48 protein-coding genes are annotated in these 54,586 nt (G+C 37.4%); 17 read left to right on the top strand and 31 right to left on the bottom strand.

The features are described 5' to 3' along the window. Window positions 1-356 precede the first annotated feature (356 nt). Window positions 357-1,988, top strand: coding sequence for an ABC-F family ATP-binding cassette domain-containing protein (locus tag B3I52_RS06790; RefSeq protein WP_293299780.1), 1,632 nt, complete (start codon window positions 357-359; stop codon window positions 1,986-1,988). Between the two features lie 46 nt (window positions 1,989-2,034). On the opposite strand, the gene B3I52_RS06785 is transcribed toward B3I52_RS06790, so the two are convergent. From B3I52_RS06785 to proS, 5 genes are all read right to left on the bottom strand, one after another. Next, window positions 2,035-2,544, bottom strand: coding sequence for a YdeI/OmpD-associated family protein (locus tag B3I52_RS06785; protein WP_293299779.1), 510 nt, complete (start codon window positions 2,542-2,544; stop codon window positions 2,035-2,037). 86 nt (window positions 2,545-2,630) lie between these two features. Further along, window positions 2,631-3,491 (bottom strand): TIGR02757 family protein, encoded by an 861-nt coding sequence (locus B3I52_RS06780; protein ID WP_293299777.1) that lies wholly within the window; start codon window positions 3,489-3,491, stop codon window positions 2,631-2,633. A 79-nt stretch (window positions 3,492-3,570) separates the two neighbouring features. Beyond that, window positions 3,571-4,710, bottom strand: a complete 1,140-nt coding sequence (locus B3I52_RS06775; RefSeq protein WP_293299775.1) for a cystathionine gamma-synthase — start codon at window positions 4,708-4,710, stop codon at window positions 3,571-3,573. Between the two features lie 226 nt (window positions 4,711-4,936). Beyond that, window positions 4,937-5,638: a hypothetical protein gene (locus B3I52_RS06770; RefSeq protein WP_293299774.1), complete on the bottom strand. Its 702-nt coding sequence runs from the start codon at window positions 5,636-5,638 to the stop codon at window positions 4,937-4,939. 50 nt (window positions 5,639-5,688) lie between these two features. Next, the gene (proS, locus tag B3I52_RS06765; protein ID WP_293299773.1) at window positions 5,689-7,161 is read right to left on the bottom strand and encodes a proline--tRNA ligase; all 1,473 of its coding nucleotides are present in this window, start codon (window positions 7,159-7,161) and stop codon (window positions 5,689-5,691) included. A gap of 106 nt (window positions 7,162-7,267) precedes the next feature. Here proS and B3I52_RS06760 point away from each other — a divergent pair, with 106 nt between their 5' ends. Together B3I52_RS06760 and B3I52_RS06755 are read left to right on the top strand one after the other, a co-directional pair. Next, entirely contained in the window at window positions 7,268-8,197 is a 930-nt protein-coding gene (locus B3I52_RS06760; protein WP_293299771.1) for a hypothetical protein, read from the top strand. Between the two features lie 28 nt (window positions 8,198-8,225). After that, window positions 8,226-9,752, top strand: coding sequence for an OmpP1/FadL family transporter (locus B3I52_RS06755; RefSeq protein ID WP_293299769.1), 1,527 nt, complete (start codon window positions 8,226-8,228; stop codon window positions 9,750-9,752). A gap of 58 nt (window positions 9,753-9,810) precedes the next feature. Here B3I52_RS06755 and B3I52_RS06750 read toward each other — a convergent pair whose 3' ends face one another. Then, window positions 9,811-11,637, bottom strand: a complete 1,827-nt coding sequence (locus tag B3I52_RS06750; protein WP_293299767.1) for a UbiD family decarboxylase — start codon at window positions 11,635-11,637, stop codon at window positions 9,811-9,813. Window positions 11,638-11,768: 131 nt separating this feature from the next. Next, on the bottom strand, window positions 11,769-12,248 hold the full coding sequence (locus B3I52_RS06745; RefSeq protein WP_293299765.1) for a Dps family protein: 480 nt from the start codon (window positions 12,246-12,248) through the stop codon (window positions 11,769-11,771). 168 nt (window positions 12,249-12,416) lie between these two features. Here B3I52_RS06745 and B3I52_RS06740 point away from each other — a divergent pair, with 168 nt between their 5' ends. After that, window positions 12,417-13,751, top strand: coding sequence for a LysM peptidoglycan-binding domain-containing protein (locus B3I52_RS06740; RefSeq protein WP_293299764.1), 1,335 nt, complete (start codon window positions 12,417-12,419; stop codon window positions 13,749-13,751). Further along, window positions 13,741-14,385: a uridine kinase family protein gene (locus B3I52_RS06735; RefSeq protein ID WP_293299762.1), complete on the top strand. Its 645-nt coding sequence runs from the start codon at window positions 13,741-13,743 to the stop codon at window positions 14,383-14,385. The genes B3I52_RS06740 and B3I52_RS06735 overlap by 11 nt, the downstream gene beginning before the upstream one ends. 90 nt (window positions 14,386-14,475) lie before the next feature. Here the strand turns inward: B3I52_RS06735 and B3I52_RS06730 are convergent, their stop codons facing one another. The 14 genes from B3I52_RS06730 to ubiE form a co-directional block, all read right to left on the bottom strand. Continuing rightward, window positions 14,476-16,377, bottom strand: coding sequence for a class II glutamine amidotransferase (locus tag B3I52_RS06730; protein WP_293299760.1), 1,902 nt, complete (start codon window positions 16,375-16,377; stop codon window positions 14,476-14,478). 112 nt (window positions 16,378-16,489) lie between these two features. Next, the gene (gene murI, locus B3I52_RS06725; protein ID WP_293299758.1) at window positions 16,490-17,317 is read right to left on the bottom strand and encodes a glutamate racemase; all 828 of its coding nucleotides are present in this window, start codon (window positions 17,315-17,317) and stop codon (window positions 16,490-16,492) included. 61 nt (window positions 17,318-17,378) lie between these two features. Further along, a complete protein-coding gene (locus tag B3I52_RS06720) occupies window positions 17,379-17,969 on the bottom strand; it encodes an OmpH family outer membrane protein (RefSeq protein WP_293299756.1) in 591 nt (196 codons plus the stop codon). Window positions 17,970-18,075: 106 nt separating this feature from the next. Further along, window positions 18,076-18,606 carry an OmpH family outer membrane protein gene (locus tag B3I52_RS06715; protein ID WP_293299754.1) on the bottom strand — a complete coding sequence of 177 codons (531 nt, stop codon included), beginning with the start codon at window positions 18,604-18,606 and terminating at the stop codon, window positions 18,076-18,078. 29 nt (window positions 18,607-18,635) lie between these two features. Then, window positions 18,636-21,176 (bottom strand): outer membrane protein assembly factor BamA, encoded by a 2,541-nt coding sequence (gene bamA, locus B3I52_RS06710; RefSeq protein WP_293299752.1) that lies wholly within the window; start codon window positions 21,174-21,176, stop codon window positions 18,636-18,638. A 63-nt stretch (window positions 21,177-21,239) separates the two neighbouring features. Beyond that, window positions 21,240-21,980 (bottom strand): isoprenyl transferase, encoded by a 741-nt coding sequence (locus B3I52_RS06705; protein WP_293299750.1) that lies wholly within the window; start codon window positions 21,978-21,980, stop codon window positions 21,240-21,242. A 25-nt stretch (window positions 21,981-22,005) separates the two neighbouring features. Then, window positions 22,006-22,794, bottom strand: coding sequence for a DUF6089 family protein (locus B3I52_RS06700; RefSeq protein WP_293299748.1), 789 nt, complete (start codon window positions 22,792-22,794; stop codon window positions 22,006-22,008). A gap of 1 nt (window position 22,795) precedes the next feature. Further along, window positions 22,796-23,677: an NAD kinase gene (locus B3I52_RS06695; protein ID WP_293299746.1), complete on the bottom strand. Its 882-nt coding sequence runs from the start codon at window positions 23,675-23,677 to the stop codon at window positions 22,796-22,798. An 8-nt stretch (window positions 23,678-23,685) separates the two neighbouring features. Further along, on the bottom strand, window positions 23,686-24,348 hold the full coding sequence (locus B3I52_RS06690) for a CBS domain-containing protein (protein WP_293299744.1): 663 nt from the start codon (window positions 24,346-24,348) through the stop codon (window positions 23,686-23,688). A 28-nt stretch (window positions 24,349-24,376) separates the two neighbouring features. Next, window positions 24,377-25,141 carry an alpha/beta fold hydrolase gene (locus B3I52_RS06685; RefSeq protein WP_293299742.1) on the bottom strand — a complete coding sequence of 255 codons (765 nt, stop codon included), beginning with the start codon at window positions 25,139-25,141 and terminating at the stop codon, window positions 24,377-24,379. 112 nt (window positions 25,142-25,253) lie between these two features. Next, window positions 25,254-25,700: a GatB/YqeY domain-containing protein gene (locus B3I52_RS06680; RefSeq protein ID WP_293299740.1), complete on the bottom strand. Its 447-nt coding sequence runs from the start codon at window positions 25,698-25,700 to the stop codon at window positions 25,254-25,256. Between the two features lie 84 nt (window positions 25,701-25,784). After that, window positions 25,785-26,543, bottom strand: coding sequence for an SDR family NAD(P)-dependent oxidoreductase (locus tag B3I52_RS06675; RefSeq protein WP_293299738.1), 759 nt, complete (start codon window positions 26,541-26,543; stop codon window positions 25,785-25,787). 50 nt (window positions 26,544-26,593) lie between these two features. Further along, entirely contained in the window at window positions 26,594-27,355 is a 762-nt protein-coding gene (locus B3I52_RS06670; protein ID WP_293299736.1) for an outer membrane beta-barrel protein, read from the bottom strand. After that, entirely contained in the window at window positions 27,352-28,080 is a 729-nt protein-coding gene (gene ubiE / locus B3I52_RS06665) for a bifunctional demethylmenaquinone methyltransferase/2-methoxy-6-polyprenyl-1,4-benzoquinol methylase UbiE (RefSeq protein WP_293299734.1), read from the bottom strand. Before ubiE ends, B3I52_RS06670 begins: the two co-directional genes overlap by 4 nt. 133 nt (window positions 28,081-28,213) lie before the next feature. On the opposite strand from ubiE, the gene yihA reads away from it, so the two are divergent. Both yihA and B3I52_RS06655 read left to right on the top strand, forming a co-directional pair. Further along, entirely contained in the window at window positions 28,214-28,861 is a 648-nt protein-coding gene (gene yihA / locus B3I52_RS06660) for a ribosome biogenesis GTP-binding protein YihA/YsxC (RefSeq protein ID WP_293299784.1), read from the top strand. A gap of 22 nt (window positions 28,862-28,883) precedes the next feature. Then, a complete protein-coding gene (locus B3I52_RS06655; protein WP_293299732.1) occupies window positions 28,884-29,744 on the top strand; it encodes a UbiA-like polyprenyltransferase in 861 nt (286 codons plus the stop codon). Between the two features lie 317 nt (window positions 29,745-30,061). Here B3I52_RS06655 and gyrB read toward each other — a convergent pair whose 3' ends face one another. Continuing rightward, window positions 30,062-32,020: a DNA topoisomerase (ATP-hydrolyzing) subunit B gene (gene gyrB, locus B3I52_RS06650; RefSeq protein WP_293299731.1), complete on the bottom strand. Its 1,959-nt coding sequence runs from the start codon at window positions 32,018-32,020 to the stop codon at window positions 30,062-30,064. A 164-nt stretch (window positions 32,021-32,184) separates the two neighbouring features. Here gyrB and B3I52_RS06645 point away from each other — a divergent pair, with 164 nt between their 5' ends. After that, window positions 32,185-32,787, top strand: coding sequence for an OmpH family outer membrane protein (locus B3I52_RS06645; protein ID WP_293299730.1), 603 nt, complete (start codon window positions 32,185-32,187; stop codon window positions 32,785-32,787). 157 nt (window positions 32,788-32,944) lie between these two features. Further along, window positions 32,945-33,673 (top strand): EcsC family protein, encoded by a 729-nt coding sequence (locus tag B3I52_RS06640; protein WP_293299728.1) that lies wholly within the window; start codon window positions 32,945-32,947, stop codon window positions 33,671-33,673. A 22-nt stretch (window positions 33,674-33,695) separates the two neighbouring features. Here B3I52_RS06640 and B3I52_RS06635 read toward each other — a convergent pair whose 3' ends face one another. Together B3I52_RS06635 and B3I52_RS06630 are read right to left on the bottom strand one after the other, a co-directional pair. Further along, window positions 33,696-34,778 carry a hypothetical protein gene (locus B3I52_RS06635; RefSeq protein ID WP_293299727.1) on the bottom strand — a complete coding sequence of 361 codons (1,083 nt, stop codon included), beginning with the start codon at window positions 34,776-34,778 and terminating at the stop codon, window positions 33,696-33,698. A 3-nt stretch (window positions 34,779-34,781) separates the two neighbouring features. Next, window positions 34,782-35,477, bottom strand: a complete 696-nt coding sequence (locus B3I52_RS06630; RefSeq protein WP_293299725.1) for an ACP phosphodiesterase — start codon at window positions 35,475-35,477, stop codon at window positions 34,782-34,784. Between the two features lie 173 nt (window positions 35,478-35,650). On the opposite strand from B3I52_RS06630, the gene tyrS reads away from it, so the two are divergent. The 3 genes from tyrS to B3I52_RS06615 all read left to right on the top strand — a co-directional run bounded on the left by tyrS (window position 35,651) and on the right by B3I52_RS06615 (window position 37,969). Then, a complete protein-coding gene (gene tyrS / locus B3I52_RS06625) occupies window positions 35,651-36,937 on the top strand; it encodes a tyrosine--tRNA ligase (RefSeq protein ID WP_293299723.1) in 1,287 nt (428 codons plus the stop codon). 94 nt (window positions 36,938-37,031) lie between these two features. Then, window positions 37,032-37,514: a type II toxin-antitoxin system Xre/ParS family antitoxin gene (parS, locus tag B3I52_RS06620; protein ID WP_293299721.1), complete on the top strand. Its 483-nt coding sequence runs from the start codon at window positions 37,032-37,034 to the stop codon at window positions 37,512-37,514. Beyond that, window positions 37,514-37,969, top strand: coding sequence for an RES family NAD+ phosphorylase (locus tag B3I52_RS06615; protein ID WP_293299719.1), 456 nt, complete (start codon window positions 37,514-37,516; stop codon window positions 37,967-37,969). The genes parS and B3I52_RS06615 overlap by 1 nt, the downstream gene beginning before the upstream one ends. 1 nt (window position 37,970) lies before the next feature. Here the strand turns inward: B3I52_RS06615 and B3I52_RS06610 are convergent, their stop codons facing one another. From B3I52_RS06610 to B3I52_RS06600, 3 genes are read right to left on the bottom strand one after another with little or no spacing between them, the layout of a single operon-like run. Continuing rightward, a complete protein-coding gene (locus B3I52_RS06610) occupies window positions 37,971-38,957 on the bottom strand; it encodes an acyl transferase (RefSeq protein WP_293299717.1) in 987 nt (328 codons plus the stop codon). A gap of 28 nt (window positions 38,958-38,985) precedes the next feature. Then, window positions 38,986-39,336 carry a hypothetical protein gene (locus B3I52_RS06605; RefSeq protein ID WP_293299716.1) on the bottom strand — a complete coding sequence of 117 codons (351 nt, stop codon included), beginning with the start codon at window positions 39,334-39,336 and terminating at the stop codon, window positions 38,986-38,988. 3 nt (window positions 39,337-39,339) lie between these two features. Beyond that, entirely contained in the window at window positions 39,340-41,772 is a 2,433-nt protein-coding gene (locus B3I52_RS06600; RefSeq protein ID WP_293299714.1) for a penicillin acylase family protein, read from the bottom strand. Between the two features lie 192 nt (window positions 41,773-41,964). Here B3I52_RS06600 and B3I52_RS06595 point away from each other — a divergent pair, with 192 nt between their 5' ends. After that, on the top strand, window positions 41,965-44,898 hold the full coding sequence (locus B3I52_RS06595; RefSeq protein ID WP_293299712.1) for a TonB-dependent receptor: 2,934 nt from the start codon (window positions 41,965-41,967) through the stop codon (window positions 44,896-44,898). Between the two features lie 86 nt (window positions 44,899-44,984). Here B3I52_RS06595 and rdgB read toward each other — a convergent pair whose 3' ends face one another. Continuing rightward, on the bottom strand, window positions 44,985-45,557 hold the full coding sequence (rdgB, locus tag B3I52_RS06590) for an RdgB/HAM1 family non-canonical purine NTP pyrophosphatase (protein WP_293299711.1): 573 nt from the start codon (window positions 45,555-45,557) through the stop codon (window positions 44,985-44,987). A 4-nt stretch (window positions 45,558-45,561) separates the two neighbouring features. Then, window positions 45,562-46,179 (bottom strand): hypothetical protein, encoded by a 618-nt coding sequence (locus tag B3I52_RS06585; RefSeq protein WP_293299710.1) that lies wholly within the window; start codon window positions 46,177-46,179, stop codon window positions 45,562-45,564. A gap of 94 nt (window positions 46,180-46,273) precedes the next feature. Between B3I52_RS06585 and B3I52_RS06580 the strand changes: the two genes are divergently transcribed. From B3I52_RS06580 to B3I52_RS06570, 3 genes are all read left to right on the top strand, one after another. Next, window positions 46,274-46,864, top strand: coding sequence for a hypothetical protein (locus B3I52_RS06580; protein ID WP_293299708.1), 591 nt, complete (start codon window positions 46,274-46,276; stop codon window positions 46,862-46,864). Window positions 46,865-46,934: 70 nt separating this feature from the next. After that, window positions 46,935-48,290, top strand: a complete 1,356-nt coding sequence (locus B3I52_RS06575) for a peptidylprolyl isomerase (protein ID WP_293299706.1) — start codon at window positions 46,935-46,937, stop codon at window positions 48,288-48,290. A 10-nt stretch (window positions 48,291-48,300) separates the two neighbouring features. Beyond that, window positions 48,301-49,263 carry an AAA family ATPase gene (locus tag B3I52_RS06570; RefSeq protein ID WP_293299704.1) on the top strand — a complete coding sequence of 321 codons (963 nt, stop codon included), beginning with the start codon at window positions 48,301-48,303 and terminating at the stop codon, window positions 49,261-49,263. Window positions 49,264-49,408: 145 nt separating this feature from the next. Here the strand turns inward: B3I52_RS06570 and B3I52_RS06565 are convergent, their stop codons facing one another. Then, window positions 49,409-50,422, bottom strand: a complete 1,014-nt coding sequence (locus B3I52_RS06565; RefSeq protein ID WP_293299702.1) for a zinc-binding alcohol dehydrogenase family protein — start codon at window positions 50,420-50,422, stop codon at window positions 49,409-49,411. A gap of 168 nt (window positions 50,423-50,590) precedes the next feature. On the opposite strand from B3I52_RS06565, the gene B3I52_RS06560 reads away from it, so the two are divergent. Further along, window positions 50,591-52,216 carry an ABC-F family ATP-binding cassette domain-containing protein gene (locus B3I52_RS06560; protein ID WP_293299700.1) on the top strand — a complete coding sequence of 542 codons (1,626 nt, stop codon included), beginning with the start codon at window positions 50,591-50,593 and terminating at the stop codon, window positions 52,214-52,216. 456 nt (window positions 52,217-52,672) lie between these two features. Here the strand turns inward: B3I52_RS06560 and B3I52_RS06555 are convergent, their stop codons facing one another. Further along, window positions 52,673-54,490 carry a serine hydrolase domain-containing protein gene (locus B3I52_RS06555; protein WP_293299698.1) on the bottom strand — a complete coding sequence of 606 codons (1,818 nt, stop codon included), beginning with the start codon at window positions 54,488-54,490 and terminating at the stop codon, window positions 52,673-52,675. Window positions 54,491-54,586: the final 96 nt, after the last annotated feature.

Raw genomic sequence — 54,586 nt, 5'->3', positions numbered from 1 at the left:
CTGCCTACAACCCATAGCTAAGAGTTTGGTGGGACACCAAACTCTAGCAAACACTACCGCCAACAGCCATTTTGCGTAATGGCAGGTTCGACGGCAACTTAAAGGTTAGTAACCTTATTTAACATTTGTTGTGTTTTAAAAATTTGTGCATTTAATATACCACTACGCAAAGTGACAAAACGCCGCTAGAGTTTGGTGTCCCCACCAAACTCTAGCATTAAACTATTTCCCTATCCTTAATTACATTTGTGTTATCGGTTAACAATTGTTTGTCTATTTCAAAAAAATTAAACTTACGTAACAGCCACACCAACATAAAAGAATTATCTTTGCCGCTTATTTTTTAGCATTACACATTGATCGACGTAAATAACATCTCGGTATCTTTTGGTGGCACCACCCTTTTTAGCGACGTTTCTTTTTCTATTAACGAAAATGACAAAATAGCCCTTATGGGTAAGAACGGCGCCGGCAAATCTACCTTATTAAAAATTATTGCAGGCGTAGGCAAGCCAACTTCGGGCCATATTGCAGGGCCTAAAGAGGCTGTTATTGCTTATTTGCCACAGCATTTACTTACTAAGGATAATGTAACTGTTTTTGAAGAAACCTCTAAAGCATTTAACGAAGTTTATCAAATGCGTGATGAGCTGGAAAGCTTAAACGAACAGCTAAGCATTCGTACCGATTACGATACGGACGATTACATGAAACTGATTGAGCGGGTTTCGGAACTGAGCGAAAAGTTTTACTCTATTGAAGAGGTTAACTACGATGCCGAAGTAGAAAAAGTACTGAAAGGCCTGGGATTTTTACGCTCAGACTTTACTCGTCAAACTTCAGAGTTTTCTGGGGGTTGGCGAATGCGCATTGAACTGGCTAAAATTTTATTGAAAAAGCCCGATTTGATTTTGCTTGATGAGCCTACCAACCACATGGATATCGAAAGTATTCAATGGTTAGAAGATTTCTTGCTCAACTCGGCAAAAGCGGTTATTGTGATTTCTCACGACCGTGCTTTTGTAGATAACATCACCAACCGTACCATTGAGGTAACCATGGGCCGTATTTACGATTACAAGGCCAAATACACCTACTACCTACAACTGCGTAAAGAGCGCCGCGAACACCAAATAAAAGCCTACGAAGAACAACAACGTTTTATAGCCGACAACCAGGAATTTATTGATCGTTTTAAAGGCACTTACTCTAAAACTTTGCAAGTACAATCTCGTGTTAAAATGTTGGAGAAACTAGAAATCATCGAAATTGATGAAATAGACAACTCAGCATTACGCTTAAAATTTCCACCTTCGCCACGTTCTGGCAGTTACCCCGTAATAGTAGAGGAACTGACCAAAAAATATGGCAACCATACCGTATTCGAAAAAGCAGCTATGGTAATAGAACGTGGGCAAAAAGTAGCGTTCGTGGGCAAAAATGGTGAAGGAAAATCGACCATGATTAAAGCCATTATGGGTGAAATTGACTTTGAAGGCGAATTAAAAGTAGGCCATAACGTAAAGATTGGTTATTTTGCCCAAAACCAAGCAGCTCTTTTAGACGAAGAACTAACCGTTTTTGATACCATAGACCAAATTGCCGTAGGCGACGTGAGGGTAAAGATTAAAGATTTACTCGGTGCTTTTATGTTTAGTGGCGATGATACTACCAAAAAAGTAAAGGTTTTATCGGGTGGTGAAAAAACACGTTTGGCCATGATCAAACTCTTATTAGAACCTGTAAACGTTTTAATTCTGGATGAGCCTACCAATCACCTAGACATGAAGACCAAGGATATTATTAAAGATGCCTTAAAAGATTTCGACGGCACTTTAATTTTGGTATCGCACGATAGGGATTTTTTAGATGGCTTAGCAGAAAAAGTATTTGAATTTGGCAACAAACGTGTTCGCGAACATTTTGAAGACATTAAAGGCTTTCTAGCCCTTAAAAAAATGGACAGCTTAAAAGAGATAGAGAAATAGCGTATCTAAAAAACAAACTAAAGAAAGCCAAAATGAACAGTAGAACTTATTTTGGCTTTTTATTACTCCTCATCATCAAACCAAAATCTTGCTTTTTTGCCATGGCATCCACAATCATTATTAGCCGTTTAGTTCTTGTAGGCTCTGTTTTGGCGGTATTTAACCAATTAATAAAATAGTTTTGGTGTGCTTTAGTATAACTCAAAAAATGTTCTAACAATCCCTCTTCTTGAGCCAAACAAACTTCTAAATCTTCGGGCATTTCAATTTTAAAATCGGCATCGTATGTTAAAGAAAGCGTAACAGGCCTACCAACTTCTTTTCTTAATTGTTTCCGAATTTTCGCATCTAGTGCCAAAATAAAATCGCCACCGCCCATCGGGATTAAACTTTTCCCGCTAATAGCCAACTGGTCTATATATCCACGCACACGAAAGCCTCTTCTCTCCTCGGGTTTAATTTGTTGTGCAACATTTTCTGGCACGAAAACATAACTCCAACCAGTTTTTTCACCGTTACTATCAAACTTCTCTATTTCGGCGTTGAAATTTACCATTTACTAAAGTTATAAGTTTTAGGTAATAAGTTATACGTTTGGCAAAAAATCCAAACAGCGAAATAACTAATCATCTAACAAACCAACTACAACTCTCCTTCTACTCCCAAGCCAAATAAAGCAAAATCATATTTAACGGGGTCTGTAGCATCAAATTCTTTTAGCTTTTGCGTAAGTTCAACAGCCGTTAGCCAATCTGTTTTTTTACGTTCAATTAAACCAAAATATCTCGCTACGCGATCTACGTGCACATCGCAAGGGCAAATCAAGTCTGACGAGCGAATGGTATTCCAGATCCCGAAATCTACACCGCAGTTATCTTTACGCACCATCCACCTTAAAAACATGTTTAAACGTTTACAGGTAGATTTTTGCAATGGCGATGAAATATGCTTTATGGTTCTTCTGGGGAAATCTGGTAGGCTAAAAAAATAAGTACGGAAATGATTTAATGCTTTTTCTACGCTAAAATCTTTAAGGGTTAATTCGGCTGCGTAACAACTAGAAGAGCTTAATTCAAAATCCGTATATCTTTCTTCAATTTGCATATATTCGGTTCTATAAGCAGAAGTATTTGGAATAAAAGCGGTTTCTAAGGAATTAGATTGACGATAATGCTGCTTAAAAAATGCCACAAAGTACAGCAAGTCGGTGTCGTTAAAGGTACGATGCTTAAAGCCTAACAATCCTTTTAAATCTTCATCAGAATGGTGCAACATAAATTGATAAGGTTGGTTATCCATTCTTGCCAATAGCTCGTTGCATTTATTGATGATGGTTTTACGTTGCCCCCAAGCTAAAATTGCCGCAAAAAATGCAGCAATTTCAATATCTTGTTTTAAACTATATTGATGCGGAATACAAATGGGATCGTTTGCAATGAAATTAGGCCGATTATACTGCGCTACTTTTACATCGAGAAAATCTTTAATATCTGTAATTTGCATATTTTGGTTAATTGTAAAAATCGTTTATTCGGTTAATCGACATATACAGTTAACAATTTATTCAGTTAAACGATTAGCCTTAAGTAAGTGCCTGCTCCAAGTCCGCTAGCAAATCGTCAATATCCTCTACTCCTACGCTAAAACGCAACAAGTTATCGGTTACTCCTACTTTTTCACGCTCTTCTTTTGGTATAGAGCCGTGGGTCATACTCACAGGGTGATTTACTAAACTTTCTACCCCACCTAAAGACTCGGCCAATGAGAACACTTTAAAGCGAGAAGCAATACGGAAGGTCTCTTTTAAATCTGCATCTTTTAACGTTACCGATACCATTCCGCCAAAACCACGCATTTGTTTTTTAGCCACATCGTGATTAGGATGATCTTCGAAACCTGGCCAGTAAATTTTATCGATTTTTGGATGCTTTCTTAGAAAATGTGCTACCTTTTCTCCGTTTTCGCAATGTGCTTTCATACGTAAGTGCAAGGTTTTTATTCCTCTTAATACCAAGAAAGCATCTTGAGGGCCCGGAGTTGCACCGCAAGCGTTGTACACGAAAAATAAATCTTTGTACAATTGTTCGTTATTGGTTAGCAAAGCACCCATTACTACATCAGAGTGGCCACCAATATATTTGGTAACCGAGTGCATCACCACATCAGCACCTAAATCTATGGGGTTTTGCAAATATGGCGAAGCAAATGTATTATCAACCGTTAGTAGAATGTTATTGGCTTTGGTAATTTTAGCTACGCCTGCAATATCAATAATACGCATGGTTGGATTAGTTGGTGTTTCTATCCAAACCAACTTGGTTTTTTCAGTGATGTATGGTGTAATATTTTCGGGTTTTGATAAATCTAGGAAATGGAATTTAATGCCATAGTTTTGATAAATCTTGGTGAAGATACGGTAAGAGCCGCCATACAAATCGTTGCCGGTAATCACCTCATCTCCAGGCTTTAACAACCTTAACAAGCAATCTGTAGCTCCCATGCCGCTACTAAAGGCCAGACCGAACTTGCAATTTTCTAATGCTGCCAAGCAATCTTCCAAAGCTTTACGAGTTGGATTGGTTCCCCTAGAATACTCGTACCCCTTGTGGTCGCCTGGAGAAGCTTGCCAATAGGTTGATGTTTGATAAATTGGGGTCATGATTGCTCCTGTTGTAGGATCTGGTTCTTGGCCTGCGTGTATGGCTTTAGTTGCAAATTTCATTTCTCTATTATTTAATAACCGTTAAAAACAAACTTATAACAAAAGTATTATACCTGTTGTACATTTTAGCCACAGATACACAGATTTTTTTAGTTTTTAAACAAAATTGAAACGAAATATTACGGATCAATAATAGATTTTAGCCCAAAAACTAAATTCCCTTAGACTTTCATCATTTTAGCACCTGTGCATCTGCTGCTAAATCTCCCAAATACACAAGGGGGTATTATGTATTATTATTCGATTGAGTTTCTGATTTAAACATATATCCCAAACGTTTTCCGGTAGGGTATCCGCTTGCGGCAGTAATAGTTTGCTTTTGATGTAAATTGATGTCTTTTACTTGTGCATAAGGTGGTAATTGTAAATCTGTATCAATACAGTCTAAAATAGCCAGCTCAAATATATTGGTTAAAACGTCTTCGTTAATTTCACTATCGCTAAACGACTCGTACAAAAACCCTAACTGTCCTACACCTTCCACTATAAAGTGTTTTTCCTTGTTTATCAGTACCCTTGCAATTAACGAACCTTCGTCGGCCAAACGGTTATATTTAATCGAATCGGCCAAAAAATTATGGATATAAATAATACCGCAATAATTTAAACTTGGGTTGGCTTTAATGTAGCTAGATTGAAATATGCGATGTCCTTCTTCGAAAGAAAATATGTTACTGTGCATAGACAACAATAACATATCGCCAGAAAACTTTAACTCTGCTTCAAATTGGCTGGTATCTTTATAGTTAATTTCTACAGACGGATCTTTAGTATAGTAGTCGTGGTGCAATTTTGAGGCGATTTTGGATAACGCTTTTTTTGCAATACCAAAAACTTCGATGGTGTTTCTGTAAATCTCTTGCTTTAAAGATGCTTTATTTTCTAACCTTTCTAAAATTCGTTGATAATTGGTGATCTCGTTTTTCATTTATCCTTGTATAATTAAGCGCTATCTTTTGGAGAGGGCCGGAAAGTTTTTTAATAAGCCCTTGCAAACAATACCCTTTGTTTAGATGGTTTTCCTGTTAGTATACAAGTACCGTCTTCTAGTTTATTGTTCAAAGGAATACACCTAATTGTTGCTTTGGTTTCTTCTTTAATTCGCTTTTCTGTTTCGGCGGTACCATCCCAATGTGCAGCAATAAATCCAGTTTTAGTTTCTAACAATTCTTTAAATTCTTCGTAAGAATTGGCTTCTGTGATATGCTCGTCTCTAAATTTTAAGGCTTTATCATAGATGTTTTGTTGAATTTGTGCCAACATTTGGAAAATATATTCTGCCAAGCCTTCTTGCGGAACGGTGAATTTCTCTTTGGTATCTCTACGAGCCAACTCCACCGTACCATTTTCCATATCTCTGGCCCCAATAGCTAAACGGATTGGCACTCCTTTTAACTCGTATTCTGCAAATTTAAACCCAGGGCGTTGGCTATCTCTATCATCGTATTTTACAGAAATACCAAAGCCTTTTAATTTAGGAAGTAGTTCGTCAACAAAAGTTGATATTCTCTGTAATTCTTCTTCTCCTTTATGGATAGGTACAATTACCACTTGAATTGGAGCTAATTTAGGTGGTAAAACCAAACCGTTGTCATCGCTATGCGCCATAATTAAAGCCCCCATTAAACGGGTAGAAACCCCCCATGAAGTAGCCCAAACATGTTCTAGCTTACCTTCTTTGTTAGCAAATTTAACATCGAATGCTTTCGCAAAATTTTGTCCTAAAAAGTGGGATGTTCCGGCCTGTAAAGCTTTACCGTCTTGCATTAAAGCTTCGATACAGTAGGTATCTAAAGCTCCAGCAAAACGCTCAGTTTCTGTCTTTCTACCTTTTACCACAGGTACGCCCATCCAGTTTTCTGCAAAATCGGCATAAACGTCTAGCATTTTTTCTGTTTCTTCAATGGCTTCTTCTGCCGTAGCATGTGCTGTATGGCCTTCTTGCCATAAAAACTCTGTAGTACGCAAAAACAAACGGGTTCTCATTTCCCAACGCACTACGTTTGCCCATTGGTTAATTAACAAAGGTAAATCGCGGTAAGATTGGATCCAACCTTTGTAGGTATTCCAAATGATAGTTTCCGAAGTTGGGCGAACAATTAATTCTTCTTCTAATTTAGCATCTTCATCAACAATAATATTTCCCGCTCCATCGTTTTTTAACCGATAATGTGTAACAACGGCACACTCTGTTGCAAAACCATCTACGTGAGCGGCTTCCTTAGAAAAATAAGATTTGGGAATAAACAAAGGAAAGTAAGCATTGCTATGACCAGTTTCTTTAAATTTATGGTCTAAAACCGCTTGCATTTTTTCCCAGATAGAGTATCCGTATGGCTTAATTACCATACAGCCCTTTACTGACGAATGCTCTGCCAAGTCGGCCTTTATAACAATTTCGTTATACCACTGCGAATAATCTTCACTTTTACTCGTAATACCTTTGCTCATAACTTATTTGGAACGTTTTTTGTGTTAAATATCTTGTATTGATGGCTACAAAGCTATAAATTTATAGTCACAATTTAATTAGCACACAAATTAAAACCTAAATACAATGAGAGTCAATCATTTTTTAACCAGTACACTTGCGGCAACTGCCATGTTGGTTGCCTCATGCGCTACACCTAAGCTGGCACAAAACAACAGTGCCGACGATGTGTACAATACTATGGCGCAGGCTAGGGTTTACAAATATTCCCCTCCTGTACAAACCGCACAAATAGACACTGCAGGTTACAGAGCAAGCGACCAAAACTACGATATGGACTATGCGTCTCGTATCGACAGGTTTTATTATGGTAGCCCAAACAGGGTTTACTTTGATGATTATTATAACTATTACGGTTACAATTCTTGGTATAACCCATACAACCCCTACAGTTGGTCGTTAGGCTTTAACTACAGTTGGGGCTTTAACCGTTGGTATAACCCTTATTCTTCGTGGGCACTTTACGGTTCGCCTTATTACTGGAATACCTGGGGCCCTTACTCTTATTATAACCCATGGTACGGTGGTGGATATTACGGCGGCGGATATTATGGTGGTGGTTATTGGGGTAATGGCTGGGGAGGCAGTGTTATTGTAAAAAATAACGAGAATTACAGACCAAGGCCAAACCGTAGTGCTGAAAATGGAATAGGAGCTAGACCTAATGGTTCTATGATTGACAGAAGTTCTAGAACTGGTGGAAATACAGCAGTTGTTGGCCGTACTGGTTCAAGACCAGAATCCTATAACCCTACTACAAATGGCACTTCTTCTAGGGGCAACAATACCACAAGAGACTCAAGACCGAGTAGGACTGGTTCTTCTAACAATGGTGATTCCAGACCTACACGTACTTCTGAAAGCTCAAGACCGAGCTACACTCCACCTCCATCTTCTTCATCGAGTGGCAGTAGCAGTGGTAGCAGTGGTAGCAGTGGTAGCAGTGGTAGCAGCTCTAGTGGCAGTAGCAGACCTTCAAGAGGTGGTGGTAGATAATAACTCCTAAATTAACATCAAACACAAAATGAAAAAGATAATTTCTATGCTTGCAGTTGCTATGGTAGCAACTGTGGGCACCACATATGCCCAATATGGCAGTGATGGGCTTCGCTTCTCACAAACAAATTATGGCAGCACCGCACGTTTTAAAGGAATGGGGAATGCCCAAATTGGTGTAGGTGGCGACATGAGTTCTTTAGGAGGAAACCCTGCGGGACTTGGTTTATTCACTAGATCAGAATTTGCATTTACACCGGAGTTTAATCAAACAGGGGTTGATGGCAGTTTTTTAGGCACTAGTACAAAAACAGATAAAAGTCACTTAAATATCAACCAATTGGGAGCTGTTTTTTATACGCCTAGCCTTAGGATGAAAGGTCAAGACACTCAAAAAGGAGTAGTGAGTACGGTATTTGGATTAGGATACACACGAAACAATGATTATGCACTAGAAAGTAATTTCGGAGGCGTTAACAATAATAACTCTATTAGAAACTACTTTGCCGAATTAGCAAATAGATACAAGGATCCAACCGACAATTCGATTGAAAAAAACTCATTGGAAGGTATGGCTTATGAAAGTTATCTGATTAATTTTAATACTCCTGGCAATGCCAATACATATACAGCAAACAGCACAGGCAATCCATTTACAGCAAGCAACCAATCTAAGAACGAGATTCGTTCTGGCTCTGTTTCAGAGTTTAATTTCGCTGGCGCTATAAATATTTCTAATCAAGTTTATATAGGTGCGAATATTGGTTTAGTTAGTTTACGCTACACAAGCGATGCTGAATTTACAGAAAGCAGCAGTCTAAATCCTTATGATCAAACTGACGGATTTACAGGTGTAGAAAACTATAGCCTATCTTATCTTCAAAACCAAGAAACCAGAGGTTCTGGTGTAAATGGCAGACTTGGAGTTATTTTTAGGCCGGTTAGTAGCTTTAGAATTGGTGCAACTCTTCAGACCCCAACATGGTTCACTATTGATGATACTTATTCGGAAACATTGAATAACAAATTATCGAATGATGTTTTCACCAATAAGGCAATGGTGTATGACTTCACTTATAATTTAAGAACACCATTAAAAGGTTCTTTGGGTGCAAGTTACATCATTGGCGGGCAAGGCATTATTTCTGCGGATGTTGATTTTATTGATTACTCTAGCATTAGGTTCTCTACTAATGGATCAAATGGAGGTAATGACGCAATCAACACAAGTAATGCAGCAGTGAGAAATAATTATACCAGTGCCGTTAATTACAGAATTGGTGGGGAATATAAAATAGAAAACATTAGTTTAAGAGCTGGCTATGGCTTAAACGGCAGTCCTTATAAAAATGACGATGATAAGCTTTTCGAAACCAAAATGTATAGCGGTGGTCTAGGCTACAGGGTTAATAATTATTATTTCGATTTAGCTTACCAAAGAGTTGAAACCAATGGGACTAACTCACCTTATACGTTAAACAGCGGTTCTGAACCAATGGCAAGTTCTAAGTTCACCAACAACAACTTCTTTTTAACTTTCGGTATTAGATTTTAGCATAACATACTACAATAAACCACAAAAGACCATGACTATTATCATGGTCTTTTGTGGTTTATATTACCCCATAAAGGCAACCGCCCTGCTCTCCCATTTTATCCACTTTTCTTTCTAGCTCTACATCTTTAATTAATTCTGGCGCATGGTGTGGCTTTTTACGGGCATCGATAATCAGCGGACCATTACAACCCCAGTGCTTGTTTTCTGTAAAATCATCTACGCCATCTATATCCGTTGCTGGGTTGCTTCTTGTAAAAGCTATCCAAACTAAGTTATTGATGTTTTCTGCGGTAAATCTGGCATCATCACAAACTACGACCAAGGGAATATTGGCTAAATCATTCGCTTTTAGCTGTTCTTTTAGCAAGGCGATGTGTGCCTTTCCTTGTTCTTTATTTTCGTATTTATTTAACTGAACAACCAATATCCCATCGCTAGCCAAAGCGTGCTTTTCATCCAATTTAAAATCGCTCGATAGCACAGTTGCCAATTCTCGCTTCTTTTCTCCTGCGGCGGCAAAAACTACTTTAGAGCCCGAGTTTAGTCCATCTCCAGAATAATCTAAGGTATCTATTGTTGTATTGGTATGGAAATGAACGTCTCTCTTCCAATCTATACGTTCTAAAATATGCGTAAGAAAGTGATTAATGTGATGTGTATTCAAGCTTTCATCATCTTCCTTTGCGGCGATAAAAAGATATTTCGCCAAACTCAATTGATTTTTACCCAAGATATGATTACTGATCGTCAAAATTTCTTGTGGTTTTCTTTCCTTTAAATATGGCGTATAACGTTCGCTACCAATGGCAAACAATAAAGGATGTACTCCTGCCGCATCAACAGCGTTTACTTCTTTTAAACCATGTATTTCTTGGGGAATGGCCGACCCTGAAATTTCGTGTATTAAAGCGCCAAAACTTGTATCTTCTTGTGGTGGCCTACCAACCACCGTAAACGACCATAAAGCATCTTTCTTGTGGTAAACATTGTGCACTTTCATTAATGGGAATGGATGCACTAAACTGTAATAGCCCAAATGATCGCCAAAAGGCCCTTCGGGTTTATTTTCATGTGGATAGACGGTTCCAGTGATTACAAAATCGGCATCTGCGGAAATCACAAAATCTTCATCATCCCTAAAGTACCTAAACCTCCTATTTCCTAAAGCTCCAGCAAAAGTAAGTTCAGACAGCCCCTCTGGCAAAGGCATTACAGCTGCCAAAGGATGCGATGGTGGGCCTCCTACAAAAATACTTACTTTTAACGGTTGTCCATGAGCGTTTGCTTTGGTTTGATGCACACCAATACCTCTATGAATTTGATAATGCAAACCAATTTCTTTGTCTTGAACATAATCATTACCTGCTAACTGAATACGATACATCCCCAAATTGCTATTCATCACCCCCGGTTTGTCTATATCTTCGGTAAAAACCTGCGGCATGGTGATAAATGGCCCACCATCCATAGCCCAATTTACAATTTGTGGAATAGCAGAAATGGTGGTTTTTTGGAAAGTTTTTTTGAACAGCGATTGTTTCAGTGGCAAAGCCGAAAATGCGGTTAACGCCGTACCTGCATATTTGAAAGGATTTTTAAGTGCCTTCATTGGGTCGGAACGAAGTTCTACCAGTTCCTGAACTTTAGGCAAGGCATCCCTAAACATAAACTTAGAACGCTCTATAGTGCCAAATAAATTTGAAACTGCTTGAAACGGACTTCCTTTTACTTTCTCGAACAATAAGGCCGGCCCTTGTTTTTCGTACACACGAAGATGGATGGCGGCCATCTCTAAATACGGATCTACTTCTTCTTTAATCCTAATTAAATGTCCGTGCTTTTCTAAATCGGCAACGCATTCGGCTAAATTTTTGTATCCCATGCCTCAAAGATAAAAACAATTTGAGGATGTGAGGATGCGATGGTTTGATAATGACGCAAATCACAAAAAAGCCACAAAAGCACTGTGTTTTATTGGTGCAGTTGTGGCTGTAAGAAAATTGGTCAATCATTTTACTTTTTACCAAGAAACGAGCGCAGCATCCAGGTAGTTTTCTCTTTAAACTGCATAAAGCGGTTTACCATATCGTTAGATCCATCGTCTCCAGCTTTATCTGTAGCCTCTAGTAAATCTCTTTCTAGCTCTATTAACTTACTCATATCATCCAAAATAGCTTCCACCATGGCGGTGTCTGCCATACCAATGGTATTAATTTCTTTAATTGACGATTCCTTAATATAATCTGCAAAACGGCTATGTGGCGGTTTCCCCAATGTAAGTACACGCTCTGCAATTTCATCAATGGTTAATTGGGCGTTGGTGTAAAGTTCTTCGAATTTCAAATGAAGTGTAAAGAAGTTTTGTCCTTTAATGTTCCAATGGCAACCTCTTAATTTTTGATAATGAATATGATAGTTCGCTAAATATTCATTTAACATATCAACCACTGGTTTAACTTGCTTTTCGCTTAAATTTATTTCTTTTGCCGACATAATTGTATTTTTTTTATACTCTTAAAATTAAACAAACCTTAGCTAAATAAGTTTGATGAAAATCACAATTTTGCATAATACAACACCAAATGTTACCGTTTAGTTACATTGTTAGCTATGCTATATATTATTCGTATAATTGTACCTCCAAAAAAATCATAAATATAGATGTTTAAAAAATATATTTTACTCTTCGCCATACTGGGTTTTAGCACTGCTTACGCCAATAAACCAGTAGATTCTATTGGCGTTGAAAACAATAATGGCAAGAAACTAATCATTCATAAAGTAGATCCTAAAGAAAGCTATTATTCCATATCGAGAAGATATAACGTAAATGTAAAAGACATACAAAACTTTAATAATAATGTTGGTTTACAAATAGGTGTTATTATTAAAGTACCCACAGATATCCCCTTTAATCAAAAAGCAGTGGCACCAAACTCTCCATCAATTAACACCACTTCTTTCTTTGATTATACCGTTGCGGCTAAAGACAATTTGAATTTAATTGCCGAGAGATTTGCTACCACTATTGCTGAAATTAAAAAATTGAATAATTTAAGCAATAATAATCTACAAGTGGGGCAAGTTTTAAAGGTGCCTTTTACCAAAAGCGGCAATGCAACAAATCCATCTCCTACCATTGCAAAAGAAACTGAAACAGCCCCGGCCCCAGTAGCCGGGAACTTAGTAACTGAGCACACCGTTAAACCTAAAGAATACCTAGGGGTAATTGCTAAACAATATGGCATTACGGTAGAAGATCTTAAAGAAGCAAATGTTTTAAGTTCTAATAATTTAAGCATTGGCCAAGTTCTAAAAATACCGGTTAAAGCAGGGACAGAACAACCGCAAAACACTGCTGCTTTAACTACCACTAGCCCAATTAAACCAGCAGAGACAAAAAACACTGCGCCTGTTTCTGCGCCAAACCTACCAAAAAAAGCAGACTCTAGTTTTGAACATATTGTAGCTACCGGAGAAACCATTTATTCCATTGCTCAAAAATACCAATTAACTACCTATCAGCTTAAAAACTACAACAACCTTTCCTCAAATGACTTAACTGTAGGACAAAAATTAATTATTAAAGGAGAGAAACCGATTGCAGTTTCGCCTACTACCGCAAGTAATAATGAGGGCGAACCTGCAGAAGATGCGGAAACCTTAAAAAATCCTAATCTTAGAAGACCAGCCGCTGTATATGGCTTAAACAAGATAGAGGAAAAAGGTACCGGGGTTTGGATTAGCGACCCCGATTTAGATCCCAATAAAATGTTAATTTTGCACAAAACAGCACCCGTAGGCACTATTATACAGATTACAAACCCAATGACTAATCGTTCTACTTTTGCAAAAGTAGTAGGTAAATTTACCGAAAACGAAACTACTAAAGATGTAATTATTGTAATGACCAAAGCGGTAGCCGATGCTGTTGGCGCATTAGATAAACGTTTTTTCTGTAACTTAATTTACGGTCCAAAGGATAATGAACAATAATCATAAGCCTGTAATTATTGGTATTGCCGGTGGAAGTGGCTCTGGCAAAACCTTTTTCTTACACAGTTTTCTTCATCATTTTAAAACAGATGAGGTAACCCTCGTGTCTCAAGACGACTACTATATTCCTGCGGGCGAAATGACCCAAGAGGAAAACAAATTATACAACTTTGATTTGCCCAGCACTATTGATGACCAACAATTTTTATTAGACATCAAAAAGTTGATTAGTGGCGAAACTGTTTATAAAAAAGAATACAACTTTAACAATCCTTTAGCAGTAACCAAGATTTTAGAAATTCACCCCGCCCCTATTATTATTGTAGAGGGACTTTTTATCTTGCATTTTACAGAAATACATAAGCTAATAGACCATAAAATATTTATAGAGGCCGACGAAAATATTGCTCTTGAAAGACGGATACAGCGAGATGGGATTGAAAGAGGCTACCCCGAAGATGATGTACTGTACAAATGGCATAACCATGTAGTACCGGCTTATAAAGAATACTTACTGCCGTATAAAAGCATTTGCGACCAACTCATTTATAATAACTCGAACGAAGCGGATGACATTATTCGTATTACCGAACAAATGTCGGCAGAGTTTAAGAAAAATTATTGCAATAGATAGGAACAAGCTTGCAAAATAACTTGCCCAAGCCAATTTATGTAAAACAAAAAGGGAAAATCTAATCGATTTTCCCTTTTTTATGTTTAACTGCTAGTAAGCTCTTTGGTTATTTCCTTCTTTCCAGTTTACAAATGCTTTATTTACTACTTTGTTACCACCTGGTGTTGGGTAATCTCCAGAAAAATACCAATCGCCAATATGATTTGGGCAAGATTCATGAAGATTTTCTAAGGTTTGATAAATCACTTCAACTTCTGCTACGGTATCTTTTGGGGTAATAATTTTTGCAATTTGATGAGAAATTTCCTGAGGTGTAAAAGGTTTATAAATATCTTTTACATAGTTAACTATTTCCTCTTTTGGCAATTCTAAAGAAGCTTTACATTTTTCATATACCTCTTCAATGATATGTTCCTGCCCTCTTTCTTTTAGTAACTGGATAGCCGCATCGAAAGCAACAAACTGTCCCATTTTAGACATATCGATACCATAACAATCTGGATACCTAATTTGCGGTGCAGATGAAACAATAATAATCTTTTTAGGATGAAGCCTATCAATAATTTTAATAATACTTTGTTTTAAGGTGGTACCTCTCACAATAGAATCATCTACGGCTACTAAAGTATCTGTATGGTTTTTAATTACGCCATAAGTGGTATCATAAACGTGAGCTACCATTTCACCCCTATCGGCGTCTGCGGTAATAAAGGTGCGTAGTTTTACGTCTTTAATAGCCAATTTTTCTACCCGCGGACGCATTGACAATAATTCGTCTAAAGCGGCATCATCTAATACTTCTTTACGTTTCAGCAAGGTTTCTTTCTGCACATCTCTAATATATTTGTGCAAACCATCTACCATTCCGTAAAAAGAAACTTCGGCAGTATTGGGAATAAAAGAGAAAACAGTGTTTTTTAAGTCGTGGTTTACAGCATTTAACACCTGTGGGCACAATAGCTCGCCCAATTTTTTACGTTCCTTATAAATATCGGCATCGCTTCCTCTTGAAAAATAAATACGCTCAAACGAACATGCTTTTTTCTCTAAAGGTTCGCGAAACATTTCTTCGGTAACTGTACCGTCTTTCTTTATCACTAAAGCATGGCCGGGTTTAATCTCTTTTACGCTATTGATCTGTACTTTAAAGGCAGTTTGAATAGCAGGACGTTCAGAGGCAGCAACAACTACTTCATCATCCATGTAGTAAAATGCCGGACGAATACCTGCCGGGTCTCTCATCACAAAAGCATCGCCATTACCTACAATACCCGACATGGTATAGCCTCCGTCCCAGTTTTTGGCCGAACGTTTAAGGATATTAGCAATGTCAAGATTTTTTGATATTTTTTTGGTGATTTCTACGTTTGTTAAGCCTTCTTTTTTATAATCATCAAACAATGTTTGATTTTCATCATCTAAAAAGTGTCCAATTTTTTCGAGAACGGTTACCGTATCGGCCTTTTCTTTTGGATGCTGGCCAAGTTCGTACAATTGTTCTAGAAGCTCATCCACATTGGTCATGTTAAAATTACCCGCAATTACCAAGTTTCTGGTCATCCAGTTGTTTTGGCGCAAAAATGGGTGGCAATTTTCGATACTGTTTTTACCATGTGTACCATAGCGAAGATGTCCTAGCAATACCTCACCAATAAAACTAACATTCTGTTTCAAAAACTCCGTATCCTTCATCAGTTCTGGAGTTTCTTCTTCTATGTTTACAAATTTGTTCTGTACATATCCAAAAATATCGGCAACGGCATTTTGCGCCATAGAACGGTAGCGGCTAATGTAGCGGCTGCCCGGTTTCATGTCTAGCTTAATGGTGGCAATACCTGCACCATCTTGACCGCGGTTATGCTGTTTCTCCATCAACAAGTATAATTTGTTGAGGCCATAAAGTGCTGTACCGTATTTTTCTTGGTAATATGAGAGAGGTTTTAACAAGCGGATAAAGGCAATTCCGCATTCGTGTTTGATTTGTTCGCTCATTGAGTGTGATTGAGCCGCAAATTTACCGCTTTATATATACAAAACCTAACAAGAAATACTTGTTTAAGAATATCCTTATCATTTTTATGTTATTTTTTTGAAACTGAAAATGTTACACTTTTACTTTTAAGGAAACGATAGCTTTTTCTAAAAAAACTGTAGCGTGCTGATCAAAACTTTCGGCATCTCCTGTGGTGTAAAATAGCTGATGAGCTTCTCGGCTCAGTTGGGTTTCTATTTCCGTATGTCGGTTCAAATAATCTACTAAACTGTTGGCTACAATATCGCCCTGCGACACCACCTGTAAATTAGGCTGAAGGTATTTTTTTATTTTTGGCACTAACAAGGGGTAATGGGTACATGCCAACAAAACAGTATCAATAGTGGACGATTGGTTTAACAAACCTGTGAGGTATTGTTTTACAAAATAATCTGCACCATCATTTTCGTGCTCGCCATTTTCTATCAACGGCACCCACATGGGGCAACTTTGTTGGTAAACTTTTACTTCAGGAAAAAACTTGTTAATTTCTATTAAATACGACTCCGATTTTATTGTTCCTCGGGTGCCCAACACGCCTATAGATTTAGATGTGCTCCTATTACCTATTACTTCGGCCGTAGGTCTAATTACGCCTAAAACCCTATTATTGGGGTATTTTTTTGGCAAATCTAGTTGCTGTATGCTTCTTAGGGCTTTTGCCGATGCTGTATTACAGGCCAAGATTACCAAAGGACAACCTTGCTTAAACAGCCATTCTACGCACTCTAAGGTATATTGATAAACTGTTTCAAAAGAATGGTCGCCATAAGGAGAACGGGCATTATCGCCCAAATAGATATAATTATACTGAGGTAACTGCGCTACAATAGATTTAAAAACGGTTAAACCGCCAAAACCCGAATCGAATATGCCTATCGCATTTTTTTGAAGTTTCATGAGCATAAAAAAGCGGAATTAAGTTAGACCTAATTCCGCCATCAAATTTAATAATTTTATACTAAGGTTTTTTAGTTGCAGCTGGTTTAGCAGCAGGTGCAGGTGTAGCCGAAATTCCTAATTTAGTTTTTACCGCAGCGGTAATATCTTCGCCACCATCAAAATAAACCAAGTTATTAAAACCTTGTGAAGCAGATGTATCAAACACGTAAGACAAACCTTTATCTTTTGAAATTGCATTGATAGCGGTTGCTACTTTTTGTTGCAAGGGAGGAAACAATTCTCTTTGTTTTGTTTCTACATCTGTTCTTGCTTTTTCACGTGCATCTTCAATTCTTTTTTGCAAATCTTGCAATTCTGTTTGTGCCTGTTGTAGTTCTTTTACAACAGTTTCTTTATTAGCTTCGCTAAGTGTACGTTCTTTTTCCTGAGCAGCTTTTAATTTATTTTGATACTCAGTAATCATCTTATCGATCTCTGCTTGTTTAGTTTTAGCTAAGTTTTCGATAGTAGTAGATACTGTTTTGGCCTCAGACCAAGTTCCAAAAATTTCATCAGAATTTAAGTGACCAAACTTTTGTTGCGCATTTGCCACGTGTGTAGTTAAAAGTAATCCTGCAGCTACAAATAATCCTTTAATTAACTTTTTCATTTATGTTTATAATTATATATGGTTTTTAATGGTTAGAAACCATCAAGATAAATCTTGTAAGGTTTCACTTTTTTAATATTTCCTTAATGTTTGTTTTCTATGTGTGTTATTTCACCAATGTACCGGGCTTATAGCCAAGCTTCATAATTACGTCGTTACTGATATCGAAGTTTGCACTGGCATAAATCATCATAGTGCTTTCGCTGCTTTTATCAAAAACGAAGTCAATGTATTTGTTTTTTGCAACTTCTGCAATGGTTGAAGAAACTTTTTCTTGAATTGGTTTCAATAACTTGGTACGGGTTTGAAATAAATCGCCTTCTGGGCCAAATTTCTGACGCTGTAATTCTTTTGCTTTCTTCTCTTTTTCAATAATATCGTTCTCTCTACGCTTACGCATATCGTCAGTTAATAAAACCTGGTCTGCTTGGTAAGCTTTATACATCGCCTCTACTTCTTTAAAAACATCATCTATTTCCTTTTGATATTGTTTTGATAGCCCTTCTATCTGAGTTAATGATGATTTATAGTCTGGAATATGTTTCAAAATATACTCCGTATCTACGTAAGCCATTTTTTGCGCCGATGCACTTATGGCAAATAAGAGTAAAAAACTCGCTAAAAATATCTTTCTCATTCTAACTTTTTTGTGTGTTAACAATTCTATTAGTTAAAACCTCCCATTTGTTGTGCAATGCTAAAGTGGAACTGTCCTTTGTTCGCATCAGGCACACCTGGAATGTTATCAAATCCATAACCATAATCTATGCCAAGTAATCCAAATATGGGTAAAAATATTTTTGCACCTATACCAACAGACCTTCTAACGTTAAACGGGTTAAAATCGCGGAACTTATCCCATGTATTACCGGCCTCTCCAAAAACTGTCATAAAGGCAGTGGCTTGTTGCGAGTTAATTACAGGATACCTTAATTCCATTACATATTTGGTAAAGATAGGGCTACCAGAACTTTGTGCAATATTAGGATTAGCACCTACCGGAATAACCGAGTTATTAGAGTAACCACGCATGGCAATAATCTCTGAGCCTTGCAAGAAATCGAAACCTTGCATACCGTCGCCACCTAATTTAAAACGCTCAAATGCCGACTGACCAACCGCACTATTGTACGAGCCTAAGAAACCAAATTGCGCTTGCCCCTTAAATACTAGCTTGCCCACCATAGTTTCGAACCATTGCGCTTCGAATTTCCATTTGTGGTATTCGGTAAATTTATAGCGTTGTTTATCTGAAGCGGTATTATAGTTTATATTGTTTAATAATGAGTATGGAGGTGTTGCCTGTACCGTAAACCTTAAATAAGCACCACCTGTTGGGAAAATGTTATGGTTTCTCGAATCTCTGGCCAACTCTTGTGTAAAGTTTAAGTTGTAAGACTCGCCCGTGCTAAACAAATAACCCGGATAGTTATTTAGAATATACTGGTTTAAGTTAATAGAGTGTACTAACGAGAACCAGTTATCTGGCCATTTCAATTTTCTGCCTAAACTAAACGAAACACCATTTAAACGGATACCGTAATAGTTAGCATGACTTTTAGATAAACCGTTAGATTGTAATGAAGTAAATGCACTCACCCCAAAACTTACTGGTTTTTTACCACCAAACCAAGGCTCTGAGAACGAGAAGCTGTATGATTGGTAATACTTGCCGTTGGTTTGTCCACGCAAACTTAAACGTTGGCCATCGCCTTTGGGCAATGGTCTGTAAGCTTCGCCTTTAAATAAGTTTTTTAATGAGAAGTTGTTAAACGTTAAACCCAAGGTACCAATTACACGGCCACCGCCAAAACCTCCAGATAGTTCAATTTGATCTGATGGTTTTTCTTCTACATGATAAACAATATCTACTGTTCCATCAGCAGGGTTTGGTTTGGGAACTGGATTAGTTTTCGACTCATCGAAATTACCTAACTGACCAATTTCGCGAACACTCCTGATGAGCAATTCTTTTGAGAAGTAATCTCCCGGTTTTGTGCGGATTTCTCGCAACACTACCCTATCGTTAGTAATGGTGTTGCCTAAAACACTTACTTTATTCACCGTATATTTTGGACCTTCGTAGATACGCATTTCTACATCTACGGTATCGTTATAAATTTTAGTTTGAACCGGATCTACGTTGAACGTAAGGTAACCATCATTTAAATAAATACTAGAAACATCGTCGCCGTTGGCACTACCTCTTAATTTTTTTTCTAGTTTTTCTTCGCTAAACACTTCGCCTTTTTCAATACCAAAAACCTTCTCTAAAAATTCGGTATTGTATTTGGCATTACCTACCCACGTAATTTTCCCGAAATAATATTTAGGACCTTCGTACATGTTTATTTTAATGCCAACTGTTTTATCGTCGTATTTATAAACGCTATCACTGATAATAGCCGCATCGCGATAACCTTTTTCGTGTAGCTTGCCTACAAAAGCAATTTTATCTTCTTCGTATTTTTCTTTGTTAAATTTACCGCTACCAAAAACTTTGTAAAATGCACGCTGCTTGGTTTTCTTCAGGTATTTTCTAAGCTTCGCCGATTTGAATTCTTTGTTCCCTTCAAAGTCAATTTTTTGAACTTTAACTCGTTTTCCTTTATCGATATTTACCTGAAGAATTACACTATTTTCTTGGTTTGGGTCTGGTTTAGACTTATAATCTATCTTGGTATAGAAAAATCCTTTTTCGTACAAATATTTAGTAATAACCGCTCTAGTGGTATTGTACAAGTTATCGTTAATGATAGATTTTCCTGCTTTATCGCCTAATTTTTCTTCGATGTCTGTTTTTTGCGATTTACTAATGCCTACAAACTCGAACCCACTTAAACGCGGAAGCTCTACTACTTCAATATCGAAATAAACGGTATCTCCGTTAATTTTAGATACGTTTAATTTAATGTCATCAAATAAGCCTTGGGCCCATAAATTTTTAATGGCATTGGCGGTACCTTCGCCAGGCAACATAATGGTTTCGCCTGTGGTTAATTTAGAAAGCACTACAATGACGTCTTTATCTAAATACTTTGCACCCGACAAAGTAGTGCCGCCAATGATGTATTCTTTTGGGCTAAAATAGTCTAAGCTTAAACCATTTACTTTTAAGGAAGGTGCAGCTTGTTGTGGATTACGAATTTGAGCTAATGACGGAAAGCCAATCAAAAGCAGAAATACTAGTTGGTATATTCTTCTCATTTACAATCTAAAAAACGTTGCTAAGTTAATTTAAACTCATGTTAAAAAGTGTTAAAAGAAAAATTAGTTCAATTGCTCACTAATTTTGCCAAAGCGACGTTCGCGTTTTTGATAATCTACTATTGCCTCGTAAAGATGTTCTCTTCTAAAATCGGGCCATAGTATTTCGGTAAAATATAATTCTGTATAGGCCATTTGCCACAAAAGGTAATTACTGATACGATTTTCTCCGCTGGTACGTATCATTAACTCTGGGTCTGGAATATTTTTAGTAGTAAGCTGAGCTGCAAAAAGTTGCTCATCTATTTGGTCGATATTGATTTCTCCGTTTTTTACCTGTTGGGCCAATTGCTTTGCAGCTTCAACAATTTCCCATTTTGCGCTGTAACTAAGGGCAAGTGTTAAGGTGCATTTGGTGTTTGCTTTGGTCTTTTCCATGGCATTGGCTAAATCGTCAATACATTTTTGAGGAAGAGATTTTAAATCTCCAATGGCATTTAACCTAATGTTATTTTTGTTAAGCGTTTCTGCTTCTTGGTTAATGGTAGAAATTAGCAATTCCATTAGGGCATTTACCTCATCAATTGGGCGGTTCCAGTTTTCGGTAGAAAAAGCATAAACAGTAAGATATTTAATTCCTATTTCTACGCATCCCTCTACAATATCTTTTACAGAAAGCACACCACTTTCGTGCCCAAAAACCCTAAATTTCCCTTGGTTTTTTGCCCATCGCCCATTACCGTCCATAATAATGGCAATATGCTCTGGTAAACGGTTAATATCTATTTGATCTTTAAAATCCATGTACTGTTTTTGAGGCGTTTAAAAGTTAAAAGCACTTTTGGCTCACAAAGGTATAAGTTATGCCAATACCTACAAACATATAAGTATCTCTTTTTCTAAAATCTCCTCGCTGAGTGCCGGGAGCACCTATTTTCGTAGCCGATCTGTCTGACAGCACCATCTGTATTTGACGAACAGACGGTTGTGCATCATATTGTGCCGGATCTATATAAGTTCCGCTTACATCATCTAAATAATCGGTATGGGCATTTCTATAGCCAATATTGCCCATTATGGTCCAATTGGTTTTAAAATTATATTTCACTCCTGCACCAAAAGGAACCGTTAAAGCAGAGGTTTGATAATCTACACCTTCGGTATCATATTGTGCCAATTTATAGGTATTATCTTGATATTTTGCTTTTGGATTAAACAGCACTGCTCCTACGCCGGTATATAAATAGGGCGTAAAGCTTGCATATCCCCCACCCGAAAAATAATCGAAGAAATTAAAATCTAACAAAAAACTTAACTCGTGCAGGTTATTACTAAAGCTTAGGTTACGTTCTCTAAATTGCGCATAGGTTGATTTTGCATCATCAGCTTTTATTTTTCCGTTGTTATAATTAAAAGATAATGCCCAATAAGGATCGAAATTGGCTTTAATAAAACCACCAAACGCCAAACCGCTAATTTTCACAGGATTTGTGGGGTTGAGATCGCCCATATAACCAGCTCCGCCTGCCTGTACGCCTAACTCCCAAGTTTGGGCACTGGCTTTACTGGCAAAAAACGAACTTAAAACAAAAGCTAGCAACGTTTTCTTATAACTCATCCTAATAATTACGGGTATCTATACCCCAAAGCAATTTATTCCTTAACGTAGTTAGAAACGTTTCATTGTTAAGGCGGATAAGATTGATATTAAATTTCGCTTTACTGATGCTAATTTTCACACTTCGATCTACCGTTTCTGTCCTCGAATCGCAGGTAAGTAAGAACTTGGTACTCCGTGCTTCTACTTCAAAAGCAAGCTCAACATTGTCTGGCACAATTATAGGCCTTACATTTAAGTTATGCGGGGCAACAGGTGTAATTACAAAGTTTTGTGCTGTAGGCAGGATAATTGGGCCACCGCAGCTTAAAGAATAAGCGGTAGAACCTGTAGGCGTGGCAATAATTAACCCATCTGCCCAATAAGAGTTTACAAATTCGCCATTCATGTAGGCATGAATAATCATCATGGCAGAATCATCTCTTCTATGGATGGTAATATCGTTTAATGCAAAATTCTCATCGCCAAACAAGCCTGTTTGAGATTTTATGCTAAGTAAACTGCGTTTATCTATAGAGTACTCTCCATGGATCAAAGCTTCAATAGCGTCGTTAATTTCAGATTTATTGATACTTGCCAAGAAACCCAATCGGCCAAAGTTTATTCCCACTACTGGAATTTGCGAATCTCTTACTAGCGCCAACGTATCTAGCAGCGTACCATCGCCACCTAAGCTTAATAATATATCGGCTTTGCTTAATAGCTCGTTGTGGTCAGAAAATATAGAAATTTGAGTGGGTAGAACTAATTTATTTTTAATGAAATCGAAAAATTTCTGATAAACGGTAATCTCTATTTTGTTTGCTGCCAAAACATCGAATACTTCTTGTACAAAAGGCAACACGCTGTCGTTAAAATCTCTACCGTATAGGGCTATTTTCATGCAGGAAATTATACATTTAAGTAATTCATGAAAGAGTTGAATCTATCCATCGAATCGTCGTTATTATTGCTGTTATTATATACAGCTTTTACTTCATAATCGTAGCGTTCAAACGACGCTACAATACCAGAAAGATCTAGTTTATTAATTTTTAAGGTTACTTCTAATCTTGTAGCGCTTGGAGATGAACTAACATAAGAAGAAAGTATTTGCGCATTGTCTGCTTCTACAATTTGCGACATGTGTGCCAAGGAGTTGTTTCTGTTATTAATGTTAAGTACAATAATACCTCCTGGTTCGTTTACAGCGTACAGGTTAGCAGTACAGCTAAGCACATTGTTAATTGAAACCATGCCCAAATAGTTTTTATGCTGATCTAGCACTGGTACTATTGATAATTGAAATTCGCTAAACAGCCTAATTACTTCATAGATATGGGCATTGGCGTAAGTAAACGAGTTTAGCAATGCCAATGGCAGTGCACCGATAGCTGTGTCTTGGCTTCTGGCTTCCATTAGCTCTTCTTCTGCTACTATGCCCAAGTATTGCGTTTCATTTACAATGGGCAAATGGTACAGTTTAAACTCGTTCATACGTTCCAAGGCATTCCCAACGGTATCAGAAGTACGCAATGGCGGTATTTTGTTTGATATGAGTTTTTCTGCTAGCATTTTTTGTTTCCAGTTAACAGGTGTTAAGCTATTTCAGCAAAATCCTATCCAAAAATTTCTCTAGGTAATTGTTAAATATTTCTGGTTGTTCCATCATTGGCGCATGACCGCATTTATCAACCCAGTTTAGTTCAGAGTTTGGTAATAGCTCGTGAAATTCTGTTGCTACGTCTGGGGGAGTAATCTTATCTTGTTTCCCCCATATTAAAGATACCGGGATAGTAATTTTTTTAAGCTCTTTAGCCATATTGTGCCTAATTGCCGATTTAGCCAAGGCCAATATTCTAATTACCCTAGAACGGTCGTTCACTGTCTTAAACACTTCATCAACCAATTCTTTAGTAGCTGTTGCGGGGTCATAAAAGGTAAACTCTACCTTCTCTTTAATAAAATCGTAGTTTTCTCTTTTAGGAAAAGAACCTCCAAAAGCGTTTTCGTACAGGCCAGAACTGCCTGTTAACACCAATGCTTTTACAAACTCTTGATGAGCTACTGTAAATACCAAGCCTACATGCCCCCCCAAAGAGTTACCAATTAAAACCACTTGGCTTAATTTTTTAAACTTGAGAAAACGATGGATATATTTCGAGAGGCTTTTTACACCCAAGGTTAATATGGGCAGCTCGTAAATAGGTAAAATTGGAACAATAACCCTGTACCTGGACTTAAAAGTGTTTAAAGTATGCTCCCAATTACTCAACTCTCCCATTAAGCCATGAAGCAACACCAAAGGCTCTCCTTCTCCAACCTCTATATACTTAAACCCTTCTTGTTCTATTACTTCAAAATTCATAAATATTTATGTGTATGTTTTAGCTATATGCTAAGTTAGCAGAGTAATTGTAATTAATAGGAATTAATATAATATTTTTAAAATCCTATGGTGAAATCTGTTATTAAAAAAACTAAGCTAACTGGCTTTTTATAATTTCGCCTATTAATTTACCTTCGGCTTTACCTGCCAATTCTTTATTAGCTAAGCCCATTATTTTGCCCATATCTTTAATAGATGCAGCTCCATTTTCGGCAATAATTTTAGCAATAATCACCTCTATTTCTGCTCTTTCCAATTGTTTTGGTAAAAATTGAGAAATTACATCTATCTCTTCTTGTTCTATTTGATAAAGATCTGTTCTGCCCTGCGTTTTATAAATATCTGCCGACTCTTTACGCTGTTTAACTAACTTTTGTAAAATTTTTATTTCAGTATCTTCATTAAGCTCTTCTGTTTGGCCTTTTTCTGTTTTTGCCAATAGTAGTGCAGCCTTTATTGCCCTAAGCCCTCTTAATTTTACTTGGTCTTTAGCCAACATGGCTTGTTTTATTTCTTGATCTATATTTGTTGATATCATAATTAATGTAGTTAACTGTACAAATTGGTTAATCGTTTTTCGGTACCATGTTAACGAAATTAACGATTTAAACGATTAAACGCCTTAATCTCTTTTTACCAATGTACCCGTAGCTTGTGCCGTAGGCATAATTAGCATATCGTTAATGTTTACATGGGCTGGCCTACTTGCGGCATACCAAATGGCATCGGCTATGTCTTGCGCAATTAAAGGTTCCAAACCATCGTACACTTTTTTAGCCCTATTTTCGTCGCCCTTAAAACGTACAATAGAAAATTCTGTTTCTACCATTCCAGGATGTATAGCAGTTACCTTAATACCATAAGGCAAAAGATCTGCACGCATGCCTTTACTAAGCGCATCTACCGCATGTTTGGTAGCACAATACACGTTTCCGTTAGGATAAACCTCTTTACCGGCAATAGAACCAATATTGATAATATGACCTTGCTTTCTTTCCACCATCCATCCCGAAACCACTTTGGTAACATACAATAGTCCTTTTACGTTGGTGTCAATCATGGTATCCCAATCGTCTGTATCTCCTTTATCTATCGGATCCAACCCTTGGCTTAAGCCGGCATTGTTCACTAGCACAGCTACGTTTTTCCACTCGGCAGGCAAAGTTGTTAGCACATAGTTGATGTTCTCCTTATCCCTAACATCAGCTTGTATCTTCTTCACTTTTACACCATATTGATCAATAAGTTGCTGAGCATGAGTTTCCAAAAGATTTTCTCTTCTAGCAATCAAAATCAAATCATAGCCTTGTGCTGCAAACGTATTTGCCGTTGCCGCTCCAATGCCCGAGGTTGCTCCTGTAATTAATGCGATTTTGGCCATCAGTTTTCTTAGTATTTTAACGCAAAGTTATGCTTTTTCTTAGAAGCCGATTACTCAAAAAACAAACTGAAAGTAAAATTTCTTAAAATGGCTTTGTCAATTGGGGCAGCAAACGGATGATTTTCATGTTTTAGCACATCACCAAAAGAATGTGAAACTTTTAGTTCTGGCGACATTTTAAAATATTCGAAATAAAGATCGAAACCAATTCCGGCTTCGTAAGACCCAAAACTCTTTTTATTTTTAAGGACTTTATAAATTAGCGCTTTATCCATATCGTTTGTTTTCTTTCCTGAAGCCAAATCTATGGAGTATTTTGCCCCCAAAAGTAAATAAGCCCTAAAGTCTTTTCTTCTTTCAGATTTTAATTTGACACCCAAGGGAAACTCTACCATGGTTGCAGCAATTTTTTGTCTTGTTTTACCATCAGTAAAATCGTTTGGCACATAGAGCGACGGCAGTTCATACTGATAATCTACCAACCTATCATTAAAAACTAATGTTGGTGTACTTCTTAAATCTAAATTTTTGTTTAAACGTTGATTAACCACAAAGCCGATCCCAAACCCAGTAGAAAGTGGGGAATTAATGGCATTTAATTTATCAGTTATAGGCCTATTATTTTGCTCGTAATCCAAGAAGACATCCTGCCAATTAGGACTTCTAATTATCTTAAATTCGGAAGCAATATATTGAAAACTAAACCCCCAATTAAAACTTTCCTGATCTATACCGCCGCCCCAATTTTGGGCTTTGATATTGGTATGTGATGCAAGTAGAAAAAATAGAATTAGTAATAGGGGTTTCCTCATTTAACACCAGTGTAAATAGCACTAATTCCAAACGTTAAAGAGCGGTGTTTGGTATATTGGTAGCCAACTTTATCCATCAGCGAGGTAAAGTCCTTTCCATCAGGAAATGCCTGAACCGATTCTTCTAAATAGGCATATGCTTTTTTATCCTTTGAAAATAGCCCGCCGAAAAATGGGGTTGCATACTTAAAATAGAAATGATACAGCTGTTTAACTGGAAAAACACGAGGTTTAGAAAATTCTAGAACCACTACTTTACCACCTGGTTTAAGTACCCTAAACATATCTGCCAATCCTTTTTCTAGATTTTCGTAATTACGCACACCAAAAGCTACAGTAATGGCATCAAAGGTATTATCTTCAAAAGGCAAACCTTCCGAATCTCCTTTTTGTACTGAAAAAACGTGACCTAAGTTTCGTTCTGCAATCTTTTTCTTGGCTACTTCCAACATCCCTTCCGAAATATCTACCCCTATAATTTGCTGAGGCTTTAATAACTTGATCGATTCGAAAGCAAAGTCTCCGGTTCCAGTAGCTACATCTAATATTTTTTGCGGATTGGCTGACAAAAGCTCTTTTATGGCTTTTTTACGCCAAATAATATCAATTCCTAAAGACAAAAAGTGATTAAGAAAATCGTAAGTACCTGAAATATTATTGAACATACTGGCTACTTGCTCTTTCTTAGTTTCGGCGCTAGAGTACGGAGTAATTTGTGGATTCATGCTCGACAAAGATAGGCTAAAGTTTTAATGTTGAAAGGTTGAAATATTGTAAAGTTAAACGACAAAAGGCATTAAACAATATTTAAACATGGAAACCTTAGCACCTTACAGCGTCAATGCTTACCTTTGCACCATGATTATTAAATCTGCAACCTTTGTAGTTAGCAACACCAAAGTTTCGGCTTTGCCACTTCCCGATATGCCAGAGTACGCTTTTATTGGGCGCTCTAATGTGGGCAAGTCGTCACTTATTAATATGTTGGTCAATCAGCATGGTTTAGCTAAAACCTCTCAAAAACCAGGAAAAACGCAATTGATCAATCATTTTTTAATTAATGAAAAATGGTACATTGTAGATTTACCCGGCTATGGTTATGCTAGGGTTTCTAAAAGCAGTAGAGAGAAATGGGAGAAATTTATCAGGGCATATCTTACTAAAAGAGAAAGTTTGCAATGTGTTTTTGTTTTGATAGACAGCCGTTTAGAACCACAAAAAATTGACTTAGAATTTTGTTCGTGGTTGGGCGAGTGCCAAATTCCTTTTGCATTGGTGTACACTAAGGCCGATAAGCAATCGGGGCCGAAAACAGACCAGAATGTTACCAAATTTAACAAAGCATTATTAGGCTGGTTTGAAGAAGTTCCCCCATTTTTTATTACTTCAGCAGAAAATGGACAAGGCAAGGAGAAACTTTTACAATTTGTAACAGAGGTAAACGAAGATTTTGTAAAGCCAATTGTTGATCCTAAATTTTATACTGCTCACCATCCTGAAAAATAATTATCAGTTTACATTGTATTAAATGAAAAAATATTTTTCGCTCGTATTATTTGCCCACTCTATATTTGCAATGCCTTTTGCCTTTATTGGGTTTTTCTTAGGCGTAAGTACCACACCCCATCCGTTTAATTGGTATTTATTAGTTGCAGTACTATTGTGCATGGTATTTGCTCGTAATGCTGCCATGGCTTTTAACAGGTACCTAGATAGAGATATTGACGCCAAAAATCCCAGAACGGCTACAAGAGACATTCCCGCAGGAAAAATATCGGCAAAAGAAGCCTTAATTTTCGTAATTATTAACTGTGCACTTTTTATTGCCACTACATACTTTATTAATCCACTTTGTTTCTATTTATCGCCAATAGCAATTTTTGTGGTGCTATTTTACAGCTACACCAAACGTTTTACGGCATTGTGCCATTTGGTTTTAGGAGTTGGACTAGGTTTGGCTCCCATTGGTGCTTACATTGCGGTAACAGGTCATTTTAGTATTGTACCTATACTTTATTCGTTTGCCGTACTGTTTTGGGTAAGTGGTTTCGATATTATTTACGCGTTGCAAGACGAAGAATTTGACCGTGCCGAACAGTTACATTCTATTCCATCCGCATTGGGTATAAAAAATGCCTTGCGCCTGTCTTCTTTTCTGCATCTGTTATCTGCTGCTTGTGTAATTACGCCTATTTATTTTATAGATTTTGGTTGGCCATACTATATAGGAGTTGCGTTTTTCTGTGCCATGCTCATTTATCAGCATCGCTTAGTTAAGCCAAACGATATTAGTAAAGTAGATAGGGCTTTTGCTACCACCAATGGCTATGCTTCGGTAATATTTGCCATTTGTTTTTTAGTAGATACTTATTTAAAATACAAGTCTTAGTACTTTTTTTTTTACAGATAACGCAAGTCCGTTATCTTTTCTATTAACACTTAGCGCACTTCGAACTATCTATTTCGAACAGTCTCAATGTATTTACCAAGAAAACAATGAAAGCTGTTATTCGATTTAAGTAGGGCATAATTAAAACAACCATCGATTTAAGTAATAGCTGAAACCTAATGTAAAAACAATGAGCCCGATAAAATACCGAGCTCATTGCCTATAATTATTTTTCACCCAAACTGGGTGCTGTTTATTTCGTGAAACAGTTTCACATTGTTAAATCTGTCAACCTGTTTCTTTTCAGTTTAACTGAACTACGCGTCTATCTTCGCATATTTCGCATTACGTTCAATAAACTCTCTACGTGGCGCTACTTCATCGCCCATTAACATAGAAAAAGTATGGTCGCATTCGGCTGCGTTTTCAATAGTTGCTTGCATTAATATACGACGAGCCGGGTCTAAGGTAGTTTCCCATAACTGTTCTGCGTTCATCTCTCCCAAACCTTTGTAACGTTGCACGTGTACGCTATCTTCTTTACCCGCACCTTTTAAACGTTGTATGGCAGCATCGCGTTGTGCGTCGTTCCAGCAATATTCAAAATCTTTCCCTTTTTTAACCTGATAAAGTGGCGGTGCAGCAATATAAACATAACCAGCTTCAATTAACGGTTTCATATAACGGAAAAAGAACGTTAAAATCAAGGTCGTAATGTGCGAACCGTCGATATCAGCATCCGTCATGATAACGATTTTATGATAACGCAACTTAGTTAAGTTCAATGCTTTATCATCATCTTCGGTACCAATACTTACGCCCAGGGCAGTAAACATATTCTTAATCTCGTCGTTTTCGTAGATTTTGTGTTCCATAGATTTCTCTACGTTCAAAATTTTACCTTTTAAAGGTAAAATGGCTTGATAATTACGATCGCGACCTTGTTTAGCGGTACCACCCGCCGAGTCGCCCTCTACTAAGAACAATTCGCATTTTTCTGGATCATTATCAGAGCAATCGGCTAATTTTCCTGGCAAACCAGAACCACCCATTACGCTCTTGCGCTGAACCATTTCACGAGCTTTACGAGCAGCTGCCCTAGCTGTAGCCGCCAAAATAACCTTATTGATGATCAATTTAGCCTCTTTTGGATTTTCTTCCAAATAATTACCCAAAGCTTCGCCCACGGCAACATCTACCGCCCCCATTACCTCAGAGTTACCTAATTTGGTTTTGGTTTGGCCTTCAAACTGCGGTTCTTGCACCTTAACAGAAACAACCGCAGTCAAACCTTCTCTAAAATCATCGCCGGTAATTTCCATTTTAAGGTTCTTTAACAACCCAGATTTATCGGCATATGTTTTTAAAGTACGTGTTAAACCACGACGGAAACCTGCAATATGGGTACCACCCTCGTGCGTATTAATATTATTCACGTACGAGTGTACATTTTCAGAATAACTATCGTTGTACTGAAAAGCTAGCTCTACCGGAATACCATTCTTAATACCTTCGATATAAATTGGCTCCGGCAAGAAAGAAGCACGTGTACCATCTAAAAAGGCAACGAACTCTTTTAAACCACCGTCAGACTTAAAATTTTCAGACAAATAGGTACCGTCTTCATTTGTCTCACGCTCATCGGTAAGCGTTAAACTAATTCCTTTATTTAAGAAAGCTAACTCACGTAACCGACCAGCTAATGTATCGTAACGATATTCGGTAGTTTGTGTAAAAATAGTTGGGTCTGGCGTAAAAGTTACAATGGTACCCCTCTTATCTGTTGCACCAACTTCTTTTACATCGTACTGCGGAATTCCAATTTGATATTCCTGCATCCAGATCTTACCTTCGCGGTGTACTTCGGCCTTTAAATGTGTAGAAAGTGCGTTAACGCAACTTACCCCCACACCGTGCAAACCACCAGAAACTTTATAAGTATCCTTATCAAACTTACCACCTGCGTGCAAAACGGTCATTACAATTTCTAATGCCGATTTGTTTTCTTTTGTATTGATACCGGTTGGAATACCACGGCCGTTATCTTCTACCCTTATAGAATTGTCTTTTAATATATTTACGTAAATAGTATCGGCATGACCGGCCAAGGCCTCATCAATAGAGTTATCTACAACTTCATAAACCAAATGGTGCAAACCTTTAACTCCGGTATCACCGATATACATCGAAGGACGCTTACGAACAGCTTCCAAGCCTTCTAAAACCTGTATATTATCGGCCGAATAGTTTGAGTTTGGATTTTTTTCTTCGCTCATATTTCATTAAAAATTTAAGATTCAAAAATAACCATTTTTTATGGATTTACGGGCATTGTGGATAACTATTTAAACAATAAAAACACCTAAATCACATTATTAAAAGACGACTTTTAGGATAGTCGGATTTGATTTTTATATTTGCTAAAATTTATAACAACAGAATGACACTAAACACAGTAAAATTTAGCGGATTAGCTACTGCAATTGCCATCGTATCGGTAATGAGCGCTTGCGGAAATAAAGAGACAAAAACAGAAAGTACGGCAGCAAAACCAGCTGTAACCTTAGATGCAAACAAGGATAAAATCGTTTTCGTAGATTCGGATTCACTTTTAAACCAATACGAATATTTTAAAGTGCTTAAAACCAAAATGGAAGCCAAAGGAAAAGCTGCCGATGCAGACCTTAAAGCTAAAGGACAAGCTTTCCAACGCGATATGCAACAATACCAATCGCAAGCCAACAGCATGACCGCAGAACAAAGAGCTGCCACCGAAGAAAGATTGGGCCGCAAACAACAAGAATTACAAGCTTACCAACAAAACGCTGGTGCAGCTTTTCAAAATGAGCAAGCTAAAGAGCAAGAAGCACTTTACAATAAAGTGGCCGATTATCTAAAAATCTACGCGAAGGACAAAGGCTATAAAATGGTTTTAAAATACCAAAAAGGCATGGGCGATATTCTTTTTGCTGATGAAAGCTTAGATGTTACCCATGAAGTAATTAAAGGCTTGAACGAAGCTTACATTAAAGAAAAGAAATAATTCTTTTTATAAAATCTTTTAAAGTCTCGCAATTGCGGGGCTTTTTTTTTGCTAACACCTAAATTACAAATTACTTCGTAATACGACTTTTCTACCATTTTCTTCTTCCCGTAACATCGCACAACTTTATGCCCTCTAAGTTGTTAAAACTACACATATGCACAATTACCAACAACAGATAGCCTTAGAACTCCAATTTTGGAAAGCGGAAGTAATGAAAAAACCATCGCTAATGAATAGCATGGCCACAAAGGTTCAAGGTAAAATTAACAGTTACATCCCGCAGAAAGTGCATGATGCCATTACCATAACCATTAAGCAGATGGTAAAAGCAGTACTTTTTGGCTCGGAAATTACGAGTACTGATTTACCCCCAGCAGAAATGAGCTTAATACATAGAGAGGCTTTGGTAAAAGCGAAGATCGCTAGTTATTGTAAAACTGGCGCAGCCGAAGGCGGTATTACCGGTGCAGGTGGTTTTTTAATGAGCATGGCCGATTTCCCGATACTAATTGGCATTAAACTAAAACTACTCTACGAAATTGCTGCACTTTACGGCTTTAACACTAGCGATTTTAGAGAACGTTTATACATCCTACACATATTTCAATTGGCTTTTTCCAGCAAAAAAGGTGGCCAAAAAATCCTTGCGCAAATGGAAAATTTTGACCAAAAACTACTACTACTTCCAGAAAGCGGTGACCAATTCGATTGGCAAACTTTTCAGCAAGAATACCGAGATTACATAGACTTGGCGAAACTCGCACAACTACTTCCTGTGGTTGGCGCTGCTGTTGGTGCCGTTGCCAACTATCAGCTTATCAGTAAACTGGGAAAAACAGCCATAATGAGTTATAGAATGAGAACATTAAATACTAGTGCATAGCCTATAACCACTCCGTCAACCTCTATTTATTTTCAAAATCTAACCTAATAGAGAAAACGTTACTATAAAGTGCATCAGCACTATTACCAACATTGGTTAGCGCATAGTCTAAAGAAAAATTTTTGATTTTAATACCCACACCCATATTAGGCTGGTAAGTATAAATTTGTTTTCCAGTAAAGTCGGTAGATTTTTGGATATTACCTACCCCGGCCCGCAAAAAAACAGTTTGCTTAAAGTCAAAAGAAATTCCTAAAGTTGGGTCGGCACTTACCGGATCGGCACCTATCAACACATTTCTTTTCCCGTCGGTAGTTAAATTAACGTTGGTTTCGGCCATAACATTAAACTTTTCGTTCAATGGAGTACCATAAGCCGCTCCTAAAACAATGCGAGGCATGGCAGTTTCGGTAGAGCTTTTCGGTATATCGTTACCTGTAGTGGCATAAACTGTAGAAAGCTTATCGGCATTGTAGCTCCACGAGTTAAACGTAGAAGTAATATCTTTTCCAACTGCGGCAAACTTCCATTTTCCTTTTTGATATTGCACCCCCGCATCTAAACCAAATCCCCAAGATTTACCATACGCTCCTACTAAACGTCGAATTACTTTTACGTTAGCACCATAACTTAAACCATCGCCTAAACCAATACCATTTTTGCCCTTTTTGCGAGCATAAGAAAAAATAAAGGCATAATCTGCTGCCGAAAACTTCTTAACCCTGTCGTAATTGATATTTCCATCGGCATCGATCAGCTCAGAAGTATCGGGAATATCATCTACCCCAAACCTTAAAACCGATGCCCCAATTACCGCGGTGTTATCTTGTACCGAAGTGGCAAACGAACCATAATCGTATTTGGCAATGCCTGCAAAATATTCGGAGTGCATAAAACTTACCTGTTGCGAAGTTTCCAAACGGGCTAAACCCGCAGGATTCCAGTAACCGGCAGTAACATCATTTACGTTAGCTACCACAGCACCCGACAAGCCAAAAGCAGTAGAACCTACTCCAATATTTAAAAATTCGTTACTGTATTTTCTTTGTGCACTTGCCGAAGCCACAAAAAGAAATAAAAAGACAACTAGATAACGTTTACGCATGGTTTATATTAACCGATTTTCAATCTCTTCAAATATAACCATAAAATCTACTTGTAATTTGTTTTTATAAAATTCTAGTACAACATTCAAATCATAAATATTTTTTTCGCTAAAAGGATGTTCCCAAACACGCATACAAATACGCTGTAAAGCATAACCTATATTATCAAGCTTTTGATAACTCAACAAGTAGCGGCTAGATTTAAAACTATTAAAAAATTTGAAGAAAAGCGGAGTGTCGTCAATTTTGCAACTGTGGAGAAAACCGATCAGATCATCCTCTGCTACAGCCTCCAAGTTATCATAAAATGAAGTGATAACTATTTTTTGCTGCTCAATGAGCAAATGGTCTAAAAGCAATTCCACCCCAATATGTGCTAAAAAAGAGGGGCGCACTGGGCTATCCTTCAATATTGGAACAAGCAACCGCTTCAATTCTTGCGTTTTCTCGCTAAAGAAAGCTGAGGAGTGAAACAAAAGATCTACATGCAAGTGCCTTTTCCAACCTTGCAACAAGTCACCTAAACCTACCTTATCAAAAAGTTCTGGATGTTTTTCTGGATGGACATTCCAGCTTTTGTTCGCATTTTTCAAAAGATCGGGTAAAACAGTACCTAAAACAATATTAACGTTCGGTGTATTTCTGTCAAAGTAAAAATGAGAAAGGAAGTTCATATCTGTAAATATAGCTATATACATTGTTAGTTGATTGGTTGTTTCGTTGGTGAGTGAAGGATTTCTAAAAAACTGAAAAACCAAAAAACTAAAAGTTATCTTTGCCCTAAAATCGCTAATGATGATACCATCATGATTTTTAAAGCCCAAAAGGGAATGAAAAAACTTGATTATTATCAATAAAATAAATTAAACAGATGAAAAATTTTGTAGAAGAATTACGTTGGAGAGGTATGTTACACGATATTATGCCCGACACTGAACAGAAACTGAATGAAGGTATGTGTGCTGGTTATATCGGTTTTGATCCAACTGCCGATTCTTTGCATGTAGGTCATCTTACTCAAATCATGACCTTGATCCATTTTCAAAGAGCAGGACACAAGCCTGTTGCTTTGGTTGGCGGTGCAACGGGCATGGTGGGAGACCCTTCTGGAAAATCTGACGAACGCAATTTGCAAACTGAAGAAATGGTTGCGCATAACCTAGCGGGAATGAAGAAGCAACTTTCTAAATTTCTAAATTTTGAAGATGGCGGAAACGGTGCCGTAATGGTAAATAATGGCGACTGGTTTAAGAATTTCAATTTCCTAGATTTTATTCGTGAAGTAGGCAAGCACATTACGGTAAACTATATGATGGCCAAAGACAGCGTAAAAAAACGTTTGGAGGGAGATAACGGACTTTCTTTCACCGAATTTAGCTATCAATTAATTCAGGGTTACGACTTTTATTATTTGTGGAAACATCATAATTGCGTTTTGCAAATGGGTGGCTCTGACCAATGGGGTAATATTGTTACTGGCACAGAGTTGATCAGAAAAAAAGACCAAGGTACAGCTTATGCTTTAACTACACAGCTAATTAAAAAAGCAGATGGAACTAAATTTGGCAAAACGGAAAGTGGAGCAATTTGGCTAGATCCAGCAAAAACTTCGCCTTATAAATACTATCAGTTCTGGTTAAATTCATCGGATAGCGACGTAAAATCCTGGATTAGAATTTTTACGCTAAAAGGAAAAGAAGAATTGGAAGCTTTAGAAGCACAGCACAATGAAGCACCACACTTGCGTATTTTGCAAAAAGCATTAGCCGAAGATATTACTGTTAGAACACACTCGGCAGAAGCTTTGGAAACCGCCATTAAAACCTCTGAATTTTTGTTTGGCAATGGTTCTTTAGAATTTTTAAACGGACTTAGCTCGGCAGAAGTTTTGGATATTTTTGAAGGTATTCCGCAGTTTAAAATCTCAAAAGACGATTTAGCCGTGGGCATTGACACTCCTTCTTTATTGGCAGAAAAAACAACCATTTTCCCTTCAAAAGGCGAAGTAAAGAAAACAGTACAAGGTGGCGGTTTAAGTATCAACAAAAACAAAGTAGCTGACTTAAACACTACTTTCTCTACTGAAAACCTGATAAACAACGAGTTCTTGGTAGTTCAAAAAGGCAAGAAAAACTACTTTTTGATTATAGTAGAGTAAAAACCATTTTTCCTTTAATAGGATGCCGCAAATATTTGCGGTATTTTTTTGCTATTACAGACAAAATGTATATTTTTGTGTATAATTGTCTGATATGAAAAAAAAGAATGATGAATTTTCAAAACTAGAAGAGCCAGCGGCAGTTTATAGCTTGCCTGTTGTACATACCCCACTCAATGTAATAATGGGAGGTAAATTCGATCATCCTTCTGATTACGACCTGGTAAACGTAGCCCGTAAAGGCATTGCTAAAAAAAACCTATTGGCATTGGCAAAAAAACTTTCTTTAACCATAGAAGAACTCGCAGATATACTTCATATTAGTGAACGTACATTACAACGTTATACGCCTAGTACTTTAATTAAAACCGAACATGCTGATAGGGCAATTGAACTTGCCAAGCTCTACGAACGTGGTGCCGAAGTTTTGGGAAGCCATGAGGCTTTTAATAGGTGGTTGCGCAATTCTAATTATTCTTTAAAAAATCAAGTTCCTTTAACACTTCTAGATACCAGTATAGGTTTTACCATGGTGCTAGATGTTTTAGGCAGGATAGAGCACGGGGTTTACAGTTAATGTTAGTATATCGTGTTTCATCGCCTCAATATGCAGGTGATATTAGTGGTACCGGTGCTAAGCTTTATGGCGGCCGTTGGAACGAAAAAGGCACTGCTGTAGTTTATTTTGCTTCGAGCAGAGCAATGGCCCTAATGGAATTACTGGTGCATTTAAGGCCCCAAGATTTAGATAGAAATTATGCCATCGCTGTATTCGAGGTACCAGATGACAAGATTTACAAAGTAAGCTTAGAGTTATTGCCCACTGATTGGAAAAGCGATGAAAATAAACCTGCGCTTGCAAAATTGTGCAAAAGATTTATTGATGAAGGAAAATATCTCTTAATGGAAGTTCCTTCTGTTTTGGTAGAAGAAGAAAGCAATTACGTTTTAAATCCTTCGCATACGGATGCGGCAAGAATTAAGTTAATTTCTCAACGACCGTTCTCGTTTGATCATCGGTTAAAAAAATAATCTACTGTACTAATAAATTGCACCCTCTTACATCGGCATTATCAAACCTACCCATAATCTCAAATCGGTTTTCTCCGTAGATTTTGCCCAAGTCTTGCGTAGCTATAAAAGAACAAGAGTTGATATTGGCTAAATCAATTACGTTGATGCCACCAGTAGTATGCGATGTAGATAAAATAGTTAATGGGTCAGAGGTATCTCTTAACAAGATTTTCATCCAAGGTGGACATTCGAAAACACCATTTCCTTTAGAGTAACCCTGAGAGAGCAATTCAGTCATTCCGTACTCGCTGTGAATAGATTTTACTCCAAATGCAGCACAAAGCAATTGATGAAGCTCAGCACGCACCATTTCTTTTCTTTTGCCTTTCATACCCCCTGTTTCCATTACAGTTAGTTCTGGAAAATCAATTTGATATTGCGCTGTAAAATCGAGCAAGGCGTAAGTAACTCCAATTAAAATGGTTTTTTGCTTCGATGATTTTAGTTCACCTAAAGTTTGATAAAGTTCTTCATGATTATGCAAGAAATAGCCACTTTTTGGATGCGCACTTTGCTTCAGCAAATCATCAACCATGTAAATTAAAGAAGAGCCTTCTCTTTCTAAATACGATGGCAGTAGTGCTAAAACACAATAATCATCGGCTTTGCCATAAAATAATTCAAACGCTTTGTTATAGCTCTTTTCGTAAATAGAAAGGTCTTGCACCAAATGTTTGCTAGTAATTTGCCCAGTAGTTCCCGAGCTGCTAAAAGCAATTTCTACAGGCTTATTGCTAGAAATAACCGAATGTGATTTAAAAAAACTAATGGGCAGAAAAGGAATATCATTATAATTTTTAATTTCTGCAGGAGTAACTTTTAAATACGATATATATTGCCGGTAGATGTCGCAATTTTCTGCTTGATACAGAAATATTTTTAGTGCAAGATCGTTAAACTCTTGCTCGTTGTTAATAGAAAAAATTTGCCCAGTATTGATATTCACTGGGCAAAAATACGAAGTTTTTTATCTATTAAGCTTTTGCTTTCGACTTAATGGTTGCTTTTCTGAAATGGTAGCCACACAAGCCGCTAATACCTGCAACTAAACCACCAATTAGCGTACTAACTGCTAAAATTGCTGGCCATACTTTTAAGCCAAACATTTCGGCTACGCGGTTAGCTAAGATATGATTATTTGGAAAGCTTTTGTACAAAGCCATGCCAGTCCATAAAATAAGAATAGCAAAAAATGGTTGCCAAAAGGATATTTTATCCGTTTTGCCAATAATGCCACAAGTAGCGAAAGAAACTACAATAACCGCCCACCACGGGAAGAAACTTTGCAGTATAAAAGATAGAATAAGTATAACGATGAAAACCATTGTCTATTGTTTTGAAATTTTATAGTGAGAGATAATTTTTCCTCCTTTATCGTCTGGAGATTGCATGAAGAACAAATCGTACAGTTTGCCTGCTGCCCAAGTGTCAATCATATTGTCATAAAATGGACTTCCGGGATTTCCCGACTGTCCTCCCGGATAAACACCATGACCTTTTGGTGTTTTACCAAGTTCAATTACCATTCGCCATGATGGCCCATTACTTTGCGACAAGGCATTTACCGTGCTTTTAGACCCACCAATTAGCAGTTTTTTTGATCCAAAACCTGGAATTTTTGCTAAATGTGGAACATTGGAATTTTTAAAATTACCCCATTGCCATTCTTCTCCAATTGGTCCGTATTTGCGTTCCAAACTATCGCAAGCATATTTGAAAGAAGAATTAACTAAGTCTGCTAAGCTTTCTTTTTTTGAGGTTTTCACATTATCGAACCATTTTGAATTAGGGTCTTTCTGTATCAACTCAATGGTACGATCTCTAGACGGGTAGCGCATTGGAATGTCTTTGTCTCCAAAATCGTCATCCCATATTTCTGTAGATAAGCGTTTCGTCCAAAGATCAAAAACACTTGCTGCAACAGATTTCGCATCAAAGTATTTATTCCACTTTGTGATTAAATTATATGATTCTTTCTGTGTAGCGTTTAATTCTGCACTATTAACCAATGGTAAAATGTAAGGTATTAGGTTTTCGGCCATAATACTGTACGAATCCATTTGCAGGTTACGCATACTATCTGCTGTGATATTTGTCATTGCAGCTAGTCTATCGTTAATCCGTTTACCTCTTTCGTAAGGAGAAAATTCCCAGTTAATATAATAAGGATAAGTAGTATCTGTAGAAGATTGATTTGCCGAGCTTACAAAGTTACGTGGTGGGTTTTTAACTGTTGGGTTTTGCGATGCTGGTATCCAACCTTGCCAATCGTTGCTTGGATCAGTGCCGTCAAGAATAAATTTACCTTGGTTTTTCCACTTCAACGGAAATTTTCCGTTAGGCGTAATGGCGATATCGTTATCTGCGCTGGCAAAGATGAAATTTTGTGCTGGCGCAGTGAAGTATGGTAAAGCTTTGCGATAATCATCGTAATTTTTCGCTCTGTTCATCAAATAAAAAGTTTTCATTTCATTTGATTTGTCGTGGGCTATCCAACGGAGGGCATGCCCCGTAGGCACGTTGTTGGCCCTGCTGTAATTTGGTTTTTGGAAATAAACAATTGGTCCATGATGTGTGTAATACACCGTATCTATGATGTCTTTTGCCTCTTTAATTTTTATCATTTCATACCTCGGTTTAGTGGCATTCCATTTATTATTATACCAATACTCTTTGTGCTTGTTGTCCTTAAATTTAATTTGATAGAAATCTAACACATCAGCTGCCACATTAGTTACCCCCCAAGCAATGTTTTGGTTAAAACCAATAATCACTCCGGGTGCGCCCGGAAGAGAAACGCCATAGGTATTGATGCCTGGGGCATGTAGCTGTATCTGGTACCAAATAGATGGCAAACTCAAGTCTAAATGCGGATCATTGGCTAAGACAGGAAAGCCCGAGGCTGTTTTTACGCCAGACACCGCCCAGTTATTACTCCCAATACCTTCAACCTTTTGTTTGGTTGCAATTTCGGTAGTCATCATCTCGGTAAATGATTTTGGCGTTGGAGGAATAGGCAGTGGTTTAAAATCCCATTTAGTACCTACTGGAATAATAGGATCTTCCTTAAACGGATAATCTGGAAACAAGTCTTTCGTGATAGCTGGGCCATATTTTTGGAGAATATTGGTCATATAAAATTCATCAGAACCCATGGCCAAAACTGCCGACATTTGTTTAAGAAGCAATGCACATTTAGTTGGTGTCCACTTCTCAGGTATAAAATTCAATAACTTATATTCTACAGGCAACTTACGCTTGTCTAACGATTCGATGTAATCATTGATACCTTGCGTGTAAGCCAATAACATCTCTCTAGATTGAGTATCTGCCATCATTCCTTGCAATGAATTTTCTGCGCCATACATCATCCCCATCCTACGTTGGTATTTATCCACTTCAATCGCTTTATCGCCAACTACTTCAGAAATTCTTCCGGCAGCAAAACGAGTTTGAAAATCCATTTGCCAAAGGCGGTGCATGGCTGTTACATAACCTTGCGCATAATACATATCATGATCATTCTGTGCAAACACATGCGGAATCATACGGTCATCAAATAAAACCTCGATTTTATCTTGAGCGTTTTTCAATATTATTTTTTTGTTTTTAACAGGCGATGTATTTTCTGCGTTTTGCCAAAACCCCGTAAAAGGATTTAGAAATTTTAATATTGGAGGAAGATCGCCAAATTTAGTATTTAAGGTGTACCCCAATAGTATAGGAATTACAATGCAAATTAATGCTTTAACTCTGTTCATTTGGTTAATTAGTTGTTTCTATGCCTCGAAATAAACTTCGAAAATTAGCAGGCAATTTAATTATTAAATAATTATTAAGCTAAATCTAACTTTTATTTTCAAAAAATACTATGCGTGCATAATTTTTTATTTGTAAGTTTTAAAAATTGTACTAAGTTTATGTTAAAATAAACAATATAAACTACAGAATGTATGAAAAAAACTATTACTAAAGCATTTCTTGTGCTTTGCGTTTTGCTGTGGACAGGGTTTGTGGCCAATGCGCAAAGTATTGTGGTTAGCGGTACCGTAACCGATAAGCTAACCAAAGAACCAATTCCAGGAGTAAGCGTAACAGTGAAAGGGAAAACAATAGGTTCTTCTACCGACCAAAATGGTAAATTCTCTTTTTCAACCACCGAAAAGCCACCCTTTACACTTTCTGTAACGTTTGTAGGTTTTAATACGGTAGAAAGACAAATTACAGGGGCTGCGTCGAATCTTAGCTTCGAACTAGAATCTGGAGCCATCTTAGGTCAAGAGGTGGTGGTTTCTGCTTCGAGAACACCAGAGCGTATTTTAGAATCGCCGGTAACTATTGAACGTATGGGACAAGCACAGATTAAAGAAGCTGCTGCTCCTTCATTCTATGATGCTATCCAGAATATTAAAGGGGTGGAAATGAGCACACAAAGTTTAACTTTTAGATCATACAACACTCGTGGTTTTAACGCCAATGGCAATACCCGTTTTAATCAGTTAATCGATGGAATGGACAACCAAGCGCCAGGTTTGAACTTTTCTGTAGGTAACATTGTAGGTATTACAGAGCTAGACGTAGATAATGTAGAGCTTTTGCCAGGTGCTTCCTCAGCATTGTACGGTGCAGGTGGTATCAGCGGTACTTTATTAATGACTTCTAAAGATCCGTTTAAATACCAAGGTGTTAGCTTTCAATTGAAAACAGGTTTAAACCATGTGAATGATAATACTATACTAGCAAATGGTAAACAAATAAACCCACAAGAGTTTAAGCAATTTGATATGCGTATGGCAAAATCTTGGAACAATAAGTTCGGAGCTAAATTTGCCTTTTCATACTTACAAGCTAAAGACTGGTTTGGTACTAATCGATCTAACTTCGATAGAACTACTAATAGTCCTAAATCGGGTACTCGCCAGTCTGATCCAAACTATGATGGCGTAAACGTTTATGGCGATGAGGTAAGTCAGAATATGAGAGCGGTTGCTAATTCAGTTCAAAATGCAACTAGAGATGGTGTCGCTAAGGCTTCGAGTGGTACAATTCCTGATATAGTAGCTCATATGACAGCTAATTTACCTCTTAATGCAAGTCAAACAGACATAGCAAACTATCTTGGAGCTTTTCCTGCCGGGTTACGTCCAACTATTCAAAATTTGATTCCCTTTAATTTTGGTTTAAGAACAGGCGTAATTCCAAACCAAAATGTATCTAGAACTGGTTATGACGAGATTAATTTAGTAGATTATGATACCAAGTCATTAAAAATGTCTGGAGGTTTGTATTATAATTTTACGCCAACAATACAGTTGTCGGCTCAGGCTAATTGGGGTACAGGAACATCAGTTTATACTGGGTCTGATAGATATTCTCTAAGAAACTTTAATATTGGCTTATATAAATTGGAGTTAAAAGGAGAAGATTTTTATATTAGAGGATATACAACTCAAGAGCGCTCAGGAGATTCTTATATTTCTTCTATTTTAGGTAGTTACATCAATGAGAAAACAAAAAAATCTACTGATTGGTTTCCTCAATATGTAGGAAATTATTTTGGTGCTAGAGCTCAAAATGGACTTTCAAATGAAGAAGCTCATGCTTATGCTCGTTCGATTGCTGATGCAGGTAGACTAGATCCGAATAACCCAAATCAAGCTACAGCTTTCCAAAATTTTGCAAATCAGGTTAAAAACACCTATATCAGTCAAACTAATATGGCTGCTGGTGTTTATGGTGCTAAGTTTAATGATAAATCGAACCTTTATCATTATGAGGGGATGTATAATCTTTCAAAATTATTTAACAATGCAGTAGAGTTTCAAGTTGGTGCTTCTGCTCGGAGGTTCGACTTAAATTCTGGAGGTACAATTTTTGATGATTTAACTAGAGAGATTGATATTGATGAATATGCTGCTTTTGGTCAGTTGGGTCGTAAATTTGGAGAGAAGTTTAAATTAACGGTAGCTGGTCGTTATGATAAAAGCCAAAATTTTGAGGGTCGTTTTACACCTCGTGTAACAGGAGTTTGGACAGTTGCTAAAAATTCAAATATTCGTGCTTCATTCCAGACAGGCTTCCGTAATCCAACTACTCAAAACCAATACATTGATTTATCAGTTGGAGGAGGTAGTCAACGTCTAATTGGAGGTTTGCCTTCTTTCTTGGATAAATATAAGTTATTAACTAACAAACCTATTACTGAGGCAAGCTATAGAGCTTTAGTAGCAGGTTCTACTAATGCGCCAATTGCATATAATTTCGATCCGAAAGGGGTTCGCCCAGAAAGCGTAACAGCTTATGAATTGGGTTACAAAGGTTTGTTAGGATCTAATTTTTTAATTGATGTTTATGGCTTCTATAACGAATATAAAGATTTCATTACAGCGGTAAGCGTCTATCAGAATAAGAACGCAGGAACGGCCCTTTCTCCAGATTTTGTTAAATTTGGTGTGCCTGTAAATGCTACAGGTAAAGTTACTACCTATGGTGGTGCATTTGGTTTAGATTATGTTAGGGGTAAATATACCTTCTCTGGTAACGTGTCTTACAACAAACTAAACGATTTACCAACAGATTATCACAACGATTTCAATACACCAACAGTACGCTATAACTTAGGTATCAGCAACCGCGAAATTGTTAAAAACATAGGTTTTAATGTAAACTATCGTTGGCAAGACAAATTTACTTGGTTCTCTTCATTTGCAGGTGGCGAAGTGCCAGCATTTGGAACTGTAGATGCACAAGTGAATTTAAAAATGCCTTCAGTTAATTCAGTGCTCAAAATTGGTGGTTCAAACATCTTGAACAAATACTATATCACTTCTTATGGTAACCCAGAAGTTGGTGCAATGTATTATGTTTCGTTAGCGTTTAATCCATAACAATTAGGAGTTTAAAAAACAGAGCGCCCCGAGAAATTTCTCGGGGCGCTCTGTTTTACCATAAAATCCATCAATTGGTTCGGGTATTATTTCAAAAAGGTTATTAGTTTTTGCATGGCCAAAGCTCGGTGACTAATTTTATTTTTCTCGTCCATATCCATTTCGGCAAAAGTAATTTCGTAGCCGTTAGGCTGAAAAACCGGATCGTACCCAAAACCATTTGTACCGCTTGGCTTTGTTCTGATTGTTCCTTCAATGGTACCCTCAAACAAATAATTTTCGCCGTTTTGCAATAGCGAGATTACCGTTCTAAATCTAGCGTTACGGTTGGTTTGGCCTTCCATCTTCTTAAGTAACAATTTTAAATTCACAGCATCATCTTTTACGCCACTATACCTTGCAGAGTAAATGCCTGGCTCATTATTTAACGCCTCTACTTCTAGCCCACTGTCGTCGGCAAAACAATCGAATTTAAAATTATCGAAGACATAAGTACTTTTTAGCGTAGCATTTTCTGCAAACGTATTTCCTGTTTCGGGAATATCAACCAAACAATTAATGTCTTTTAAGTTGAGTACTTTATAATTTGGAGCTAATATTTTAGCTACCTCTTCTGTTTTATGTGCGTTATTGGTGGCAAACACCAGTTCTTTTAACATCGTATTATAAGTTTTTTAGCGTAGCCCAAAGTTGCTTTTTCGCAGGAATGTCAATTTCAAGATCGTGAAGGTTGTGTGTAAAAATCATTTTAACCTCGTTAAATAAGTTCAATTTATGCAGGGCTTGTTCGGCCAAGCCTAATGTCTTTGCCGATACACCGAAAGAGAGTACCAGTTTACATCGAAAAAACAATTGCAACTGCTCAAATGTTGCCGTACGGTAAGCAGCGTAGTTTACCAAAGCAAAATCGGCATTTTTTAGGTTGATAGACAACACCAGCTTCCTCAATAATTCTGTACCTTGCGGGCTACTCACCGGGTTTTGAGCATCGTTTACCAAAATGAGGATCGATTTCTCGTTTTTCCCTAAATATTTAAAGTTTAATGCGGTATGGTATGTACTAACTACCTCCTCTACTTTAGGCAATGTTGCCTCTGGGCTTGGTGTCCTTTCTGCAATAACTGGCTGCCCCTGTTCTTGGTCTGCAGCTGTATTTAAACCTTGTAAATGCTCTTTATTAGTTTTAGCTTCTGCAAGCCCGTTATCACCAACCAAATAAACATCGTCATTAAAAAATAAACGTAAAGCTTCTGCGTTAGTTATAAGTTGGTCGCTATTCATTTTAGTAAAAATTTTCTGTTAAAATTAGTTAAATATCTTATTATAGCACCTCAAATTGTTAATTTTATCCATTAATCATATAAACGCATCTTCAGTGAAGAAAACCTGTTTAGTTTTATTTTTTACTTTTACTGTAAGCTCATTACTTGCACAAAATGTAGCTACAATAAACACCATACCAATTAAAAGCGAAGAGTTTTTGTGGGTATATCAGAAAAATCATATAGGGCAGGCTAAGTTTGATTATAGTGATTTGGCTGCCTATCTAGATTTGTACGTAAATTTTAAACTTAAGGTTGCAGAAGCCAAAGCATTAGGTTTAGATACCGTTACATCATACAAAGAAGAAATTGCAGGTTACGAAACTGTATTAAAAACACAAAAGAAAGTTTTGTCTAATGCTAAAGAATATGCCTATATCATGAACGAATACCGCGAAGGTGTGCTCATGTTTAATGTATGCGAGCAAAAAATATGGAATAAAGCACAAAGTGACCATGAGCAGTTAAAAACCTATTTTGCTAACAACGCGAATAAATATGAGGGCAAAAATTTCGAAGAAGTAAGGGGGCAAGTTGTTGGGGATTATCAGCAACAGCTGGAGACCGACTGGATAAATACTTTAAAATCTAAATACAAGATAAAAATTAACCATGCAGAGTTAAAAAAATTGGCCAAGCAATAAAGCTATAATGTTAGCTACTACGCTTAATAATTTTAACTTTGCACATTATTACAACAGAATCAGCATACTAATGAAGAAAATTTTATCAATAGCAAGCATTTTAATTTGTTTGTTTTTGAATGTTAAAGCGCAACCTAAACCAAATTTAGATAAAGTAGTGGCGGTAGTAGGCAGTAATATTATCCTATTGTCTGACCTAAACCAGCAATATGCAATTTACCTAAACCAAGGTAATCCTGCCGATCCAAAAGCCAAATGCTATTTTTTACAACAAATGTTGGTGCAAAAACTGTTAAAACAACAGGCAGAAATCGATTCTATTGTAGTAGAAGAAAATCAAGTAGATGACGAACTGGACAAGCGTATGCGCTACCAAGTACAACGTATGGGTGGCCAAGAACGTTTAGAACAATTCTTACAAAAATCTTTATTACAATATAAAGATGAAATGCGCCCTGATGTAAAAGAAGGTTTGATTGCACAAAAAATGCAGGCAAAAATTACCGAAAATACTACCGTAACCCCATTAGAAGTTAAAAAATACTTTGACAGCTACCCTAAAGATAGCTTACCAGATATTGGGGCCGAGGTAGAAGTTGGTGAGATTGTTTTACAGCCAAAATTAACTAAAGCCGAAAAACAAAAATTTTATGATAAGCTGGAAGCTATTCGTTTACGTGTAAAAAGTGGTGAAGATTTTGGTTTCTTAGCAAAATCATACTCTGAAGATCCAGGTTCGGCTTCTGAAGGTGGCGATTATGGTTTTATTGACAGACAGACCATGGTAAAAGAGTTTACAGCTTGGGCGTTTAAACTGAAAGCGGGCGAAATGTCGCCAGTATTTGAGACCGAGTATGGCTACCACATTCTTCAAGTGATAGAGCGCAGAGGAGAACAATCGCATGTAAGACATATTTTGATACGCCCACAAAATACACCGCAGAGCTTAGATCGCGTAAAATTAAAGGCAGATAGTGTTTATCAAGATATTTTAACTAAAAAATTGCCATTTGCCACGGCCGCGTCGCTATATTCTGACAATAAAGAAACCCAATACAACGGCGGAATGATGCTATATGCCGATAATCAAACATCTAGAACAACGTTTATACCGGTAGAAAAACTAGACCCATCTGTTTTTGTGGTGGTAGATACCATGAAAGTTGGCAGCATTTCTCAAGCGGTTCCTTTCAAGGATCAACAAAGTGGCAAAGAAGGCTATAAAATATTTTTCTTAAAATCTAAAATACCGCCACACAAAGCCAGTTTAGAGCAAGACTATCCTAAATTCAAAGATCAGGCGCAACGCGAAAAAGAATCGAAGGTAATGAGCGAATGGTTTGAAAAACGTAAGGAAACCACCTATATTAGGGTTGATGAGGAATTTGAAACTTGCGATGAGTTAAAACTTTGGATTAAAAAATAGTAAACAGCCAATGCAGTTTAAAAATGAGGTAGAAGCCGTTGATGCCCTGCATCAGTCATTTAAAAATATACAAGCCGAAATTGGAAAGGTTGTAATTGGACAAGATGAAATTGTAAAATCGGTGCTCATTGCTATTTTTAGTAATGGGCACTGCTTATTAGTGGGCGTGCCCGGCTTGGCTAAAACTTTGTTGGTACAAACAGTTGCCAATGTGCTAGACCTCGACTTTAATCGCATACAATTTACGCCAGATTTAATGCCCAGCGATATTATTGGAGCAGAAATTTTAGGAGAGGACAGGCATTTTAAATTTATTAAAGGCCCTATATTTTCTAACATTATTTTGGCCGATGAGATTAACCGTACTCCGCCAAAAACACAGGCAGCTTTACTAGAGGCCATGCAAGAAAAAGCAGTGACCGCAGCGGGCGTTACACACGGTTTGCCCCAACCCTTTTTTGTATTGGCTACACAAAACCCAATTGAGCAAGAAGGCACCTACCCTCTGCCCGAAGCACAGTTAGATCGTTTTATGTTTAATATTTCGTTAAATTATCCAGCATTTGCGGATGAATTAACAATTGTAAAAAATACGACAAGCAATAAAACTGCGCAATTAAATAAAATTATTAGCGCTAGCGAAATCCAATATTTTCAAAAATTAATACGAGATATCCCTATTACCGATAATGTACTGGAATACGCTGTAAAATTAGTGGCTAAAACTAGGCCAAACAGCGAATTTGCTACCGCAGAAATTAACAACTTTATTTCGTGGGGCGCTGGCCCAAGAGCTTCGCAGTTTTTGGTACTAGGTGCCAAATGCCATGCTGCTGTTTCTGGCAAGTATGCCCCAGATATTGAAGATGTGCAAGCTGTTGCCGAAGCTATTTTGCGCCATAGAATTGTACGTAATTACAGAGCTGAAGCAGAAGGTTTAACTACCGAAAAAATTATCAGAAACTTGTTTTAATCAGGTTTAAAATTTAGAGATATTGTTTTACTATTTACTCTTAGGAGCAATAGTGCTTTTAGCCTAAAACCATGTTTCCTAAAATCTATTCGCATTTGTTAAGCATAGCCTAGCCCTAAATCTACCAAATGCGCAATGGACAGCCCTAATATTTAATAGCTAATTTACCAATAGTAGTGCCGCTTTCTAATTGCTCGTGGGCTAATTTTAATGTTTCGGCAGAAAGCCCATTCAACGTTTGCGTTAAAGTGTGTTTTATTATACCCTCGTCCAATAAATTAGCCATCTTATTTAAAATATAATGCTGCTGTATCATGTCCTCAGTTTGAAATATGGAACGTGTGTACATAAACTCCCACGAGAAACTTGCGCTTTTAGTTTTTAATTTGTTTAAAGCAATGGGTGTAGCGCTACCCGTAATAGAAGCAATATGCCCTTGCGGTTTTATCAGCTCGGCCATCGCATCCCAATAACCATTGGTATCTACAAAATCGAGTATAAAATCAACGTACTCGAAACCTGCACTCCTAACCTCTTCTATTAAATTTTGATGATTTACCACCACATCTGCCCCCATTTGCCTACACCAAGCTATACTTTGGGGCCTAGATGCTGTGGCTACCACGTTTAGCCCAGCTATTTTTTTGGCCAACTGAATAGCCACTGAACCTACTCCACCAGCACCAGCTATAATTAATACGGTTTTGCCTTTATCTTTTTCCGCACTGATCCGAATCCTATCAAATAAAATTTCCCAAGCGGTAAGCGAAGTAAGGGGCATTGCTGCCGCAGCTTCATTGCTCAAGTTTTTAGGTTTCTTCCCTACAATACGTTCATCAACCAGCTGAAACTCTGCATTACAACCTGGTTTATTAAGGTCGCCAGCATAAAAAACTTCATCGCCAACTTTAAAAAGAGTTACATTTTCGCCAACAGCCTCTACTACCCCACAAGCATCCCAACCAATAATCTTAGGCAGCTCCAACGTGGTATCTTTAGCCGAATTTTGCCTAATTTTATAATCTACCGGATTTACCGCTATAGCGCTAATCTTTATCAACAGCTCATGTCCTTTCGGAGATGGCTTATCAAGCTCAAAATCTACAAAACTATCAGGTGATGTTATTGGAAGTGAAGTTTTAAACCCTACTGCTTTCATGATACATTATTAAAAAACAAAGTTAATCATTTAGCTTTATTTTAAATAACTTCTTAATAACAATCGAACCCATTATGTGCTATAGAAATTCTCTAAAACTAGGTCTATAGCGCAAAAAAATAAAACTATCAACTTAAAACCGTACCTTTGCGGCTTATTTTCAGCAACATGATTTCAGTTTCAAACCTATCGTTACGTTACGGAAAACGTACATTATTTGAGGATGTTAACCTAAAATTCACACACGGCAACTGTTACGGTGTAATTGGCGCAAACGGTGCGGGTAAATCTACTTTCTTAAAAATCTTATCTGGCGATGTACAGCAAACCAGCGGTTCGGTGGCTTTTACGCCTGGCGAACGCATGGCCGTGCTTAAACAAAACCACTACGAGTTTGATGAATTTCCAGTAATCGAAACCGTAATGATGGGACACCAGCAATTGTACGACATCATGAAGGAGAAAGACGCCATTTACTTAAAAGAGGATTTCTCTGAGAAAGATGGCGAACGTGCTGGAGAATTAGAAAATATTTTTGCCGAAATGGATGGCTGGAACATGGAAAGCAATGCAGCTACGATGTTAAGTAATCTTGGTATTAAAGAAGAATTTCACCATAAGTTATTAAAAGAATTAGATGGCAACCAAAAAGTACGCGTGTTATTGGCGCAAGCTTTATTTGGCAATCCTGATATTTTATTGCTGGATGAGCCTACCAACGATTTGGATATTGATACCATTGCTTGGTTAGAAAATTTCTTGGCCGATTACCAAAACATTGTATTAGTAGTAAGTCACGATAGGCACTTTTTAGATGCGGTTTGTACGCACATAGTAGATATTGATTTTAGCAAAATGAGCATCTACACGGGCAACTACAGTTTCTGGTACGAGAGTTCTCAATTAGCATTGAAACAACGCTCGGATCAAAACAAGAAACTGGAGGACAAAGTGAAGGAGTTGCAAGAGTTTATCCGCAGGTTTAGTGCCAATGCCTCTAAATCTAAGCAAGCAACCTCCCGTAAGAAGGCTTTAGATAAAATCGATATTTCTGAAATTAAAGCTTCTAGCCGTAAATATCCGGCTATTATGTTTAACAATAATGGTGCTCGCGAAGCTGGCGACCAAATTTTACAGGTAGAAAAACTAAGCAAGACCATTAATGGCGAAGTGATGTTCAAAGACATTAACTTCATGGTAAACAAAGGCGATAAAATTGCAGTACTTTCGCAAAATAGTTTAGCTACTGCTGCTTTCTACGAAATTTTAAACGGCAACGATAAAGACTATAAAGGAGAATTCAAATTTGGGGTAACCATTAGCATTGCTGATATTCCGAACGATAATACAGCGTTTTTTGCTAACAAAGATGAAAACTTGGTAGATTGGCTACGCGAATACTCGGGTACCGATGCAGATGAGCAATTTGTACGTAGTTTCTTGGGTAGAATGTTGTTTTCTGGCGAAGAGGTATTGAAAAATGTAAAAGTACTTTCTGGGGGCGAAAAAATGCGCTGTATGTTTTCTAGAATGATGTTACAACAAGCTAATCTTTTATTATTTGATGAGCCTACCAACCACTTAGACCTAGAATCGATTACAGCCTTAAACAACGGCATGAAAGATTTTAAAGGCACTATTTTGTTTACTTCACGAGATCATGCTTTAACAGAATCGGTAGCTAACCGTATTATTGAAATTACGCCAAAAGGCATTATAGATAAATTAATGTCTTATGATGAGTATATTAACAATAGCGATGTAGCAAAATTAAGAACAGAGATGTATAACTAATTTATAGCTATTTAACGCTATACTAAAATAGCCCCGAAAATTTCGGGGCTATTTTGGTTTTTAATGATTTACAACCTCATTTTTTGGCCAGATGGCTATAATATTATCTTTGCCGAAATAAAAAGCCGCATTAGCCAAAGGGCTGTACATACAAAAACTAATAGCGTTTTTGAAGGCTTAAGAACTTTTAAAAACCCTTATAACCTGAATTCGATTGTTATTGTATTGATTATTAATACGCTGATAGCGTATTTGTAACACTTACCCTGACCACGAAGTAGCTGCGAAGCAAAATAAATTCAGCGCTTGCTCCGAGTATCGGAGGTGACGCTAAATTTACTCCGTCTCCCGAAATTAATTCGGGACTAGCTTTAACGGCTTGTTTTAGCGTATTTAATAATCGAACTTAGGTTTATAGCAAATTGGATAGAGGATTGTCAAAGTTTAAAACCGCCTTTACCTTTTCCCTTTATCAATTGCTTTGTTAACCACGTCTTGTATGCGTGGGCGTATGTTCAACTTGCCTAGCATTTCGCTCACCGTTGGGTTTACCCTGTTCGTTAAGATCACATAAACCATGTTACGCGATGGATCTGTCCAAACACCAATCCCGGTATAACCGGTATGCCCAAAAGTTTGAGGCGAGGCAAACTCAGAAGGATATTTCTTTGTCAAATCTGGATCCCACCTATCAAAGCCCAAGCCTCTTCTACTTACATCAGATTGTTTGGATGTAAACATTTCTACTGTTTGTGGTGTAAAATATTGTTCGCCACCGTATGTACCTTTATTTAACAGCATTTGGTTATAAATAGCTAAATCGTTAGCGGTACCAAATAAACCTGCATGCCCGGCAACACCACCTTTTAAAGCAGCTCCTTGGTCGTGCACATATCCTTCCAGCAATGTTTTTCTAAAAACCTTATCGTCTTCTGTGGGTACAATTCTACTTTTCGGGAACCTGTTTCTTGGTAAAAAACCAGTGGTTTGCATTCCAAGCGGGCCATAAAAATTTTGCTGTACATATTGGTCTTCGGGCATTTCGGCAATATGTTCTACAATGTCTTGCATCACATACATGCTTATATCGCTATACACGTATTTTCCTCTAGTTTTTATTGGCGAATTCAACATTTTTGGCCACATAAAATCATTGAAGAAACCCTTTCTGATATAATAATTATCGGCCACCTTTGTAGGATAGGCCGCAGAAGAATCTCTACTATAATCGCCTTCTTTTATAAAATTATGGAACGGGATATAAGGAATGAAACCGGCTTGATGCAACATTACTTCCCTCACGCTAATTTCGTTCATGGGCGTATTTCTGGCTTTGGCAATATAGTAGCCCACATTGGTATCGAGCTGGAGCTTGTTTTGTTCAACTAAACGCATTACACTAGGCGTTGTAGCCGTTGTTTTGGTTACCGATGCTAAATCGAAAATATCCGTAACCTTGTCTGCCTGTAAATTATCGTAGGTATGATAGCCAAAAGCTTTATTATAGATGACCTTTCCATCTTTGGCAACCAAGACTACCATTCCGGGTGCGGCTTTTTTAACAATCCCTTCCTGCACAATTTCATCAATTTCGCTAAGGTCGTTGCTATTTACGCCTGCATCTTCTGGCACGGTATATTTTAAACGTATTTTTTTAGTATCGTAACCCGAATTGGCCAAATACTTTGTAGAAAAATGGGCCGGTAGCTTTTGTGTGGCAGCTATACCCCCAAAAATAATTTGTGGCACCACCATTGCTGCTTCTTCATCTAAGTTAGGGCACCAAACTATGGGAGCATTCACTTGGTCGAAATTTTGCAAAGTAGCCCCTTCTGCAAAAAGCGCCACTATTACCTGCTTATTTCTAGAAAGGTTCTGTATAAAACTTACTGCCTTTCCGGTTCTGGCCAAATCTCCGTTTAAAGCCACCACAATGGTATTGTAAAACTTCAAATCGTCTTCCAAATCGTTTAAAGAGGTCGAATCTGCATACTTTAAGCCATCTACGGGGGTTAATTCTGCGTATTTATTCAACAAACTATCAAAAGCCAACTGATATTTAAAGCCTAAATTTACCGTAGCCATTTTGCGGTTGCTTAAGCCTACAATAGGCACAATTTGCTTGTAATTGTTTAACAGCACAGTATTTAAAATGGCATCGTTAATATGGTGTAATCTCGATGTATTTTTTCTATGATCTTGGGCACAGGCAGTAAGGGAAGTTAATAAAACAGAACAGAGAACGATGAACCTAGCCAGATTGTTGATTTTCATTAGTTAAAATTTATAATATACGTGTTTTTAGCAATGCCAAAGACCGCCTTTATGGTGCCTTTTTTAGTAAAATTTAAGAAACTGTTTAAAAATGAT

Source organism: Pedobacter sp. UBA4863, from assembly GCF_002399615.1.
Classification (GTDB): Bacteria; Bacteroidota; Bacteroidia; order Sphingobacteriales; family Sphingobacteriaceae; genus Pedobacter.
This window is presented reverse-complemented; position numbering and strand designations above follow the sequence as displayed.

Bases quoted from the DNA above. Each gene is read 5' to 3' on its own strand.
- B3I52_RS06775 (WP_293299775.1), bottom strand. From the start codon at position 4,710: ATGAAATTTGCAACTAAAGCCATACACGCAGGCCAAGAACCAGATCCT.
- yihA (WP_293299784.1), top strand. From the start codon at position 28,214: ATGATTATTAAATCTGCAACCTTTGTAGTTAGCAACACCAAAGTTTCG.
- B3I52_RS06730 (WP_293299760.1), bottom strand. From the start codon at position 16,377: ATGAGCGAACAAATCAAACACGAATGCGGAATTGCCTTTATCCGCTTG.
- B3I52_RS06630 (WP_293299725.1), bottom strand. From the start codon at position 35,477: ATGTATATAGCTATATTTACAGATATGAACTTCCTTTCTCATTTTTAC.
- B3I52_RS06605 (WP_293299716.1), bottom strand. From the start codon at position 39,336: ATGGTTTTCATCGTTATACTTATTCTATCTTTTATACTGCAAAGTTTC.
- rdgB (WP_293299711.1), bottom strand. From the start codon at position 45,557: ATGTTAAAAGAACTGGTGTTTGCCACCAATAACGCACATAAAACAGAA.
- B3I52_RS06720 (WP_293299756.1), bottom strand. From the start codon at position 17,969: ATGAAAAAGTTAATTAAAGGATTATTTGTAGCTGCAGGATTACTTTTA.
- B3I52_RS06735 (WP_293299762.1), top strand. From the start codon at position 13,741: ATGAACAATAATCATAAGCCTGTAATTATTGGTATTGCCGGTGGAAGT.
- B3I52_RS06750 (WP_293299767.1), bottom strand. From the start codon at position 11,637: ATGGGATACAAAAATTTAGCCGAATGCGTTGCCGATTTAGAAAAGCAC.
- B3I52_RS06575 (WP_293299706.1), top strand. From the start codon at position 46,935: ATGAAGAAAATTTTATCAATAGCAAGCATTTTAATTTGTTTGTTTTTG.
- murI (WP_293299758.1), bottom strand. From the start codon at position 17,317: ATGAAACTTCAAAAAAATGCGATAGGCATATTCGATTCGGGTTTTGGC.
- bamA (WP_293299752.1), bottom strand. From the start codon at position 21,176: ATGAGAAGAATATACCAACTAGTATTTCTGCTTTTGATTGGCTTTCCG.
- B3I52_RS06715 (WP_293299754.1), bottom strand. From the start codon at position 18,606: ATGAGAAAGATATTTTTAGCGAGTTTTTTACTCTTATTTGCCATAAGT.
- tyrS (WP_293299723.1), top strand. From the start codon at position 35,651: ATGAAAAATTTTGTAGAAGAATTACGTTGGAGAGGTATGTTACACGAT.
- B3I52_RS06675 (WP_293299738.1), bottom strand. From the start codon at position 26,543: ATGGCCAAAATCGCATTAATTACAGGAGCAACCTCGGGCATTGGAGCG.
- B3I52_RS06640 (WP_293299728.1), top strand. From the start codon at position 32,945: ATGCACAATTACCAACAACAGATAGCCTTAGAACTCCAATTTTGGAAA.
- B3I52_RS06635 (WP_293299727.1), bottom strand. From the start codon at position 34,778: ATGCGTAAACGTTATCTAGTTGTCTTTTTATTTCTTTTTGTGGCTTCG.
- B3I52_RS06570 (WP_293299704.1), top strand. From the start codon at position 48,301: ATGCAGTTTAAAAATGAGGTAGAAGCCGTTGATGCCCTGCATCAGTCA.
- B3I52_RS06745 (WP_293299765.1), bottom strand. From the start codon at position 12,248: ATGTCGGCAAAAGAAATAAATTTAAGCGAAAAGCAAGTTAAACCAGTG.
- B3I52_RS06685 (WP_293299742.1), bottom strand. From the start codon at position 25,141: ATGAATTTTGAAGTAATAGAACAAGAAGGGTTTAAGTATATAGAGGTT.
- B3I52_RS06670 (WP_293299736.1), bottom strand. From the start codon at position 27,355: ATGAGGAAACCCCTATTACTAATTCTATTTTTTCTACTTGCATCACAT.
- B3I52_RS06785 (WP_293299779.1), bottom strand. From the start codon at position 2,544: ATGGTAAATTTCAACGCCGAAATAGAGAAGTTTGATAGTAACGGTGAA.
- B3I52_RS06565 (WP_293299702.1), bottom strand. From the start codon at position 50,422: ATGAAAGCAGTAGGGTTTAAAACTTCACTTCCAATAACATCACCTGAT.
- B3I52_RS06595 (WP_293299712.1), top strand. From the start codon at position 41,965: ATGAAAAAAACTATTACTAAAGCATTTCTTGTGCTTTGCGTTTTGCTG.
- B3I52_RS06555 (WP_293299698.1), bottom strand. From the start codon at position 54,490: ATGAAAATCAACAATCTGGCTAGGTTCATCGTTCTCTGTTCTGTTTTA.
- B3I52_RS06770 (WP_293299774.1), bottom strand. From the start codon at position 5,638: ATGAAAAACGAGATCACCAATTATCAACGAATTTTAGAAAGGTTAGAA.
- B3I52_RS06680 (WP_293299740.1), bottom strand. From the start codon at position 25,700: ATGATATCAACAAATATAGATCAAGAAATAAAACAAGCCATGTTGGCT.
- ubiE (WP_293299734.1), bottom strand. From the start codon at position 28,080: ATGAATCCACAAATTACTCCGTACTCTAGCGCCGAAACTAAGAAAGAG.
- B3I52_RS06705 (WP_293299750.1), bottom strand. From the start codon at position 21,980: ATGGATTTTAAAGATCAAATAGATATTAACCGTTTACCAGAGCATATT.
- B3I52_RS06740 (WP_293299764.1), top strand. From the start codon at position 12,417: ATGTTTAAAAAATATATTTTACTCTTCGCCATACTGGGTTTTAGCACT.
- B3I52_RS06695 (WP_293299746.1), bottom strand. From the start codon at position 23,677: ATGAAAATAGCCCTATACGGTAGAGATTTTAACGACAGCGTGTTGCCT.
- B3I52_RS06700 (WP_293299748.1), bottom strand. From the start codon at position 22,794: ATGAGTTATAAGAAAACGTTGCTAGCTTTTGTTTTAAGTTCGTTTTTT.
- parS (WP_293299721.1), top strand. From the start codon at position 37,032: ATGAAAAAAAAGAATGATGAATTTTCAAAACTAGAAGAGCCAGCGGCA.
- B3I52_RS06645 (WP_293299730.1), top strand. From the start codon at position 32,185: ATGACACTAAACACAGTAAAATTTAGCGGATTAGCTACTGCAATTGCC.
- B3I52_RS06600 (WP_293299714.1), bottom strand. From the start codon at position 41,772: ATGAACAGAGTTAAAGCATTAATTTGCATTGTAATTCCTATACTATTG.
- proS (WP_293299773.1), bottom strand. From the start codon at position 7,161: ATGAGCAAAGGTATTACGAGTAAAAGTGAAGATTATTCGCAGTGGTAT.
- B3I52_RS06560 (WP_293299700.1), top strand. From the start codon at position 50,591: ATGATTTCAGTTTCAAACCTATCGTTACGTTACGGAAAACGTACATTA.
- B3I52_RS06690 (WP_293299744.1), bottom strand. From the start codon at position 24,348: ATGCTAGCAGAAAAACTCATATCAAACAAAATACCGCCATTGCGTACT.
- B3I52_RS06585 (WP_293299710.1), bottom strand. From the start codon at position 46,179: ATGAATAGCGACCAACTTATAACTAACGCAGAAGCTTTACGTTTATTT.
- B3I52_RS06780 (WP_293299777.1), bottom strand. From the start codon at position 3,491: ATGCAAATTACAGATATTAAAGATTTTCTCGATGTAAAAGTAGCGCAG.
- B3I52_RS06755 (WP_293299769.1), top strand. From the start codon at position 8,226: ATGAAAAAGATAATTTCTATGCTTGCAGTTGCTATGGTAGCAACTGTG.
- B3I52_RS06655 (WP_293299732.1), top strand. From the start codon at position 28,884: ATGAAAAAATATTTTTCGCTCGTATTATTTGCCCACTCTATATTTGCA.
- B3I52_RS06615 (WP_293299719.1), top strand. From the start codon at position 37,514: ATGTTAGTATATCGTGTTTCATCGCCTCAATATGCAGGTGATATTAGT.
- B3I52_RS06760 (WP_293299771.1), top strand. From the start codon at position 7,268: ATGAGAGTCAATCATTTTTTAACCAGTACACTTGCGGCAACTGCCATG.
- gyrB (WP_293299731.1), bottom strand. From the start codon at position 32,020: ATGAGCGAAGAAAAAAATCCAAACTCAAACTATTCGGCCGATAATATA.